Origin of the sequence: Streptomyces sp. OR43 (assembly GCF_008042275.1) — a bacterium.
GTDB lineage: Bacteria > Actinomycetota > Actinomycetes > Streptomycetales > Streptomycetaceae > Streptomyces.
In genome coordinates, this window is the sequence record NZ_RDBK01000043.1 from 2883029 (window position 1) to 2933917 (window position 50889).

Annotated in this window: 41 protein-coding genes and 1 pseudogene; 25 read left to right on the forward strand and 17 right to left on the reverse strand. The window is 72.0% G+C overall.

Annotation, left to right across the window (positions count from 1 at the left end):
* The 3 genes from EAO72_RS32025 to EAO72_RS32035 form a co-directional block, all read left to right on the forward strand.
* The coding region (locus EAO72_RS32025) for a S1C family serine protease (RefSeq protein WP_261991695.1) at window positions 1-1283 on the forward strand (1283 nt) is incomplete at its 5' end.
* Window positions 1284-1383: 100 nt separating this feature from the next.
* Window positions 1384-1860, forward strand: a complete 477-nt coding sequence (locus tag EAO72_RS32030; protein WP_148020571.1) for a sec-independent translocase — start codon at window positions 1384-1386, stop codon at window positions 1858-1860.
* 118 nt (window positions 1861-1978) lie between these two features.
* Window positions 1979-2641 carry a hypothetical protein gene (locus EAO72_RS32035; protein ID WP_148020572.1) on the forward strand — a complete coding sequence of 221 codons (663 nt, stop codon included), beginning with the start codon at window positions 1979-1981 and terminating at the stop codon, window positions 2639-2641.
* Window positions 2642-2725: 84 nt separating this feature from the next.
* On the opposite strand, the gene EAO72_RS32040 is transcribed toward EAO72_RS32035, so the two are convergent.
* From EAO72_RS32040 to EAO72_RS32050, 3 genes are read right to left on the reverse strand one after another with little or no spacing between them, the layout of a single operon-like run.
* Complete coding sequence (locus EAO72_RS32040) at window positions 2726-3859, reverse strand: Mrp/NBP35 family ATP-binding protein (RefSeq protein WP_148020573.1); 1134 nt, start codon at window positions 3857-3859, stop codon at window positions 2726-2728.
* Window positions 3860-3903: 44 nt separating this feature from the next.
* On the reverse strand, window positions 3904-4458 hold the full coding sequence (locus EAO72_RS32045; protein WP_148020574.1) for a DUF1003 domain-containing protein: 555 nt from the start codon (window positions 4456-4458) through the stop codon (window positions 3904-3906).
* On the reverse strand, window positions 4448-5722 hold the full coding sequence (locus EAO72_RS32050; protein WP_148020575.1) for a magnesium transporter MgtE N-terminal domain-containing protein: 1275 nt from the start codon (window positions 5720-5722) through the stop codon (window positions 4448-4450). The genes EAO72_RS32045 and EAO72_RS32050 overlap by 11 nt, the downstream gene beginning before the upstream one ends.
* 204 nt (window positions 5723-5926) lie before the next feature.
* Between EAO72_RS32050 and EAO72_RS32055 the strand changes: the two genes are divergently transcribed.
* A complete protein-coding gene (locus EAO72_RS32055) occupies window positions 5927-6715 on the forward strand; it encodes a hypothetical protein (RefSeq protein ID WP_148020576.1) in 789 nt (262 codons plus the stop codon).
* On the opposite strand, the gene EAO72_RS32060 is transcribed toward EAO72_RS32055, so the two are convergent.
* Window positions 6716-7234, reverse strand: coding sequence for a hypothetical protein (locus EAO72_RS32060; protein WP_148020577.1), 519 nt, complete (start codon window positions 7232-7234; stop codon window positions 6716-6718). It abuts the gene before it with no gap.
* A gap of 42 nt (window positions 7235-7276) precedes the next feature.
* Window positions 7277-8398 (reverse strand): magnesium and cobalt transport protein CorA, encoded by a 1122-nt coding sequence (locus tag EAO72_RS32065; RefSeq protein WP_148020578.1) that lies wholly within the window; start codon window positions 8396-8398, stop codon window positions 7277-7279.
* 411 nt (window positions 8399-8809) lie between these two features.
* Between EAO72_RS32065 and EAO72_RS32075 the strand changes: the two genes are divergently transcribed.
* Window positions 8810-9394 carry a suppressor of fused domain protein gene (locus tag EAO72_RS32075; protein ID WP_148020579.1) on the forward strand — a complete coding sequence of 195 codons (585 nt, stop codon included), beginning with the start codon at window positions 8810-8812 and terminating at the stop codon, window positions 9392-9394.
* 72 nt (window positions 9395-9466) lie between these two features.
* Here the strand turns inward: EAO72_RS32075 and EAO72_RS32080 are convergent, their stop codons facing one another.
* A complete protein-coding gene (locus EAO72_RS32080) occupies window positions 9467-10699 on the reverse strand; it encodes an MFS transporter (RefSeq protein ID WP_148020580.1) in 1233 nt (410 codons plus the stop codon).
* 157 nt (window positions 10700-10856) lie between these two features.
* Here EAO72_RS32080 and EAO72_RS32085 point away from each other — a divergent pair, with 157 nt between their 5' ends.
* The 3 genes from EAO72_RS32085 (at window position 10857) to EAO72_RS32095 (ending at window position 13200) form a co-directional block, all read left to right on the forward strand.
* Window positions 10857-11501 carry a DUF6758 family protein gene (locus tag EAO72_RS32085; protein ID WP_148020581.1) on the forward strand — a complete coding sequence of 215 codons (645 nt, stop codon included), beginning with the start codon at window positions 10857-10859 and terminating at the stop codon, window positions 11499-11501.
* A gap of 75 nt (window positions 11502-11576) precedes the next feature.
* Window positions 11577-12443: a PHP domain-containing protein gene (locus tag EAO72_RS32090; RefSeq protein WP_148020582.1), complete on the forward strand. Its 867-nt coding sequence runs from the start codon at window positions 11577-11579 to the stop codon at window positions 12441-12443.
* Window positions 12444-12594: 151 nt separating this feature from the next.
* A complete protein-coding gene (locus EAO72_RS32095; RefSeq protein ID WP_148020583.1) occupies window positions 12595-13200 on the forward strand; it encodes a MarC family protein in 606 nt (201 codons plus the stop codon).
* A 94-nt stretch (window positions 13201-13294) separates the two neighbouring features.
* On the opposite strand, the gene EAO72_RS42265 is transcribed toward EAO72_RS32095, so the two are convergent.
* Window positions 13295-13447, reverse strand: coding sequence for a hypothetical protein (locus EAO72_RS42265; protein ID WP_167359504.1), 153 nt, complete (start codon window positions 13445-13447; stop codon window positions 13295-13297).
* A gap of 224 nt (window positions 13448-13671) precedes the next feature.
* Between EAO72_RS42265 and EAO72_RS32100 the strand changes: the two genes are divergently transcribed.
* Entirely contained in the window at window positions 13672-14559 is an 888-nt protein-coding gene (locus EAO72_RS32100) for an NYN domain-containing protein (protein WP_148020584.1), read from the forward strand.
* A gap of 41 nt (window positions 14560-14600) precedes the next feature.
* Here the strand turns inward: EAO72_RS32100 and EAO72_RS32105 are convergent, their stop codons facing one another.
* Window positions 14601-15446 carry an alpha/beta fold hydrolase gene (locus tag EAO72_RS32105; RefSeq protein ID WP_148020585.1) on the reverse strand — a complete coding sequence of 282 codons (846 nt, stop codon included), beginning with the start codon at window positions 15444-15446 and terminating at the stop codon, window positions 14601-14603.
* A 102-nt stretch (window positions 15447-15548) separates the two neighbouring features.
* Entirely contained in the window at window positions 15549-17477 is a 1929-nt protein-coding gene (locus EAO72_RS32110; RefSeq protein WP_148020586.1) for a DEAD/DEAH box helicase, read from the reverse strand.
* Between the two features lie 475 nt (window positions 17478-17952).
* Between EAO72_RS32110 and EAO72_RS32115 the strand changes: the two genes are divergently transcribed.
* Window positions 17953-18687 carry a ferritin-like fold-containing protein gene (locus tag EAO72_RS32115; RefSeq protein ID WP_148020587.1) on the forward strand — a complete coding sequence of 245 codons (735 nt, stop codon included), beginning with the start codon at window positions 17953-17955 and terminating at the stop codon, window positions 18685-18687.
* 15 nt (window positions 18688-18702) lie between these two features.
* On the opposite strand, the gene EAO72_RS32120 is transcribed toward EAO72_RS32115, so the two are convergent.
* The 4 genes from EAO72_RS32120 to EAO72_RS32140 all read right to left on the reverse strand — a co-directional run bounded on the left by EAO72_RS32120 (window position 18703) and on the right by EAO72_RS32140 (window position 20628).
* The gene (locus tag EAO72_RS32120) at window positions 18703-18972 is read right to left on the reverse strand and encodes a hypothetical protein (RefSeq protein ID WP_148020588.1); all 270 of its coding nucleotides are present in this window, start codon (window positions 18970-18972) and stop codon (window positions 18703-18705) included.
* Window positions 18973-19242: 270 nt separating this feature from the next.
* Window positions 19243-19470, reverse strand: a complete 228-nt coding sequence (locus EAO72_RS32125; RefSeq protein WP_024490505.1) for a DUF3107 domain-containing protein — start codon at window positions 19468-19470, stop codon at window positions 19243-19245.
* A gap of 132 nt (window positions 19471-19602) precedes the next feature.
* Entirely contained in the window at window positions 19603-20244 is a 642-nt protein-coding gene (locus EAO72_RS32130; RefSeq protein ID WP_136329491.1) for a TetR/AcrR family transcriptional regulator, read from the reverse strand.
* A 168-nt stretch (window positions 20245-20412) separates the two neighbouring features.
* Entirely contained in the window at window positions 20413-20628 is a 216-nt protein-coding gene (locus EAO72_RS32140) for a hypothetical protein (RefSeq protein WP_148020590.1), read from the reverse strand.
* 109 nt (window positions 20629-20737) lie between these two features.
* Here EAO72_RS32140 and EAO72_RS32145 point away from each other — a divergent pair, with 109 nt between their 5' ends.
* The 12 genes from EAO72_RS32145 (at window position 20738) to moeZ (ending at window position 36003) form a co-directional block, all read left to right on the forward strand.
* The gene (locus EAO72_RS32145) at window positions 20738-21703 is read left to right on the forward strand and encodes an alpha/beta fold hydrolase (protein ID WP_148020591.1); all 966 of its coding nucleotides are present in this window, start codon (window positions 20738-20740) and stop codon (window positions 21701-21703) included.
* Entirely contained in the window at window positions 21688-23124 is a 1437-nt protein-coding gene (locus EAO72_RS32150; RefSeq protein WP_148020592.1) for a DUF3152 domain-containing protein, read from the forward strand. The genes EAO72_RS32145 and EAO72_RS32150 overlap by 16 nt, the downstream gene beginning before the upstream one ends.
* Before the next feature lie 147 nt (window positions 23125-23271).
* Window positions 23272-23367, forward strand: coding sequence for an Ms4533A family Cys-rich leader peptide (locus EAO72_RS43860; RefSeq protein ID WP_315986320.1), 96 nt, complete (start codon window positions 23272-23274; stop codon window positions 23365-23367).
* Window positions 23368-23592: 225 nt separating this feature from the next.
* Window positions 23593-25320, forward strand: coding sequence for an ABC transporter substrate-binding protein (locus tag EAO72_RS32155; RefSeq protein ID WP_148020593.1), 1728 nt, complete (start codon window positions 23593-23595; stop codon window positions 25318-25320).
* A 2-nt stretch (window positions 25321-25322) separates the two neighbouring features.
* Entirely contained in the window at window positions 25323-26306 is a 984-nt protein-coding gene (locus EAO72_RS32160) for an ABC transporter permease (protein ID WP_148020594.1), read from the forward strand.
* Window positions 26303-27292 (forward strand): ABC transporter permease, encoded by a 990-nt coding sequence (locus EAO72_RS32165; RefSeq protein ID WP_148020595.1) that lies wholly within the window; start codon window positions 26303-26305, stop codon window positions 27290-27292. Before EAO72_RS32160 ends, EAO72_RS32165 begins: the two co-directional genes overlap by 4 nt.
* Window positions 27289-28995: a dipeptide ABC transporter ATP-binding protein gene (locus tag EAO72_RS32170; RefSeq protein ID WP_148020596.1), complete on the forward strand. Its 1707-nt coding sequence runs from the start codon at window positions 27289-27291 to the stop codon at window positions 28993-28995. The genes EAO72_RS32165 and EAO72_RS32170 overlap by 4 nt, the downstream gene beginning before the upstream one ends.
* A 190-nt stretch (window positions 28996-29185) precedes the next feature.
* Window positions 29186-30985, forward strand: a complete 1800-nt coding sequence (locus tag EAO72_RS32175; RefSeq protein WP_148022159.1) for a DUF3492 domain-containing protein — start codon at window positions 29186-29188, stop codon at window positions 30983-30985.
* 787 nt (window positions 30986-31772) lie between these two features.
* A complete protein-coding gene (locus EAO72_RS32185; protein WP_148020597.1) occupies window positions 31773-32807 on the forward strand; it encodes a hypothetical protein in 1035 nt (344 codons plus the stop codon).
* 136 nt (window positions 32808-32943) lie between these two features.
* The gene (locus EAO72_RS32190) at window positions 32944-33909 is read left to right on the forward strand and encodes an NAD-dependent epimerase/dehydratase family protein (RefSeq protein ID WP_148020598.1); all 966 of its coding nucleotides are present in this window, start codon (window positions 32944-32946) and stop codon (window positions 33907-33909) included.
* Complete coding sequence (locus EAO72_RS32195; RefSeq protein ID WP_148020599.1) at window positions 33897-34739, forward strand: spherulation-specific family 4 protein; 843 nt, start codon at window positions 33897-33899, stop codon at window positions 34737-34739. Before EAO72_RS32190 ends, EAO72_RS32195 begins: the two co-directional genes overlap by 13 nt.
* Before the next feature lie 85 nt (window positions 34740-34824).
* Window positions 34825-36003: an adenylyltransferase/sulfurtransferase MoeZ gene (gene moeZ, locus EAO72_RS32200; RefSeq protein WP_148020600.1), complete on the forward strand. Its 1179-nt coding sequence runs from the start codon at window positions 34825-34827 to the stop codon at window positions 36001-36003.
* Window positions 36004-36072: 69 nt separating this feature from the next.
* On the opposite strand, the gene EAO72_RS32205 is transcribed toward moeZ, so the two are convergent.
* The 3 genes from EAO72_RS32205 to EAO72_RS32215 form a co-directional block, all read right to left on the reverse strand.
* Window positions 36073-37647, reverse strand: coding sequence for an alpha/beta hydrolase (locus tag EAO72_RS32205; RefSeq protein ID WP_148020601.1), 1575 nt, complete (start codon window positions 37645-37647; stop codon window positions 36073-36075).
* A gap of 67 nt (window positions 37648-37714) precedes the next feature.
* The gene (locus EAO72_RS32210; RefSeq protein WP_148020602.1) at window positions 37715-39301 is read right to left on the reverse strand and encodes an alpha/beta hydrolase; all 1587 of its coding nucleotides are present in this window, start codon (window positions 39299-39301) and stop codon (window positions 37715-37717) included.
* Window positions 39302-39496: 195 nt separating this feature from the next.
* Entirely contained in the window at window positions 39497-42259 is a 2763-nt protein-coding gene (locus EAO72_RS32215) for a lysylphosphatidylglycerol synthase domain-containing protein (protein ID WP_148020603.1), read from the reverse strand.
* Between the two features lie 221 nt (window positions 42260-42480).
* Between EAO72_RS32215 and EAO72_RS32220 the strand changes: the two genes are divergently transcribed.
* Both EAO72_RS32220 and EAO72_RS44185 read left to right on the forward strand, forming a co-directional pair.
* The gene (locus tag EAO72_RS32220; RefSeq protein WP_148020604.1) at window positions 42481-42861 is read left to right on the forward strand and encodes an MGMT family protein; all 381 of its coding nucleotides are present in this window, start codon (window positions 42481-42483) and stop codon (window positions 42859-42861) included.
* 496 nt (window positions 42862-43357) lie between these two features.
* Window positions 43358-46820, forward strand: a pseudogene (locus EAO72_RS44185) (ATP-dependent helicase).
* A 22-nt stretch (window positions 46821-46842) separates the two neighbouring features.
* Here EAO72_RS44185 and EAO72_RS32240 read toward each other — a convergent pair.
* Window positions 46843-47748: an SAM-dependent methyltransferase gene (locus EAO72_RS32240; protein ID WP_148020605.1), complete on the reverse strand. Its 906-nt coding sequence runs from the start codon at window positions 47746-47748 to the stop codon at window positions 46843-46845.
* 152 nt (window positions 47749-47900) lie between these two features.
* Between EAO72_RS32240 and EAO72_RS32245 the strand changes: the two genes are divergently transcribed.
* Window positions 47901-50889 (forward strand): ATP-dependent helicase (locus EAO72_RS32245; protein WP_261991696.1); only part of this gene is annotated, 2989 nt, incomplete at its 3' end.

Consider the following 50889-nt stretch of genomic DNA (forward strand, 5'->3'; position numbering starts at 1 on the left):
GTGTTGGACAGGTCGAAGGGCGCGCCGATGGCCACCACCGGGTCCCCGACCCGCACGCCCAGCACCAAGCCCAGCCCCCGTCGCCGCAGTGGCTCCAGTACGACCCCTGGGGCGCACCCCGGCAGCCCCTCATCACCCAGCCCGGGCCGCCGCTCGGCCCCGACGGCCGGCGGAAGAGCCGGCGCGGGCCGGTCCTCGTCGGCGCGCTGCTCCTCGCCCTGGTGGCGGGCGGCATCGGCGGCGGGATCGGCGCCTACATCGAGCGCAACGGCGGCCTCACCTCGGTCGAGCTTCCCCAGGACGAGAGGAACGGCGGCGGMCGCGCCCCCGACAGCGTCGCCGGCATAGCGGCGAGCGCCCTGCCCAGCGTGGTCACCCTGCACGTCAGCGGCACCACCGAATCGGGTACCGGCACCGGCTTCGTCCTGGACGACCGGGGCCACATCCTGACCAACAACCACGTGGTCGCCCCGGCCGGGTCCTCCGGCGACATCACCGTGACGTTCAGCGGCGGCGAGACGGCGAGCGCCGAAGTCGTCGGCACGGACAGCGGCTACGACCTGGCCGTGGTCAAGGTCAGCGGGGTCTCGGGCCTGAAGCCCCTGCCCCTGGGGAACTCCGACAACGTGCGGGTCGGGGACCCGGTGGTGGCCATCGGCGCGCCCTTCGACCTGTCCAACACCGTCACGTCCGGCATCATCAGCGCCAAGGACCGGCCGATCACCGCGGGCGGTGAGAAGGGTGACGGGAGCGACATCAGCTACGTCGACGCGCTCCAGACCGACGCTCCGATCAACCCGGGCAACTCCGGCGGCCCGCTGGTGGACACCGACGCGCATGTGATCGGGATCAACAGCGCCATCCGCGCCGCCGACAGCGGTTCGACGACGGAGGGCGGTCAGGCGGGTTCCATCGGGCTCGGCTTCGCCATCCCGATCAACCAGGGCAAGCGCGTCGCCGAGGAGCTCATCAACACCGGAAAGGCCACCCACCCGGTGATCGGTGTGAGCCTCGACATGAAGTACACGGGCGACGGTGCCAAGGTCGGGGCCGACGGTGCCGACGGCAAGTCCTCCGTCACGGAGGGAGGCCCCGGGGCGAAGGCGGGCATCCGGCCGGGTGACATCATCACCGAAGTGGACGGCAGGCGGGTGCACAGCGGCGAGGAGCTCATAGTGAAGATCCGCTCGCACCGGCCGGGCGACCGGCTGAAGCTCACGCTGACCCGCGGTGGTAAAGACCTGTCCATGACTTTGACGCTCGGCTCGGCAACGGGCACGTGACGGCCACGAGAAGCTACCGCCCGGACAGTTTCGCCGGGTACCGTGGGCCGAGTCCGGACCCCCATCCGACCTGGTCGCGGAGAACACGAGGAGCCGCAAGGTGTTCAATGACATAGGCCCACTGGAGCTGGTGGCGCTCGCCATCATCGGCGTGCTCGTCTTCGGCCCGGACAAGCTCCCCAAGGTCATCCAGGACGCCTCGCGTTTCATCCGCAAGATCCGGGAGTTCTCGGAGAGCGCCAAGGAAGACATCCGTACGGAGCTCGGCCCGGAGTTCAAGGACTTCGAGTTCGAGGACCTGAACCCGAAGACGTTCGTCCGCAAGCAGCTCATGGACGGAAACGACGACCTCGGGCTGAAGGAGATCCGGGAGAGCTTCGACCTGCGCAAGGAGGTCGCCGAGATCACCGACGTGGTGAACGGGCGCGACACCCCCGCCGTGGAGGCGAAGACCGGCGTGTCGGGCGCTGCCGCGGTCACCGCGGCCAACGGCTCGGCGGGCGCTCCCGACCTGCTCAAGAAGCGCGAGCAGCCCACGAAGACCGACCACCCGCCCTTCGACGCAGACGCCACCTGACCCACGTCAATCCCGACTCGTCCGGACGGTATGGCTATTCTCCATCTGTCCGGTTGTGAGTACGCCCGCGGGGGGCGGGCCGCTCCGGACCTTGACGATCGAGGAGGCGGCCGGGCAGATGGAGACAACGAGTCGGGTGGGCGCGGATGGTGCGCCGGACACAGCCACGGCGGAGGGGGTGCCGGCGGCCCGGCTCACGGTCGACGGCTATCTGCAGGCGCCGTTCCCCTGGTACGGACTGGACGAGGCCTTCACCGGGCGCCGCTGGCTGATGCAGGTGGGCACCGCGGCGGACGGCACGGTCCAGCACGGCTCGACCGGTCACGGTGACGAGCCGTCGGTACGGGGCGGCGACTCCGGTGCGGACAAGCAGCGCTTCGCGGTGGTCGTCACCGTCGCCAGCAGCCCGGTACGGCGCACGGGCGACGGCACGGGGGTCCTGGACGCGACGACCGTCTCCTCGGCGGCCTGGCTGGCGGGCTCAGGACTGCTCGCCTACACCTGGCCCCCGCAGATGGACCACACCCTGCGTGACGACTGGCTGGACCAGCAGACGGAGACGGCGTTCGAGCTCGCCGACGATCTGGACGGTCCGGCGTGGTCGGTGCTGTCACTGCCCGTCGACGGTGTGCCGGTGTCCTTCCACTACCGCGAGTCCGAGTTCGGCTGGGTGCTGGCGGGGTCGGCACAGGGCGTGCACATCGGGGCGTACGGGCGGGGGATGAGCGCGTACGGGCTGGGGTTCTCGGTCGTCGAGGACATCGCTTCGTACGACGCGTAGGTCCCGGGCTCGCCGGCATCCGAGGCGCGAGGGTCCGGGGCGSCGCCCCGGACCCTCGCCTCGRACGCCGGCGAGGCCGATTCCTCAGAACTTGTTGCGCGGCGTGATGCCCAGCGACATGCCGGACAGGCCGCGCTGACGGCCGCCCAGCTTGTCCGCGATCGAGCGCAGGGCCTTGCCGGCCGGGGAGTCGGGGTCGGAGAGCACGACGGGCTTGCCCTCGTCGCCGCCCTCGCGCAGCCGTACGTCGATCGGGATGGAGCCGAGCACCGGCACCTCCGCGCCGACCGTCTTCGTCAGGCCTTCGGCCACCCGTGCGCCACCGCCCGAGCCGAACACGTCGACCATCTCGTCGCAGTGCGGGCACGGCATGCCCGACATGTTCTCGACGACGCCGACGATCTTCTGGTGGGTCTGCACGGCGATCGAGCCGGCCCGCTCGGCCACCTCGGCGGCGGCCTGCTGCGGGGTCGTGACGACCAGGATCTCCGCGTTCGGCACCAGCTGGGCCACGGAGATCGCGATGTCACCCGTGCCCGGCGGCAGGTCGAGCAGCAGGACGTCCAGGTCGCCCCAGTACACGTCGGCGAGGAACTGCTGGAGTGCGCGGTGCAGCATCGGTCCGCGCCACACCACCGGGGCGTTGCCCGGGGTGAACATGCCGATGGAGATGACCTTCACACCGTGCGCCGACGGCGGCATGATCATGTTCTCGACCTGGGTCGGCTTGCCGTCCGCACCGAGCATCCGGGGCACGCTGTGCCCGTAGATGTCCGCGTCCACGACACCGACCTTGAGCCCGTCGGCCGCCATCGCCGCCGCGAGGTTCACCGTCACCGAGGACTTGCCGACGCCACCCTTGCCGGAGGCGACCGCGTACACCCGCGTCAGCGAACCGGGCTGGGCGAACGGCACCTCGCGCTCCGCCGTGCCGCCGCGCAGCGACGACGCCAGGTCCTTGCGCTGTTCGTCGCTCATCACGTCGAGGGTGACCTCGACCCGGGACACTCCCTCGACGCGGGCCACCGCGTCCGTCACGTTCTTGGTGATCGTCTCGCGCATCGGACAGCCGGAGACGGTGAGATACACCGTGACAGCGACCACACCGTCAGGATCGATCTCGACCGATTTCACCATGCCGAGTTCGGTGATCGGACGGTGGATCTCCGGGTCGTTCACTGTCGCCAGTGCCTCAAGCACCGCGTCTTCCGTAGCCATACGGACGATGGTACGGCGCGTGTAGCTACACGCGGGTAGCCCCGTCAGCGGTCTTCGTCACTCTCGGCCGGGTACAGGGCGCGGCGCTCGTCCAGGTCCTTCGCCAGGTCCTCCAATTCGGACCGGATCCAGTCGCGCGTGGCGACCTCGCCCAGACCCATCCGCAGCGCGGCGATCTCCCTGGTCAGGTACTCGGTGTCGGCGATGGACCGCTCGTTCTGCTTGCGGTCCTGCTCGTGGGTGACCCGGTCGCGGTCGTCCTGCCGGTTCTGCGCGAGCAGGATCAGCGGGGCCGCGTAGGAGGCCTGGAGCGACAGCATCAGGGTCAGGAAGATGAACGGGTACTCGTCGAACCGCAGGTTCCCGGGCGCGAAGATGTTCCACACCACCCACAGGATGATGATCAGCGTCATCCAGACGATGAACCGTCCGGTGCCCAGGAAGCGCGCGATGCGCTCCGAGAAGCGGCCGAAGGCCTCGGGGTCGTACTCCGGCAGCAGCCGCCGGCGCGGGGCCCTGGGCTGGTCCAGCCGGGCCCTGGGGGTGCGGGTCAGCGCCGTCGAGCCGTTCGACGCCCTGGAGCGGTCCTCACCGGTCACCGGGCACCCCCTCGCGGCCGTGGAAGTCGGTCTCCCGCCAGTCGTCGGGCAGCAGGTGGTCCAGGACGTCGTCGACCGTCACCGCGCCCAGCAGCGAGCCGCTCTCGTCCACCACGGGCACCGAGACCATGTTGTACGCCGCCAGGTAGCTCGTCACCACCGACAGCGGGGTGTGCGGGGGCAGCGCCACCAGGTCGCTGTCGACGAGCGAGCTGACCAGGGTGAACGGCGGGTCGCGCAGCAGCCGCTGGAAGTGCACCGTGCCCAGGTACTTGCCCGTGGGCGTCTCGTCGGGCGACCGGCATACGTACACCTGGGCGGCCAGAGCCGGGGAGAGGTCGGACTGGCGGACCCGGGCGAGCGCGTCGGCCACCGTCGCGTCCGGGCGCAGGATGATCGGCTCGGTGGTCATCAGACCGCCGGCTGTCCGCTCCTCGTACGACATCAGGCGCCGCACGTCGGCCGCGTCGTCCGGACGCATCAGGGTCAGCAGCCGCTCCTTGTCCGCCTCGGGCAGCTCGGAGAGCAGGTCGGCCGCGTCGTCGGGGTCCATGGCCTCCAGGACGTCCGCGGCGCGCTCCTCCTTCAGCTTGCCGATGATCTCCACCTGGTCGTCCTCGGGGAGCTCCTCCAGGACGTCGGCGAGCCGGTCGTCGTCCAGCGCGGCGGCGACCTCCGCCCGGCGCTTCGGGGTCAGGTGGTGCAGGGCGTTGGCCACATCGGTGGGCCGCAGCTTCTCGAACGTGGCGACGAGCGACTCCGCGCCCTGACCGTGCTCCTCCAGCGAGAAGCCGCTGACCGCCGACCACTCGACGGTCAGGGTCTCGCCCTTGCGGCGCAGCGCCCCGCCCCGGCCCTTGCGGACGAAGTACTTGTCGATCTCCCAGTCGCGGCGGGCGGGCAACTGCTGGATGGCCACGTCCAGGATCGTGACCTCCTCGCCGGTCTCCACCAGACTGACCCGCCGGTCGAGGAACTCGCCGAGCACCAGACGTTCGGTGGGCCGCTGTTCGAATCGCCGCATGTTGACCACGCCGGTGGTGATGACCTGTCCCGACTCGATGCCCGTCACCCGGGTCATCGGCAGGAAGATCCGGCGCCGGCTCACCACCTCGACGACGATGCCGAGCAGCCGGGGCGGCCGGCCGCCGACCCGGAGCATCGCGACCAGGTCGCGGACCCGGCCCACCTGGTCGCCGTTGGGGTCGAAGACGGGGACGCCGGACAGATGCGAGACGAAGACGCGGGGCGTGCCTGGAGCCATGCGTGCGCCTCCTTCTCCGCCGACGCGTTGACGCATCCGGTCTGTTCAGACAGCTCTTGCACCCTTATGACGTGATCAGGCTAGCCCGTACCACTCCGTGACGCCGCGGTGAACCGTCCGTACGGCTCTCTGCCGGAAGACGTAGGCCGCACGGGTACGCTGCCGTCTGCCACCCCCGCCATGCAGATGAGAGGCAGTGCGCCTGTGACCTCTTCCGTCCCGACCGTCCGGGCCCGCCGCCGGACCGCCACCCTTGCCCTCGTGCTCTGCGCCGGGCTGACCGCGGCGCTGACCGCGTGCGCGGGTGAGGATCCGGACAAGGGGACCAACGGCATCGGCAAACTGACCGGGCCGGAGATCGAGAAGAAGGCCCGGACAGCGGCGGACTCCGCGGACGCGGTCCGGCTGGCCGGCACGCTGGTGAGCAAGGGCGGCACGTACAAGATCGACATGAAGCTGAAGGACAAGGGCGGCGTGGGCTCCGTCACCTCGAAGAACAGCACCTTCGAGCTGCTGCGGATCGGCGACGAGCTCTACCTCAAGGCCGACGCCGGTTTCTGGAACCACGACGACGACAAGAAGACGGGCGCCGGGCAGACGAGCGATGCGGACAGGACGGCCGCCGACAAGCTGGACGACAAGTACGTGAAGGTCCCCGAGGACGACCCCACGTACAAGCAGCTGCGCGGCTTCACGGACAAGAAGGTGCTGCTCGACGGGCTGCTCACGCTGCACGGCAAGGTCGGCAAGGGCGACCGCGACAAGGCCCGCGGGGTGCGCACCATCCGGATCCTGGGTGGTGCGGGCGAGGGCGGCGCCCTGGACGTCTCCCTGGAGGGCACCCCGTACCCGCTGAGCTTCGCCCGCGGCGGCGGTGGCGGCGTCGTCACGCTCGCCGACTGGGGCAAGGACTTCGCGCTGGTGGCCCCGGCCGAGGACGAGACGGTCGACTATGGGCAGGAGCTGCCGAAGTCCTCGTCCGCCTCCTCGTAGCTACGGCCTGCGCAGGGACTTCCTCAGCAGCCGCGGCAGTCCGGCCGGCACCGGCAGCCGGGTGGTCGCGGTGGTGGGCAGCGGGGCGGCCGCCCCCGAGGTGTCGGGCAGTTCCGTACGGGAGTCGAGCGGCGTCAGTACGATGATCCGGCACTCGCGCGCCCAGCGCTCGGGCATCTGCTCGGCGTCCGGCGCGTTGAGCCGCTTGCCCTTGAGCTCGGCGACCGCGGCCTCCCACTCCTCGGAATGAGGGGTGAGCTGCGCCACCGAGGCCGACCAGGCGACGAGCCGGCCGCCCTTGTCCTTGCTGCGCACGGTCACTTCCGCGGTGGCACCGTCGGTGAGCCCGGCCGGGAGCGGCTGCTCGCCGGGGCCGTCACCGACGAGCTGCGCCGCGCCCTCGTGCCACACATGCCACAAGGCCCGCGCGGGGCCGGTGCCGCGCACCCAGATGAGGCCCGACTTCTTGGTGGCCTCCTCGACGAGGGCGGGTCCGAGCAGCGCGTCAGCAGCAGTCATGGGGCAGAGCTTAGACCGGCCGGACGACAGGGCCCCGGGCGGTCAGAGCCAGCCGTTGCGCTTGAGCATGCGGTGGATGGAGAAGCAGACCACGCCGATGAAGCCGAGCACCATCGGGTAGCCGTACGTCCAGCGGAGTTCCGGCATGTGCTCGAAGTTCATGCCGTAGACGCCGCAGATCATCGTCGGTACGGCGATGATGGCCGCCCAGGAGGTGATCTTGCGCATGTCCTCGTTCTGCGCGACGGTCGCCTGCGCCAGGTTCGCCTGGAGGATCGAGTTCAGCAGTTCGTCGAAGCCGATGACCTCCTCCTGCACCCGGACCAGGTGGTCGGCCACGTCGCGGAAGTACTTCTGGATGTCCGGGTCGATCAGCCGCATCGGCCGCTCGCTGAGCAGCTGCATCGGGCGCAGCAGCGGGGAGACGGCCCGCTTGAACTCCAGCACCTCGCGCTTGAGCTGGTAGATGCGGCCGGCGTCCGAACCGCGCGGACTGCCCTTGTCCGGCGTCGAGAAGACCTCGATCTCGACCTCGTCGATGTCGTCCTGCACCGCGGCGGCCACCGCGATGTACCCGTCGACGACATGGTCGGCGATGGAGTGCAGGACCGCGGACGGGCCCTTGGCGAGCAGTTCGGGGTCGTCCTGCAGCCGGTGGCGCAGCGCGCGCAGCGAGCCGTGGCCGCCGTGCCGCACGGTGATGACGAAGTCCCGGCCGGTGAAGCACATCACCTCGCCGGTCTCGACGACCTCGCTGGTCGCGGTCAGTTCGGCGTGCTCGACGTAGTGGATCGTCTTGAAGACGGTGAACAGGGTGTCGTCGTACCGCTCCAGCTTCGGCCGCTGGTGGGCGTGGACGGCGTCCTCCACGGCGAGCGGGTGCAGCCCGAACTCCCGGGCGATTCCCGCGAACTCCTCCTCGGTCGGCTCATGGAGGCCGATCCAGGCGAAGCCGCCCTTCTCCCGGACGCGCAGCATCGCCTCGTGCGGCGTACGGCAGGTGCCGTCCTCCTCGGCGATGCGGCGGCCGTCGCGGTAGACCGCGCAGTCGACGACGGCGCTGGAGGCGGACGGGTCGCGCGTGGTGTCGTAACCACTGTGCAGCGTGTTGGTCTTGCGCAGGGACGGGCGCACCACAGCGCGCAGGTCACGGATCATCGACATGACTGGCTCCTTCACGGAGGGGCCGTCTGCGCAGGCGTGGAACAGCCCGGAATGGGGACGTGGGCTCACGTCCGCAAAGCGGGCGGCACCGCGGAGGCACGACGACGGCGTTCGCTACAGACAGGCAAAAAAGGAGTGCTCTTCCGTCGTGCGAAATGCCGGAGGCCTTGACCGAGAAGGCGTCAGATCACAGAAGAAAGGTGTCGAGCGGAAGAGCGGTTGGTACTGCACGGTCGACTTGGATCCACCGCAGCCCCACCTCCTCCGGTCGGTCCCCCGTGGGGGATGACGTTTCGTCGGGACTTGAGAGCGACGCTTCTGCGTGCTGTCCCGACCGGCACCCCAGGCTAGCAGCCGGTACAGGGTCAATCCCTTACTTTGCCCGTTCCATACGCGTCCTATGCTCGCGGCATGGCAGAAATTCTTGCTCTGGTCGAGGCACGTCTGCGGACGGCCCTGGGTGAACCGGACGCGCGCGCGGCAGTGACGTTTCTCGGGACGGACCGGATCGAGGTGCTCAGGTTCATCGACGGCGACGTGGTGAGGTACGCCACCCTCGGCATGTCCGCCCAGCCGATGGCCGATCCGACGGCCACGCTCGCCGACCCGGTCAAGGGCCCGCGCGCCGAACTGGTCCTCTCGGTGCGGGTCGGTCTCGCCGACACCGACCAGGTGCTGCGCAAGCTCGCGGTGCTGGCGGCCTCGCCGCAGGTGGAGGGGGTCATCGTGGCGCCGGGTGCCTCACTGGACGTGGGTGAACCCCTGTGGCCCGGCGCGCCGTTCAGCTCCGTGCTGGTCGCCGAGTCCGGTGGGCTCGTCGAGGATCTGGAACTGGACGAGCCGATGGAGCCCGTACGCTTCCTGCCGTTGCTGCCGATGACGCACAACGAGGCGGCCTGGAAGCGGGTCCGCGGGGCGCAGGAACTCCAGGAGCGGTGGCTGTCGCAGGGGACGGATCTGCGTGATCCGCTGCGAGGCTCGGTGGCCCTGGACTGACGCGGACGGAACAAGGACCGCCCCGCCGCGCGGCCGGAGCCGCGGGCGGGGTGGTGAGGGCGGTCCGAGCGGTCAGCCGGCGAAGACCGTGACGCCGTCCTCGGTGGCGTGCTTCGGCTCCAGCTCCTCCGCCTCGTGCGTCAGCGCGGAGCGCCGGACCCACACGACGACCGCACCGATGACCGCGGCGACGGCGGCGACCACGAACGGGATGTGGATGTTGCTCCACTCCTCGATCTTCGGGGCCAGGTAGGGCGCGGCGGCCGCCGCGAACCAGCGGACGAAGTTGTAGCCCGCGCTGGCCACCGGGCGCGGTGCGTCCGAGACCCCGAGCGCCAGCTCCGTGTAGACGGTGTTGTTCATGCCGATGAAGGCACCGGAGACGATGGTGCAGACGATCGCCGTCGTGTGGTTGCCGTAGCCGAGGATCACCAGGTCGGCGGCGAGCAGCACCAGCGAGGCGCCGACCACCTTGAGCGAGCCGAATCGCTTCTGCAGCCGCGGCGCGACGAGTACCGAGAAGACGGCCAGCAGCAGTCCCCAGGCGAAGAAGACGGCGCCGGACTTGTACGGCGTCATGTTCAGCACGAACGGCGTGAACGCCAGGATCGTGAAGAACGCGTAGTTGTAGAAGAACGCCGAGGTCGCGACAGAGGCGAGCCCGCGGTGGCCGAGCGCCTTGATCGGGTCGAGCAGCGAGGTCTTGCGGGCCGGCTTCGGCTGTTCCTTCAGGAACGCCGTGATGCAGACGAAGCCGATCGCCATCAGCGCGGCCGTGCCGAAGAACGGGTAGCGCCAGCTGGCGTCACCGAGCAGGGCCCCGAGCAGGGGTCCGCAGGCCATGCCGAGGCCGAGCGCCGATTCGTACAGCAGGATCGCCGCCGAGCTGCCGCCCGCGGCGGCGCCCACGATCACGGCGAGTGCGGTCGAGACGAAGAGCGCGTTGCCCAGGCCCCAGCCGGCCCGGAAGCCGACGAGCTCGGCGACGGAGGACGAGGTGCCGGAGAGCGCGGCGAAGACCACGACGAGCGCGAGACCGGCCAGCAGGGTCTTGCGCCCCCCGATGCGGCTGGAGACGAAGCCGGTGACGAGCATCGCCACGGCCGTGATCAGGAAGTACGAGGTGAACAGCAGGGACACCTGGCTGGGCGTCGCCTCCAGGCCCTTGGCGATGGACGGGAGAATCGGGTCCACCAGGCCGATTCCCATGAACGCGACGACGGAAGCGCCCGCTGTGGCCCAGACGGCCTTCGGCTGGCGCAGGATGCTCGCCGTTCCTTGTTCGAACGGATCCTCTCCCTGCATGGGACTACTCGCTCTCCACTGGATCGGTGTGTTGTACACAGAATAAGTTAGAGCGTCTAATAAATGCAAACTACATCTAAATCTGCTGGTCGGAGCCACGCTGCGGAAGGGTGATCGTCCTTGACGGGGGGACGGCCGGGGAGGACCGTTGGGCGCTATGAGGGGCGAACCCAGTTGCCCGAAGTGCGGAGGCCGGGTCAAGGCGCCCGGTTTCTTCGACGACACCTGGCAGTGCGACGTGCACGGCAGCGTGCACCCGATGCAGCCGGTCATCCCGCCCAGCGTCGAAGCACTCGGGGTGGTGGTTCACCGCGCGCAGGTGCCGGTGTGGATGCCCTGGCCGCTGCCGGTCGGCTGGCTGTTCACCGGTGTCGCGGCCGCGGGCGACGACCGCAGCGGCGGCCGGGCCACCGCTGTCGCCTGCTCCGGGCCGGGGCCGCTCGGCGGGGTCGGCGAGCTGCTGCTCGTCGCCGAGGAGCTCGGTGTCGGACTCGGGGCGCGGTACGCGGGGATCGACGGGCCGGACCCGGGCCCGCTGCTGAGGGTCGACGGACCGCCGGACGTCAAGGTGCTCGCCGCCGGCCGCCCCACCCCGCTCTGGCACGTGAAGGACGCCCCCGCCGACCGGGCGGTCTTCGCCGGAGAGGCGCGAGGGCTCTGGCTGTGGGCCATCGTCTGGCCCGAGCAGTCGGGACTCCTGATGTACGACGAACTGGTGCTGACCGATCTGCGCGACGCCGGGGGAGAGGTCGACCTGGTGCCCTGCGGCGCCCTCACACCCCGGCTGCTGACGGGGCCCTGAGCGGCCGGGAGGGGCCGGTTCGCCGGTTATCCTTGAGCGTCCCCCACCCGGCCGCGAGCATCTGGAGTACGTGTCGTGCGCATCGACCTGCACACCCACTCCACCGCGTCGGACGGTACGGACACCCCCGCCGAGCTGGTGCGCAACGCCGCCGCCGCGGGGCTCGATGTCGTCGCCCTCACCGACCACGACACCGTCCGCGGTCACGCCGCGGCGAAGTCCGCACTCCCCGAGGGCCTCACCCTGGTCACCGGCGCCGAGCTCTCCTGCCGCCTCGACGGTGTGGGGCTGCACATGCTGGCGTACCTCTTCGATCCCGACGAGCCCGAGCTGGCGCGCGAGCGCGAGCTGGTGCGCGACGACCGGGTGCCGCGCGCGCGGACCATGGTGCGCAAGCTCCGGGAGCTGGGCGTCCCGGTCGAGTGGGAACAGGTCGCACGGATCGCGGGCGACGGTTCGGTCGGGCGGCCGCACATCGCCACCGCGCTGGTCGAGCTCAGCGTCGTCGACACCGTCTCCGACGCCTTCACGCCCGAGTGGCTCGCCGACGGCGGACGCGCCTACGCCGAGAAGCACGAACTCGACCCCTTCGACGCGATCCGGCTGGTCAAGGCCGCCGGCGGCGTCACCGTCTTCGCTCACCCGGCCGCCGTCAAACGCGGCCAGGTGGTCCCCGAGTCGTCGATAGCGGCGCTTGCCGCCGCGGGGCTCGACGGCATCGAGGTCGACCACATGGACCACGACGAGCCCACCCGGGCCCGGCTGCGCGGACTGGCCCGCGAGCTCGGCCTGCTCACGACCGGGTCCAGCGACTACCACGGCAGCCGCAAGACCGTGGCGCTCGGCGAGTACACCACCGACCCGGAGATCTACGGCGAGATCACCCGGCGCGCCACGGGTGCCTTCCCGGTTCCGGGCGCCGGCGGACCCGCCGCCCCGTAACGGCCCACACGCCACCCCTTCCGTACACGCCCGCGCCGCAGCGCGCCCGCGTGACGCCCGCTCGTCCCCGCCCCATGTCACGGCAGCCGGTCCGGCAGGCCGCGGGGCGCCCCTCCCCACGCATGTCCGCTCTCTCCTCGCAAGGCTCACTGTGTTCGACGTCGCTGTCTTCGGATCCCTTTTTCTCACCCTTTTTGTGATTATGGATCCACCCGGGATCACCCCGATCTTCCTCGCCCTCACCGCGGGCCGCCCCGCCCGGATGCAGCGCAAGATGGCGCTGCAGGCGGTCGCCGTCGCCTTCGGTGTCATCGCCGTCTTCGGGCTGCTCGGCCAGCAGATCCTGGACTACCTGCACGTCTCCGTTCCCGCGCTGATGATCGCGGGCGGACTGCTCCTGCTGCTGATCGCGCTCGACCTGCTGACCGGCAAGACCGACGAGCCGACGCAGACCAAGGACGTCAACGTGGCGCTCGTGCCCCTCGGCATGCCGCTGCTCGCCGGTCCCGGAGCGATCGTCTCGGTGATCCTCGCGGTGCAGCACGCCGACACCGTCGGCAGCCAGATCTCGGTCTGGACGGCGATCATCGCCATGCACGTCGTGCTCTGGCTGACCATGCGCTACTCGCTGCTGATCATCAGGGTCATCAAGGACGGTGGCGTCGTGCTGGTCACCCGGCTCGCCGGGATGATGCTGTCCGCCATCGCCGTCCAGCAGATCATCAACGGCGTCACCCAGGTCATCCAGAACGCCTGACCGGACCCCGGACACCACAGCGCCCCCGCACGGTTCTTCCGTGCGGGGGCGCTTCGTCTTTGTACGTCGGCGTCTTCTTTACGTCGGCAATGCGTTACGAAGCCGAGGTGTCGGCCGGGCGGATATAGATGCGCTGGCCGATTGCTGCGGCCTGCTGCACGATCCGGTTGACGGAGGCGGCGTCCACGACGGTGCTGTCCACGGCGGTACCGTCGACATCGTCGAGTCGCATGATCTCGAAGCGCATATGGCTTCCCTTCGTCTGATCCTCCTGCTGGAGAACTACTGGGAGGACGGGTGGCCCGTCCGCAAGGATGTGGAGCGCACAGGCATCCCCTGTCCCGCGCCCCACGGTGTGTACAACGGCTTGCCTCCTGCAATCATTCCCTACGCTAAGGAAATTTTTTGGATGTCTAAGTACCAGCAGGTAACCGAGCATGCGCGGACGACGGATTCCGCGACGAGGTCCGCATGAACGAGGCAGAGACCGCCGATCGTCTGGACCGCACCAACGAACTGCTCCTGCGGGTGCTCGCCGAGGTGTCGAAGACCCCGTCGACCCACGCGATCTTCGTGGACGCGGGCTACGTGTACGCCGCGGCCGGGCTGCTCGTCACCGGAACCGAGGACCGGCGCTCCTTCGACCTCGACGCCGAAGGGCTGATCGAGGCGTTCATCGACAAGGCCCGCACCATCTTCGCGGACAGCCGACTGCTGCGCGTGTACTGGTACGACGGGGCCAGGCGCCGGATCCACACCGTCGAGCAGCAGTCCATCGCCGAACTCCCCGACGTCAAGGTCAGGCTGGGCAACCTCAACGCCAACAACCAGCAGAAGGGCGTCGACTCACTCATCCGCACCGACCTCGAATCGCTCGCCCGGCACCGCGCCATCAGCGATGCCGCTCTGGTCGGCGGCGACGAGGACCTGGTGTCGGCCGTCGAGGCGGCACAGGGATACGGGGCCCGGGTCCATCTCTGGGGCATCGAGGCCGGAGAAGGGCGCAACCAGGCCGAACCGCTGCTCTGGGAGGTCGACAGCCAGCGCACCTTCGACCTCGACTTCTGCCGCCCGTACGTGACCAGACGCCCCGTCACCACCTACGAGGAGGACGGCCCGGCGCCCTCGCGCGAGGATGTCCGCTTCGTCGGCGCGCAGATCGCCGCCACCTGGCTCTCCGCCCGCGGCCGCGAGTCCCTGGCCGATCTGCTGCCCGGGCACCCCTATCTGCCGGGCTCCGTCGACCAGGACCTGCTGGTCGAGGCCGAGCGGCTGCTCCAGCACTCACTGCGCGGCCACGCCCATCTGCGCCGCGCGCTGCGTGACGGCTTCTGGCAGCACCTCCAGGCGCAGTACTGACGCCTGCCGGCCCCCGCGTGCCCCGGTGCCCTCGCCGTCGCTCAGAGGCTGTCCCAGAAGGAGACGAGCGCGGCCGCCGTCGGCTCCGGCCGGTCCGTGTTGGGGGAGTGCTCGGCGCCCTCGATCCGGGTCCGGCGCGCCCCGAGGCGTACCGCCATCGCGTCGAGCAGCGGCACCGGCCAGACGTCGTCGCGCTCACCGGAGATCACATGGACCGGCAGTCCCGTGGCGGCGAGCTCGGCCACCCGGTCCGGCTCGGTGGCCAGCTGCCGTCCGGTGGCGATCAGCTGCGCGGGGCGGTGGCGCAGCCAGCGCTGCCGCATGGCCTCGCCGTCCGTCTCCGCCTCCACCGGCGGGTCGAGGGCGCGCATGGCGGCCCACACGTCGTCCATGCTCATCGTGGCGAGCGCGTCACCGAGGATCTTCAGCTTGACCTGCTGGGCCTCGATGACCTCGGCGGGCCCGGAGGACATCAGGGTGAGCGAGCGAAACGGCGCGGGATCCAGCAGCACGGCGGCGCGCGCGATCTGCCCGCCGAGTGAGTGGCCGAGCAGGTCGACCGCTTCGTCGCCGAGGCCGAGCGCGGCCGTCTGCGCGAGTACGTCCTGCGCCAACTCGCCCTGGACGTAAGTCTCCTGACGGTCTGTCCCGTCCGTCTCGTACTGGCCGCGCCCGTCGACCGTGACGGCGCGGTAGCCGGCGTCGGCGAGCGGTTGCAGCAGCGCGATGAAGTCCTCCTTGCTGCCGGTGAACCCGGGCAGGAGGAGGACGGTTCCCCGCGGTCGCGTACGCGGTCCGGCGTCCAGGACGGCGAAGTCCCCGCGCCCGGTGTGCAGGGTGCGGGGGCGGGCGCAGGAAGGCGGGATGAAGGTGGGTGGCCTGCTCATGGCACGAGGTTACGGCCGCGGGCGGGGTCCGTCATGCCGTGGAACGCCGGACGGGCCCGAGGGAAACCCTCGGGCCCGTCCGGGCGGTCGTTCGACGCGTGCTCAGCCCTCGGACTTGGCGGCAGCCGTCCGGGGGGCCCGGCGGCGGCGCGGCTTGGCCTCGCCCTCGGCGGCCGGGGCCTGAACCGCGGCCTCCGCCTTCGGCTTCGCGGCCGCACGGGGGCGACGGCGCGACCTGGCGTCCGGCTCCGGCTCGGCGATCGGCGCGATCTGGAAGTCGACCTCGTCCTCGGCGGGCTTGATCACCCGGGCGCGGCGACGCGGCTTGGTCACCGTCRCGGCGACGGGCGCGAGCTCGGCCACCGGGGCGGTCTGGAACTCGGCCTCCTCCGCGGGCTTGGCGACCCGGGCGCGGCGGCGACGCGGCTTGGCCTCGGCCACCACCTCGGCCTCCGGCTCGGCGTCGACCACGACCTCGGCCTTGGCGGCCCTGGTCCTCGTCCGCTTCTTCGGCTCGGGAGCGGCCTCGGGCTCGGTGTCGACGATCACGGCCGGAGCCTCCGCCACGGCGACCGCTGCCTCGGCGGCGACGTCAGCGGCGGCGATGTCCGCGGCACCGACCCGGCTGCGCCGGCGACGGCGCGGGGTGCGCGGCTCGGACGGGCCGTCCGTGGCCTCGGGGGCCTCGACGATCTCCGTGGCGGGCGCGGGCACCGTCACGGCGCCCTCCTCCGCACTCGAACCGCCCCGGGTGCGACGACGCTGACGCGGCGTACGCGCGGGACGCTCCTCGCGGACGGCGGGAGCCGACGCGGTGGCGGACTTGCGGCCACGGCCGCCCGTCTCGCCGAGGTCCTCGATCTCCTCGGCCCGCAGACCCGCACGGGTCCGCTCGGTACGCGGCAGGACACCCTTGGTGCCGGCCGGGATGTCGAGCTCCTCGTACAGGTGCGGCGACGTGGAGTACGTCTCCGGCGGGTCCGGGAACTTCAGGTCCAGGGCCTTGTTGATCAGCTGCCAGCGGGGGATGTCGTCCCAGTCGACCAGCGTGATCGCGATGCCCTTGGCGCCCGCGCGGCCGGTCCGGCCGATCCGGTGCAGATAGGTCTTCTCGTCCTCGGGCGACTGGTAGTTGATGACGTGGGTGACACCCTCGACATCGATGCCGCGCGCCGCGACGTCGGTACAGACGAGCACGTCGACCTTGCCGTTGCGGAAGGCGCGCAGCGCCTGCTCGCGGGCGCCCTGGCCGAGGTCGCCGTGGACGGCGCCGGAGGCGAAACCGCGCTTCTCCAGCTGCTCGGCGATGTCGGCCGCGGTGCGCTTGGTGCGGCAGAAGATCATCGCGAGCCCGCGGCCGTTGGCCTGCAGGATGCGCGAGACCATCTCGGGCTTGTCCATGTTGTGCGCGCGGTAGACGTACTGCGCGGTGTTCTTGACCGTCGTGCCCTCGTCGTCGGGCGACGTGGCGTTGATGTGGGTCGGCTGCGACATGTAGCGGCGCGCGAGGCTGATGACCGCGCCCGGCATGGTGGCCGAGAACAGCATCGTCTGGCGCTTCGCGGGCAGCATCGTGATGATGCGCTCGACGTCGGGCAGGAAGCCCAGGTCGAGCATCTCGTCGGCCTCGTCGAGGACCAGGGCGCGGACCTTCGACAGGTCCAGCTTGCGCTGGCCGGCCAGGTCGAGCAGGCGGCCCGGGGTGCCGACGATCACGTCGACGCCCTTCTTGAGGGCCTCGACCTGGGGCTCGTACGCCCGGCCGCCGTAGATGGCGAGCACGCGGACGTTACGCACCTTGCCGGCGGTCTGCAGGTCGTTGGTGACCTGCTGGCAGAGCTCGCGGGTGGGGACGACGATCAGCGCCTGGGGGGCGTCGGTCAGCTTCTCGGGCTGGGCCCGGCCCGCCTCGACGTCCGCGAGGACGGTGACGCGCTCCAGCAGCGGCAGGCCGAAGCCGAGCGTCTTGCCGGTGCCGGTCTTGGCCTGCCCGATGACATCGGAGCCGGAGAGCGCTACGGGGAGCGTCATCTCCTGGATGGGGAAGGGGGACGTGATGCCGACGGCCTCAAGGGCTTCGGCCGTCTCGGAAAGGATCCCGAGGTCTCGGAACGTAGTCAGGGTGCTGCCTCTTCTGTGAAACGCGGTCCGAGGCGAACGAAGGGGGTCGTACCGTGCCGGGGTTGGTCATCCGGCCGTGGATGGGCCGGGTGGCGCGGGACCACTGCCGTCGCTCGAGCGCTCGTGCCGCTGAGGGGGCCCCTCATCTGCGGTCGTACGTGTCGTACGCACCGCGTGGAGGGCTGTCGGGTCGGAGCCGATCGGGCCACCGACCGGGCATCCTCATTCAATTTCGCGCAACGAGCAGTTGCAAAATGCTCAGTAAGCGCAATACCACTGTACCCCGGATTCGCGCATCTGTGTTGGGCGAATTCATCGGAACGGTGTGACGTCAGTCGGCGGCCGGACCCTTCCACCCCCCGGCGGGCGGGCTATTCTGCGGTTCATGGAGACGCCTGACAACGCCACTGAAGCCCCCGCATCCACCAGAATCGCCGACCAGGACTGGGCCACCGCGTCCGCCGAGCCGCAGTACCGGGCTGCCGTCGTCGACCTGCTGGGCGCACTCGCCTACGGGGAACTGGCGGCCTTCGAGCGGCTCGCCGAGGACGCGAAACTCGCTCCGACCCTGGCCGACAAGGCGGAGCTGGCGAAGATGGCGTCCGCGGAATTCCACCACTTCGAGCGGCTCACGGACCGGCTGACCGCGATCGACGTGGAGCCGACCGGCGCGATGGAGCCGTTCGCCAAGGCCCTCGACGACTTCCACCGCCAGACCGCGCCGTCGGACTGGCTGGAGGGCCTGGTCAAGGCCTATGTCGGCGACTCGATCGCCAGTGACTTCTACCGCGAGGTCGCGGCCCGGCTCGACTCGGACACCCGCTCCCTCGTCCTCGCCGTGCTCGACGACACGGGGCACGGCAACTTCGCGGTCGAGAAGGTGCGCGCCGCGATCGAGGCGGACCCGAGGCTCGGCGGCCGGCTCGCGCTGTGGGCGCGCCGGCTGATGGGCGAGGCGCTCTCGCAGGCCCAGCGGGTGGTGGCCGACCGCGACGCGCTGTCGACCATGCTGGTGGGCGGGGTGGCCGACGGCTTCGACCTGGCCGAGGTCGGCCGGATGTTCTCCCGGATCACCGAGGCGCACACCAAGCGGATGGCCGCCCTGGGGCTGGCCGCCTGAAGCCTTTCGCCGAGGTCAGGCCGCCGCCGACCGGCTGAGCCGGCGGCTGCGCGGCCTCAGGAGCAGGGACAGGGTCACCGCGGAGATCAGCACCGAGCCCACCAGCGTGGCCGCCGCATGGCCCGGGCCCAGCACCGAGTGGGTGAGACCGGCGCCGAACAGCGCTCCCAGAGCGCCGGTGCCGAGCACGGCGCGGCGGGCCGGGAGCCGGGGCGACAAAGTGCGCAGGGCCGCCCAGGCGAGGGCGAGTCCCAGCACGACGGAGCCCAGGGTTTCCAAGATCACAGACGATCACCTCGCAGGTGGGAGGGCGGGCAAATCGGTCGTAGGCCGTACTACCCCCGGGCGCAGCGAGGCAACCCTCCCGGGAACAGGCTTCGCTCAGCCGACGCACAGGAACGACGGCACGGCGAGCGCCGACGCACAGGAACGACGGCACGGCGGCACGACGAGCCGGGGCCCGGTGCGACGGACCGCCCCGTGCGCAACGAAAAGCGGCCCGGCGGGGAGAATCCCACCGGGCCGCTTCCGCGGTCTGTACGTCCGGGCGCGCTGTTACAGCGCGCCGAACCCCACCCGTCGTGTGCTGGGCTCGCCGATCTCCACGTAGGCGATCCGGTCGGCCGGCACCAGGACCTTACGGCCCTTCTCGTCCGTGAGGCTGAGCAGCTGCGCCTTGCCGGCGAGAGCCTCGGAAACCGCGCTCTCGACCTCTTCGGCGGAAAGCCCGCTCTCCAGAACGATCTCCCGGGGCGTGTGCTGCACCCCGATCTTGACCTCCACGGCTATGTCCCTCCGACGGTCAGTCCCTGCGCGGTGAACCGCGCCGTACGCAGCACACATTAGCCCGCTGCGGGGACCGGGCAGGGCGCCGCGGGAAACGCCCGCAGCGAACACCGGAGCCGGCCGCCCCGCTCAGTGCTGATCGAGGCCGTGCAGGGGGAAGCCCGCGATACCCCGCCAGGCCAGCGAGGTGAGGAGCTGCACCGCCGTGTCGCGCGGGATGGCGGAGCGGCTGGAGAGCCAGTAGCGGGCGACCACCTGGGACACCCCGCCCAGCCCGACCGCGAGCAGCATGGACTCGTCCTTGGACAGCCCCGTGTCACCCGCGATCACGTCCGAGATCGCCTCGGCGCACTGGAGCGAGACCCGGTCGACCCGCTCGCGCACGGCGGGCTCGTTGGTCAGGTCCGATTCGAAGACCAGCCGGAACGCGCCGCCCTCGTCCTCGACGTACGCGAAGTAGGCGTCCATCGTCGCGGCCACGCGCAGCTTGTTGTCGGTGGTCGACGCCAGCGCCGTGCGCACCGCGAGGAGCAGCGACTCGCAGTGCTGGTCGAGCAGGGCCAGATAGAGCTCCAGCTTGCCCGGGAAGTGCTGGTAGAGCACCGGCTTGCTGACCCCGGCCCGCTCCGCGATGTCGTCCATCGCGGCGGAGTGGTACCCCTGCGCGACGAAGACCTCCTGCGCAGCACCCAGGAGCTGATTGCGTCGGGCGCGGCGGGGCAAACGAGTGCCCCGCGGGCGCGCCGCCTCGGTCTGCTCGATGGCTGTCACGCCGCCTCCCAAAATTGTGATCGGACCCAGCAGTTCCGTGCACGCTGCGCCATACCGACATCGTACTTTTGGGTAACCCTGGTATGCGCGGCGCGGACGCAGAATTTCACGGACCGGACGACTGCGGTAGCCACAGTTTCCGCACCCCAGGCCGCATAGCGGGGCGTATCAGCGGTAATCGTCCTCATCCTGGGGGACGACGCGGGCCTGCTCCGCCGCATCCGCCTCGTTCGCGCGGTCGCGGTCGACGTCGGTCAGCGGTTCGTCGTCCTCCGGACGCAGGTCCGCGTGCTGCTCGGCCGCGTCCGCGGTGGGTGCCTCATGGCCGGGACCGTCCGGCTGGACGTCCTCGAAGCTCTCCGGGTCACTGGGGTCGACCGTCATGGTGACTCCCTTCCTTGCTCCGAGCCTAGGAGGTACCCCCGGAAGCCGCCATGCGATCTGTGACGCCGAACACATGAACCACGGTGTGATCGTCTCGTAACATTGCCGCATGTCTTCGACCGAGCTGCCGGGAGTCCGCGCCGCCGCCGCAGCGGTGGCCCCCACGGTGAGCGCCGTCAGGGTCGCGGAGGGGGAGAGGCTTCGCTCCGTCACGCTGCCCGGGCTGACGCTGACCGTCCGTTCGCGGCCGCCGGAGCGGACCGGGCTGCCGCCCGCGCTCTTCGTGCACGGACTCGGCGGCTCCTCGCAGAACTGGTCGGCGCTGATGCCGCTGCTCCAGGACGTGCTGGACAGCGAGGCGGTCGACCTGCCGGGCTTCGGCGACTCCCCGCCGCCGGACGACGGCAACTACTCGGTCACCGGCCACGCCCGCGCGGTGATCCGCTTCCTCGACGCCGGGGAGCGCGGCCCCGTGCACCTGTTCGGCAACTCGCTGGGCGGTGCGGTGGCGACCCGGGTCGCGGCCGTCCGTCCCGACCTGGTGCGCACCCTCACCCTGATCTCGCCCGCGCTTCCCGAACTCCGGGTGCAGCTGTCGGCCGCCCCGACGGGACTGCTCGCCGTTCCGGGAGTCGTGTCCTTGTTCGCCCGGATGACCCGGGACTGGAGCGCGGAACAACGCACCCGCGGAGTCATGGCACTCTGTTACGGCGATCCGGCACGTGTCTCCGCCGACGCCTTCCGTCACGCGGTGGCCGAAATGGAGCGGCGGCTGGCGCTGCCGTACTTCTGGGACGCGATGGCGCGCTCGGCACGTGGCATCGTCGACGCGTACACACTGGGCGGGCAGCACGGGCTGTGGCGCCAGGCCGAGCGGGTGCTCGCACCCGTCCAGCTCGTGTACGGCGGACGGGACCGGCTCGTCTCGTACCGGATGGCACGCAGGGCGTCCGCGGCCTTCCGCGATGCGCGCCTGCTGACACTGCCCGACGCCGGGCACGTGGCGATGATGGAGTACCCGGAGGCGGTCGCCCAGGCGTTCCGGGAACTGCTCGACGAATGCGGCGGGAGCTGATCCGGGGCGTGGGACGACACAGCCGAAAGGGCCCTGCGCCCAGGGCGCCCGAGAGCGGGCCCTTCGAGGCGAACGCGGAAGCGGGGGGCGAGGGCGCCCGGCCCGCGGCCGGCAACGGCCGGCGCAGACGGCCGGGCGAAGCGGCTCCCGGTACCGACGGCCACACCCCGTTCCAGGGCACACCCCAGGTGCGCGGCGGCCATCCCGAACAGCGTGAACCCGGCGGCGGCTGGGGCGCCGGACCCCTCGGGCGAGACGGCGACCGCCCGGCCCCGCCGCACGGCACGGGACCGGGCCGCATCGGCGGCCAGGCCCGGACCCAGTCGCCCGGACGGCCGCGGAACCCGCAAGGACCGCAGAACCCGCAAGGACCGCGGGGTCCGCAGGCGTCGCGGAATGCGCAGGAGACCGCTGCCAGGCCGCTGATACCGGGACCGCGGCGCGAGTTCGTCGAGGCCTTCGACAGCCCGCCCGCTCCGCCCGCGCCCCGCCGTTCGGCCGCGACTCCTTCCGGTCCGGCCGATCCGTACCGCTCCGTCACCGACTGGGACGAGCGCCCGCCGGACGCGGGCGACCGTGCGGCCGTACCCGGCGACGAGGCCAAGAGCGCCAAGGGCGGCAAGGGCCGTACCTTCACCGGTATCGCCGCGGCCGCCGTGACGACCGTGCTCGCGGTGGTCGTGGCGGGCCAGGTGGCCCATGACAACGGCAGCCGGTCCGCCGCCGCGCAGCCCGCGGGCGTGGACCGGGACGGCGAGAGCGACGCCTCGCGCTCCGACGTCCGGACGACGCCCAGCCCCGAGGTCGCGGCCAAGCCCCTTTCGTACGAGCAGAAGATGGCCAAGGCGTATCCGCTGGCTGCCAAGCTCACCGCGTCCGGGAAGTTCCGGGCGGTCGCCGGGACGGCGAAGGCTCCGGGCAAGGGGCAGAAGTACCGCTACCGGATCGATGTCGAGGACGGGCTCGGGCTGGATTCCGCCCTCTTCGCCCAGGCGGTCCAGAAAACTCTGAATGATGACCGGAGCTGGGCCCACGACGGCGATATGACCTTCGAACGGATTTCCACCGGGAAGCCGGATTTCGTGATCACGCTGGCGAGTCCGGGGACCACGGCGGCATGGTGCGCGAAGTCGCTGCTGGACACGACGGAGGACAACGTCTCCTGTGACTCCGCCGCCACCGAGCGCGTGATGATCAATGCCTACCGCTGGGCCCAGGGTTCGTCCACCTTCGGGCCGGACAAGCTCTTCGCCTACCGCCAGATGCTGATCAACCACGAGGTCGGCCACCGGCTGGGGCACAACCATGTGAGCTGCGGCACCAAGGGCGCCCTCGCTCCGGTGATGCAACAGCAGACCAAGTCGCTGGACATCAACGGCATCACCTGCCTCCCCAACCCCTGGGTGTACCCCAAGGGTTGAGTCCCGTGAGGGGTGCTGTGGCGGTCGGCCCGGCACCCCCGCCGGGGCCGGCCAGGGCGGCGCCTCCCGAGATACCCCGTCCGGATAGTGAGACGGCTGTCTCATATCGCGTTGACATCGAGCAGGCGGTCGCCCATATTTCTCGGCATGTCACGCACCCCCGTCACCACCGATCGCGCAGCCATCGAGCTCGCGCTCATCGGCGTGACCGGGCACAGCGTCGCCGACATCGACTGTTGCTGACGCCTGCCCGCGCGCACGTCGGTTCCCCGTCCGAGCCCTGATGGCCCGGACCGCCCTTCCCCGACTGCCGCGCCCGGGCGTACTCCGTCCGCAGGCGCGGCAGTTCCGTGTTCCGGTCACCCCCACCAGTCCTGACCGGTCGTGTGCACACCTCTCCCGTCGCCGCCTGCGCGGAATCACTTTCAGTTTCCTCATCCAGGCAGTACTCCGAGAGGTCATCTTCCGATGCGTCATCCGTCCGTCATATCGCGCCGCGTAGCAGCGGCCGCCGCAGTTCTCGCCGTGGCCGCGGGCGCCGCGGCCTGCGGCCCCGAGGGCAGCAGCAAGGGCAGCGACGACACCTCCGGCGCGGCGGGCGCCCCCAAGAAGGGCGGCACGCTCACCGTCCTCAACAGCAGCCCGCAGGACGACTTCGACCCCGCCCGGCTCTACACCTCCGGCGGCGGCAACGTCCCCTCCCTCGTCTTCCGTACGCTCACCACCCGCAACCGGGAGGACGGCGCGGCGGGCTCGAAGGTCGTGCCCGACCTGGCGACCGACCTGGGCACGCCCAGCAAGAACGCCACGGTCTGGACGTACACGCTCAAGGACGGTCTCACGTACGAGGACGGCACCGCGATCACGAGTGCCGACATCAAGTACGGCATCGAGCGTTCCTTCGCGGCCGAACTCTCCGGCGGCGCGCCCTATCTGCGTGACTGGCTGATCGGCGGAGCCGACTACCAGGGCCCGTACAAGGACAAGAAGGGCCTCGCGTCGATCGAGACGCCCGACGCGAAGACCATCGTCTTCCACCTCAACAAGCCCGAGGGCGAGTTCCCCTACCTGGCCACCCAGACGCAGACCACCCCGGTACCGAAGGCCAAGGACACCGGCACCAAGTACGAGGAGCACCCGCTCTCCTCGGGCCCGTACAAGGTCGTGAAGAACGAGGGCGACGGCGAACGGCTCATCCTGGAGCGCAACACGCACTGGTCGGCCGCCACCGACGAGGAGCGCAAGGCCTACCCCGACCGGATCGACGTCCGCTCCGGGCTCGACTCCGCCGTCATCAACCAGCGGCTCTCCGCCTCCCAGGGCGCCGACGCCGCGGCCGTCACCACCGACACCAACCTCGGCCCGGCCGAACTCGCCAAGGTCACCGGCGACAAGAAGCTCGCCGCCCGCGTCGGCACCGGCCACTTCGGCTACACCAACTACATCGCCTTCAACCCGAAGGTGAAGCCGTTCGACAACCCGAAGGTCCGCCAGGCCATCTCGTAYGCCGTCGACCGCACCTCCGTGGTCAACGCCGCCGGCGGCTCCTCGCTCGCCGAGCCCGCCACCACCTTCCTGCCCGACCAGGCCTCCTTCGGCTACACGCCGTACGACGCCTTCCCGGCCGGGAAGAACGGCAACGCGGCCAAGGCGAAGGAACTGCTGAAGGAGGCCGGCTACCCCGACGGGCTGACCGTCACCCTCACGCACAACAACGACAAGAACTTCGCCACCAGTCCGGAGATCGCCACCGCCCTCCAGGAGGCACTGAAGAAGGCCGGCATCACGGTCAAGCTCCAGGGCCTGGAGGACAACGCGTACTCGGACACGGTCTACAACGTGAAGACCGAGCCCGGATTCTTCCTCGGCGGCTGGGGCGCCGACTGGCCCTCCGGCGGTCCGTTCTTCGCCCCGATCTTCGACGGACGCCAGATCGTCAAGGGCGGGTACAACTTCAACTCCGCCCAGCTGAACGACCCCGCGGTCAACAAGGAGATCGACGAGATCAACAAGCTGACCGACCTGAGCGCCGCCGCCGCCCGCTGGGGCGCGCTCGACAAGAAGGTCGGTGAGCAGGCGCTGACCGTGCCGCTGTTCCACCCCGTCTACAAGCGCCTGTACGGCGAGTCCGTCAAGAACGTCGTGATCAGCGACTGGACCGGCGTACTCGACATCTCGCAGGTCGCGGTCAAGTAACCATGGCCGAAGCACTGCTGGTCAAGGAGGCGGGGGCCGTCCGGGCCCCCGCCTCCGGGGCCCATCCGTTCTGGCGCCGGCTGCGCGCGCGCCGCTCCGCCCTCGTGGCGGCGGCCGTCGTCGCCCTGCTCGTCCTCCTCGCGCTCGCCGCGCCGCTGCTCACGGGCTTCGAGGGCCAGAACCCCACCGCGTACCACCCCGACCTCGTCGACTCCGCCACCGGCGGCGTCCCGCTCGGCTCCTTCGGCGGCATCAGCGCCGAGCACTGGCTCGGCGTCGAACCGCTGACCGGACGCGACCTGTTCGCCCGCGTCGCGTACGGCGCCCGGGTCTCGCTCGGTGTCGCGCTCGGGGCGACGCTGCTCCAGGTGGCGATCGGTGTCGCCATCGGCCTCTCGGCCGGTCTCGGCAACCGCTTCGTCGACCAGGCACTCAGCCGGGTCACCGATGTCGTGGTCGCCCTGCCGGTCATGGTGACCGCGCTCGGCGCGCTCGCCGTCGTGCCGGCCGGCTTCCCCCGCCCGGTGCTCATCGCCGTGATCGTCGGCCTGGTCGGCTGGTCCGGCATCTCGAAGATCGTGCGCGCCCAGACGCTGTCCCTCAAGTCGCGCGACCATGTCGCGGCCGCCCGGCTCAGCGGCTGGGGCTCCTGGCAGATCGCCCGCCGCGAACTGCTGCCGTCGCTCGCCGCGCCCGTCATCACGTACGCCGTCCTGCTCTTCCCCGGCAACATCGTCGTCGAGGCGGCCCTGTCCTTCCTCGGCGTCGGCATCAAGCCGCCCACGCCGTCCTGGGGACAGATGCTCAGCGACGCCGACACCTGGTACCAGGCCGCGCCCACCTATCTGCTCATCCCGGCCCTGCTGCTCTTCGTCACCGTGCTGGCGCTCACCGTCCTCGGTGAGGGCGTGCGCACCGCGCTCGACCCCCGCGCCGCCTCCCGGCTGCGGATCGGGACCGGGCGCAAGAAGGAGGCCGGAGCATGAGCGGGTTCCTGCTGCGCCGCCTCGGCGGGGCGCTCTTCGTCCTCCTCGCCCTCAGCGTCGTCGTCTACGCCGCGTTCTACGTCGCCCCGGGCAACGTCGCGCAGATCGCCTGCGGCCCGCGCTGCTCGCCCGCGCAGGTCGCCCAGGTCAGTGAGCAACTGCGCCTCGGCGACCCGGTGTACGTGCAGTACGCGCACTTCCTCCAGGCCCTGGTCGCCGGCCACGACTACTCCACCGGAACCGGTGTGGTGCACTGCCAGGCCCCGTGCCTGGGACTCTCGTACCAGAGCGGTCAGCAGGTCACCCAGCTGATCGTCGCCAAGCTGCCCGCCACCGCCTCGCTCGCCGTCGGCGCCTTCGTGCTGTGGATGGTGCTCGGGATCGGTACCGGGGTGCTCTCGGTGTGGCGGCGCGGCCGCGTCACCGAGCGCGTCCTCACCGGGATCACCCTGGCGGGCATGGCGACGCCCGTGTTCGTGATCGGGCTGCTGCTGATCATCATCTGCGTCACGGCGCTGCAGATCCTGCCGTTCCCCGACTACGTCCCCTTCACCGAGAACCCGGAGCAGTGGGCCTGGAACCTGCTGCTGCCCTGGATCTCGCTCGCGCTCATCTCCGCTGCCCCGTACGCCCGGATGACCCGGGCCTCGATGCTGGAGACGCTCGCCGAGGACCATGTGCGCACCTTCAGGGCGTACGGGGTCGGTGAGCGGACGATCGTCGGACGGCACGCCCTGCGCGGCGCGCTGGCCCCGGTGATCGCACTCGGCGCGCTCGACGTCGGCTCGATGTTCGGCGGCGCGGTGCTCACCGAGTCCCTCTTCGGGATCCCCGGCGTCGGCCGCGAACTCGTCGAGGCCGTCAAGCAGGTGGACCTCCCGGTCGTCGTCGGTCTGGTGCTCGTCACCGGATTCTTCGTCGTCCTCGCCAATGCCGTCGCGGACATCCTCCAGGCGATGGCCGACCGACGGGTGGTGCTGTCATGAGTCTGGTCGAGGTCACCGATCTCTCGATCTCGTTCGGCGACGTGCACGCGGTGCGCGGACTGTCCTTCTCGCTGGAGGCGGGTGGCGCGCTCGGCGTCGTCGGCGAGTCCGGATCGGGCAAGAGTGCCTCCGCGTACGCACTGCTGGGGCTGCACCGGGGGACCGGGGCGAAGGTCGGAGGCTCGGTCCGGGTCGCCGGCGTGGACGTCCGGGCCGCCGGTGACGCCGAACTGCGCGGGCTGCGCGGGGCGAAGGCCGCGATGGTCTTCCAGGACCCGCTCTCCTCGCTGGACCCCTACTACGCGGTCGGCGACCAGATCGCCCAGGTGTACCGGGTCCACCACCGCGTCACCCGGCGGGCGGCGCGGGCCCGGGCCGTGGAGGTGCTGGACCGGGTCGGGATCCCCGACGCGGTCCGCCGCTCCCGGTCCCGGCCGCACGAGTTCTCCGGCGGGATGCGCCAGCGGGCGCTGATCGCGATGGCGCTCGCCTGCGAACCGGAACTGCTGATCGCCGACGAGCCGACGACCGCGCTCGACGTCACCGTCCAGGCCCAGATCCTCGACCTGCTGCACGATCTGCGCCGCGAGACGGGCATGGGACTGCTCCTGGTCACCCATGACGTGGGCGTGGCGGCCGAATCGGTCGACGACGTGCTCGTCATGCGGGAGGGCCTCGCCGTGGAACGCGGACCCGTGGCCGAGGTGCTCGGCACGCCCCGTGAGCCGTACACGAAGGCGCTGCTCGCGGCGGTGCCGAGGATCGCTCCGGCGGCGCGGACGGCGGCGCCGGGAGGGGCCGCCGGGGAGGCCGAGGTGCCGAGGCTCGTGCCCGCAGGGCGGACGGCGGCGCCCGAAGGGGCCGTCGGCGAGGCCGAGGTGCTGACCGAGACCGCGGCGCGGACGGCGGCGTCGGAAAGGGCTGGAGGCGAGCCCGAGGTGCTGGTCGAGGCCGCGGACGTACGCCAGGTCTTCGGCCGGGGGAAGTCCGCCCTGGCCGCGGTCGACGGGGTCTCGCTCACGGTCCGCCGCGGCGAGACGCTCGGCATCGTCGGCGAGAGCGGCAGCGGCAAGACCACCCTCGGGCGGATGCTCGTCGGTCTGCTGGAACCCACCTCCGGCCGGATCGACCGGGCGGCCCGGGTACAGATGGTCTTCCAGGACCCGGTCTCCTCGCTCAACCCGCGCCGCTCCGTCGGCGAGTCGGTCGCCGATCCGCTGCGGGCGCGCGGGGAGCGCGACGAGAGCGCGATCAGGGCGCGCGTACGGGATCTGCTGCTCCGCGTCGGGCTCGACCCGGAGCAGTACGACCGCTATCCGCACGAGTTCAGCGGCGGACAGCGCCAACGGGTCGGGATCGCGCGGGCCCTGGCCGCCGATCCGGAGCTCATCGTCTGCGACGAGGCGGTCTCCGCGCTCGACGTGACGACCCAGGCCCAGGTGACCGCCCTGCTGGCGGAGCTCCAGCGGGAACTGGGACTCGCCCTCGTCTTCATCGCCCACGACCTCGCCGTGGTACGGCAGGTCAGCGACCGGGTCGCCGTCATGCGGCAGGGCCGGATCGTCGAGGAGGGACCGGTGGAGCGGGTGTACGGCGACCCCGTGGATCCGTACACGAAGCAGTTGCTGGCGGCCGTCCCCGCCCTCGATCCGGCGCTCGCGGCGGTACGCCGCGCGGCCCGCAAGGAGCTGGCCGCAGCCTGACCCTGTGTGACCGACCGCCTCTATAGCGCGACAGAACGCTACCGGGGCGGGAAAGTTACGACGGTTCACCCCTTTCGGTGGTGCGACGGACAACCGTCCGTCGCGCCACCGGCGTATCCGCTTACGGTCGTCCCGCTGCGAGTCGCCGATCCAACGGCGGCCGCTCACAAGGGAGATCGGGGGTGTGCTCGTGCGGATCGGACTGCTCACCGACGGTGGTTATCCGTATGCGTCCGGTGAGTCCAGACTCTGGTGCGACCGTCTGGTGCGCGGGCTCGCGCAGCACGAGTTCGATCTCTTCGCGCTCAGCCGCAGCGCCGAGCAGGAGGCGCAGGGCTGGGTCCAGCTCCCGCCCCAGGTCAGCCGGGTGCGGACCGCGCCGCTGTGGACCGCCGACGAGGACACCCTCGGCCTCCATGCCCCCCGGGGCCTGATCCCGCGCCTGCTGACCGGCGGGGGCGCGCGGACGTACGGGCGGCGCGAACGGCGCCGCTTCATCACCCACTTCACGGCGCTCGCCCACGCGGTGTGCGTGGGGGGCGCCTTCGGTGGCGCGCGGGAGGACGGGGACGCGGGCACGCGGTACGCCGAGCCGCGGCCCGGGGACGCGCGGTTCACCGAAGGCCTCTACGGACTCGCCGAACTCGCCTGCGAACACGGTGGGCTCCCCGCCGCCCTGCGCTCCGAGACCGCGGTACGGATCCTGGAGGCCGCCTGCCGCGCACCCGGTACCGGACGCACCGTCCAGACCGCCACCGTTCCCGATCTCCTCGCCTTCGCCGCGGAGCTCGACCGGGCGCTGCGCCCGCTCTCCCTGGACTGGTACGACGAGGAGAGCCTCGGCGCCGTCGACCTCTGCCACGCCGCGTCCGGCGGCGCCGCCGCGCTGCCGGGACTGCTGGCCAAGCGCTTCTTCGGGGTGCCGCTGCTCGTCACCGAGCACGCCGTGCAGCTGCGCGCGCACTACCTCGCGGACTCCCGTACGCCGGTGAGTGCGCCGGTACGCGCGCTGCTCGCGAACTTCCACGGGCAGCTCGCCACCGAGGTGTACCGGCAGGCCGCGCTCATCACCCCCGGCAACACCCATGCCCGCCGCTGGCAGGAGCGCTGCGGCGCCGAACCCGCCAAGGTGCGCACGGTCTACCCCGGCATGGAGTCCGGCCGCTTCGCGGTGCTCGGCGAGAGCGAGGACGACGGCGGCCCCGACACGCTGGTCTGGGTCGGCCGGATCGAGCCGGCCAAGGACCTGATCGGCCTGCTGCACGCCTTCGCCGAGGTGCGCAGGGCCGAGCCCGACGCCCGGCTGCGGATCATCGGTGCGCCGGCCCAGGGGCCGGAGGGTGCCTCCTATCTCGCCCACTGCCGGGCGCTCGCCGACCAGCTCTTCCCCGACGAGGCCGTGGACGCGCACGCCGTCGGCGACAGCCCCGTCTCCTTCGAGGACATCGGCGGGGCCGAGGTCCCGGATCTCGCCCAGGCGTACGCGGCGGGCGGCGTCGTGGTGCTCTCCAGCGTGGTCGAGGGCTTCCCGATCAGCCTGGTCGAGGCGATGTTCTGCGGCCGGGCGACGGTGTCCACGGACGTCGGCGCGGTCGTCGAGGTCATCGGTGGAACGGGGCTCGTGGTGCCGCCGCGCAACCCCCGGGCGCTCGCCGACGCCTGCCTGGCGCTGTTGCGCGACCCCGAGCGCCGTGCGCGCCTGGGAGCCGCAGCGCGTGCCCGCGCACTCGAACTCTTCACCGTCGAACAGAACCTCACGGCATTTCGCGGCATTTACCTGGAGCTGATCTCACAGGCGCCGGTACACAGGGCGCCGGCACCGGCCGCCGGTGGTCCCCGGCCCTTCGACACTCCGCCGGAGGCCCACGTGCTCGGCCTGTGGCCGGAGCCCGGCGACGACCCGGCTCCGGGGCCGGCCGGGCGGACGCCCAGCTGGGCCGCGCAGGGAGTCGGCGCGGGAGCGTGTGGCACGGGGGACGGCGATGTGTGACCAGGAGGCGGCCGCGCCGGGCCGTACCGACCGGCCGGGACCGGCCGGCACGTCCGCCGCACCCGGCGACAAGCACGGAGGAACGACGATGGGCCGCCCGACCGAAGCGCCCGATCCACTCGGCACACCGATGACCAGCAGCAACAGGGACCAGCGCTCAGGGGCGGCGGCCTCCGGGACCCTGCTCGCGGACGCCTCCCAACCGGCCTGGGGGCCGTCCACCGCACCACCGGCCGGGGCGGTGGACGGACCGGTGGACAGGGCGCTGGACGGACCGGTGGACAAGGCGGTGGACGGACCGGTGGACAGGGCCGGGCCCGCCTCGCGCCCGGAGCCCGGCCCGGCGCCCGACCACGCCCTCGCACCCGACTACGGCCACGCGCCCGGCCACGCCCCCGCGCCTCACACCGCTTCGGCCCCCGTGCCACACGCTCCCGCGCCGACTCCCTGCGCGGCCCAGCTGGGCCGCGCAGGGAGTCGGCGCGGCCCAGCTGGGCGTCCGCCCGGCCGTCCCCGGCGACTCCCGGTACCCGGGCGAACAGTTCCTCGGCGAGCGAGAACACGTCGCGGTGCCGGTAGCGCGCGGCAGTGCGGTCGGTGACGCCGTGGGCCTCCAGACCGGCGGCGATCTCCAGCGGGTCGACGGCGCGCTCGCAGAGTTCGCGGTGCCGGTGCATCAGGGACTTCACGGGATCGGCGGGCCCGCGCCGCCCGGTGGAGAGTCTGCGCGCGGAAGCGGTGTGCGCGAGCTCGGGGGCGCGGGCCCGCCGATCCCGTGAAGTCCCTGATGCACCGGCACCGCGAACTCTGCGAGCGCGCCGTCGACCCGCTGGAGATCGCCGCCGGTCTGGAGGCCCACGGCGTCACCGACCGCACTGCCGCGCGCTACCGGCACCGCGACGTGTTCTCGCTCGCCGAGGAACTGTTCGCCCGGGTACCGGGAGTCGCCGGGGAGCCCGTCGGCGTGTCCTTCGCACCGGCGCGCGACATCGAGACGCGCGCCGCGTGGTCGCTGCGGGCCCTGCTGCCGGGCGCCGCCTGCCTCGCGACCTTCGTCGCGCTGCGGCTCACCGAAGAGGTGCTCGACGGCGGGGCGCGGCTCGCCATCGGTTCCGGCGGCGGTCTCCTGGCGCTCGTCGGGCTCGCACTCGCGCTGCGTACCGGGCCCCTCGGCGCCGACGGACGGTCGTCGGGCGCCGCCGGCCTGTTCGGCTGCTGGCTGCTCGGCTACGTCCTGTACGGCGACGCGCTGCTCCACCAGCTCCTCAGCGGCGGGCCCGAAGGCCCCTGGGACATCACTCCGGCTCCGTTGCTCGGCCTCGCCGTGGCGGTCGCTCCCGCGGCCTGGTGCGCCCACCTCTTCTCCGTACACGCGCACCGCAAACTCAACGGAAGCCGCGCACTGGAGGAGTTCGCCGCAGGCGTGCGCCCCCTGCTCTTCGCCGCCGTCGCCTCCTTCCTCTGTGTCCTCGGCGGGCTGCTGTACCTGGCCGGACTGGGGATCGGCGGGGGCGGGTCCGGGGCCGGCGCCGCCGCACTGGGAGTGCTGCTCCTGCTGGCGCGGCTCCTCACCGTCCACGGCTTCCCCGAACCGGCCGCCACCGGCCTCGCCGCCGCCTGTGCCGTCGAGGTCGCCGCCCCCGCACTCGTCCTGGCCGGCCGGCTGCCCGGACTCGACGCCCTCGCCCGCCCCGTGGAAGCGCTCATCGAGGCGGCCGGCACCGGGGCCGTACCCGCCGTCGCCTGCGGCGCGGCGGCGCTCGGCCTGCTGACCACCGCCACGGTCGCTCTGTCCCGGGCATCCGCCCACACCGCCGCCTGACACAGCCCACAGACCCCGCGGAGCCGACGCCGCGGGTCCCGTTCCACACCGTACGCAACTGCCCCAAGGAGACACCGGACATGACCCACCGATCCCCCGCACCGGCAGCCCGCCGTCGGCACTCAGGGGGCGCGCGATGAGGGTGCTGCTGCTCGGAGCCAACGGATTCCTCGGCCGGTTCGTGGCCGACCGGCTGCTCGCCGACCCGGCCGTCCACCTCACGGCGCTCGGCCGCGGCGACGACGCCGACGTACGGTTCGACCTGGCCGGCGGCAGCCCGGGAGCGCTCACCCGCTTCCTGGACGCCGTCCACCCCGGAGTCGTCGTCAACTGCGCGGGCGCCACCCGGGGCGGGGCCCGCGATCTGACCCGCCACAACACCGTGGCCGTCGCGACCGTCTGCGAGGCGATGCGGCGCAGCGGCTGCACCGCCCGCCTGGTCCAGGTCGGCTGCTCGTCGGAGTACGGGCCCTCGCAGCCCGGCTCGTCCACGGCGGAGGACGCCATCCCGCGCCCCGGCGGCCCGTACGGTGTCAGCAAGCTCGCCGCCACCGAACTCGTCCTCGGCTCCGGCCTCGACGCGGTCGTGCTGCGGGTCTTCTCGCCGGTCGGCCCCGGCACCCCGGCCGGCTCCCCGCTCGGCCGGCTCGCCGAGGCGATGCGCCGTGCCATGCAGTCCGGCGACGGTGAGCTGAAGCTCAGCGGCCTCGGCGTGCAGCGCGACTTCGTCGACGTGCGCGACGTCGCGCGCGCCGTGCACGCCGCCTCGCTCTCCGCCGCCCAGGGCGTCGTCAACATCGGTACCGGCCGGGCCGTGCGGCTGCGCGACGCCGCGGCCGTCCTCGCCAAGGTCGCCGGGTACGGGGGCGCGCTCCACGAGCTGGACACGCCCCCCGCGCGCCTGCCCATCGGAGCCCCCCGCACCTCCGCCGAATCGGTCATGGAGCACCTCTCGGTCACGCCCTCCCCGTACCCGGACGGCTGCGGTGCCTGGCAGCAGGCGGACGTCCGCACCGCCAGGGACCGGCTCGGCTGGCGCCCCCGGATCAATCTGGAGGAGTCCCTCGCCGACATCTGGATGGAGGCGGCGTGCCGTATCTGACCAGTACCGGCACCACCCGGCGCACCAGTGGTGCCGAACAGCTCGGCTTCGGCGTGCCCGGCTGTGCGCATCCGCTGCTCGCCCCGGCCGAATGGGCCGAACTGGCCCGCCCCGGCACCCCGCTGCACTGGGCCGTCCTCGACATCGACGACGGTCCCGGCATCCGCCCCGACCCGCACTGCCTGGAAGCCGCGGGGCGGCTTCGCAACGCCCGTGAGCGGGCCGTACGCGGCGAGGAGCCGCTCGACTCCGTGCGAGCCTCGGCCGGACGGCTGCTGGGCCGGCTCGACCTGGTGCACGGCAGCCGGCCCTTCGGCGACCTGGTCGCAGACGCGCGGTCCTACCTGGACTGGTACCGCGTCGACGGGTTCTACCTGGACCGCTGCCCGGCCGGGCGCCCGGCCCTGCCCACCGTTCGCCGTCTCACCGCCACCCTCTCCACCCTCCTGGCGGACAGCGAAAGCGCACAGCGCGGCGGACACCTCGTGCTCGGCCACGACACCCACCCGCACCCGGGCTACGCGGAGGCCGCCGACCAGCTCGTCACCTTCCGCGGCTCGTGGACCGACTACCGCTGGTCGCAGGTGGCGGAGTGGACCGCCTCCTACCCGCCCGGCCGGTTCGCCCACTTCGTCCACGGTGTCCCGCGCACCCATCTGGAGGAGGCGATGCGCATCGCCCGCTGGCAGGGCGCCGGGACGATCTTCTTCACGGACCGCATCAAGGATGCCGCTCCCGGAAGCGCACGGGGGCAAAGCGATCCATTTGCGACACTGCCCAGGTACTGGGACGAAATTGTCTCGCGGATCGGACCTGCTATCTCGGAATGAGAGGGGGCGTGGCAGTGTTACGGCAAGAACAACCGTACGTAGCCGAAGTACGTAGAAACCGACCACCTGCATTGTTGAGGTTCCTGTGTCGCTGCCACCCCTGGTCGAGCCAGCTGCTGAGCTCACCGTCGACGAGGTCCGCAGGTACTCCCGCCACCTGATCATCCCGGATGTCGGGATGGACGGGCAGAAGCGGCTGAAGAACGCGAAGGTGCTCTGTGTGGGCGCCGGCGGTCTCGGCTCGCCGGCTCTGATGTACCTGGCCGCCGCCGGTGTCGGAACGCTCGGCATCGTGGAGTTCGACGAGGTCGACGAGTCGAACCTGCAACGCCAGATCATCCACAGCCAGGCCGACATCGGCAAGTCCAAGGCCGTGTCGGCCAAGGAAAGCGTGCAGGGGATCAATCCCCTGGTGAACGTGATCCTTCACGAGGAACGGCTCGAAGCCGAGAACGTGATGGAGATCTTCGCGCAGTACGACCTGATCGTGGACGGCACGGACAACTTCGCCACCCGCTATCTCGTCAACGACGCCGCGGTCCTGCTGAACAAGCCGTACGTCTGGGGCTCGATCTACCGGTTCGACGGACAGGCGTCCGTCTTCTGGTCCGAGCACGGTCCCTGCTACCGCTGCCTCTACCCGGAGCCGCCGCCCCCCGGCATGGTTCCCTCCTGCGCCGAGGGCGGTGTCCTGGGCGTGCTGTGCGCGTCCATCGGCTCCATCCAGGTCAACGAGGCCATCAAGCTGCTCGCCGGCATCGGCGACCCGCTCGTCGGCCGGCTGATGATCTACGACGCGCTGGAGATGCAGTACCGCCAGGTCAAGGTCCGCAAGGACCCCGACTGCGCGGTCTGCGGCGAGAATCCGACCGTCACCGAGCTCATCGACTACGAGGCCTTCTGCGGCGTCGTGTCCGAGGAGGCCCAGGAGGCGGCGCTCGGCTCCACGATCACTCCCAAGCAGCTCAAGGAGTGGATCGACGCGGACGAGAAGATCGAGATCATCGACGTCCGTGAGCCGAACGAGTACGAGATCGTCTCGATCCCCGGCGCGAAGCTGATCCCGAAGAACGAGTTCCTGATGGGCAACGCCCTCCAGGACCTCCCGCAGGACAAGCGCATCGTGCTGCACTGCAAGACCGGTGTCCGCAGTGCCGAGGTCCTCGCGGTCCTCAAGTCGGCGGGCTTCGCCGACTCGGTGCACGTGGGCGGCGGCGTGATCGGCTGGGTCAACCAGATCGAGCCCGAGAAGCCGGTGTACTAAAAGGCCGTACGTGAAGAAGGGGCCGGTCCGCATCGCGCGGACCGGCCCCTTCTTCGTGCGCACGGGGCGCTACGAACAGGTCTTGCCGTCGGCCGGCACCTTCCCGTCCAGGAAGTACGCGTCCACCGTCGAGGTCACACAGCGGTTCCCGCCGTAGGCGCCGTGTCCCTCGCCCTTGTTGGTGAGCAGGACGCCGACGCCCTCGCCCAGCTCGTCGGCCATCTTCCGCGCGCCCTCGTACGGCGTCGCCGGGTCACCCGTCGTGCCCACGACCAGGATCGGGCCGGCGCCCGGGGCGCTCGCCTCCGGGGTGTCGTGCTCGCCCGCCACGGGCCAGTCGGCGCACCAGCCCGCGGTGTCCCAGGCCAGGAACGGGCCGAAGACCGGCGACAGCTTCCCGAACTCGGGCAGCAGCGCCTTCGCCTCGGCCGCCGTCGGCCTGGCCTTGCTGTCCGCGCAGGAGATGGCCCGCTGCGAGTGGTTCTGGGTGTCGTAGTGGCCGTTCCCGTCGCGCCCGTTGTACGAGTCGGCGAGCTGCAGCAGCATGGAACCGGTGCCGCTCTCCGCCTCGTCCAGTGCCTGGGTGAGCACCGGCCAGTTGTCCTTGGAATAGAGCGGCAGCACGATGCCGGTGATCGCCAGCGACTCGTTGAGCTCGCGCCCCGTACCGGTCGGCAGCGGCTTGGCGTCGATCCGCTTCAGCAGGGCGGCGATGCGCCGGGTACCCGCCTCCGGGTCCTGGCCGCGGTCCCTGAGGTAGTTCTCCAGCGCCCGCTGGAAGCCGGTCGTCTGGTTACGGGCGTGGCCCGTGGTGTCCGCGGTCGGGTCGACGACGGCGTCGAAGACGGTCCGCCCGACGTGCTCCGGGAAGAGGTGGGCGTACGTGCCGCCCAGCTCGGTGCCGTACGAGAAGCCGAAGTACGTCAGCTTCCTGTCGCCGAGGACCTCGCGGATCAGGTCCATGTCCCGGGCCGCGTTCGTCGTGCCGACGAACGGCAGGACCTTGCCGGAGCGGCTCTCGCAGCCGGCGCCGAAACCGGCGCCGTCCTTCATGAACGCCGCCTCCTCCGCCGCCGTGTCCGGTGTCATGTCGACCTTGCGGTAGGAGCTCTCCTGATCCTGGTCCGTGCGGCACCGCACCCCGGCGCTCTCGGCCACCCCGCGCGGATCGAAGCCCACCAGGTCGTAGCGGGTGTTGAGCGACCCGTACGAACCGGCGGCGCGCGGCAGGGTGGAGACGCCCGAGCCGCCCGGCCCGCCGAAGTTGAACAGCATCGAGCCGAGCCGCCGGTCCTTGTCCCGGGCCTCCTTGCGGATCAGCGCGATCCCGATCGTGTCGCCGTCCGGCTTCGCGTAGTCCAGCGGCACCGTGACCTTCGTACACCGCCAGGACGGGCCCGGAGCGCTGCCGCCCTCGGGCGCCTCGCAGCCCTTCCAGTCCAGGCGCTGCGAGGTGAGGGCGGCGGGCAGGGGCTGTGCGCTCGCGCCGGACGAGGCGGCGGCGGACGGTGAGGCGGCCGAAGCCGTGGTGCCGTCGGCCGGAGTGCCCGGCTTGCCGTCCGCGGCGTCCTCACATCCTGCGAGCGTCCCCGTCAGCAGCAGTGCGGCGGCGGCCAGCGCCCCGGCCCGTACGTATGCGACCACGTGTACGTCCTCCCCGTCGTGCCTGCCGGTCCGGCAGTCCGCCCATGTTAGGCGTGCGGCCCCACGCCTAATCGCACACCGTTCCGTCGTCCGGCACCTTGCCGTCCAGCAGATAACCGCCCACCGCCTTCTGCACACAGGCGCTGCCGCTGTTGTACGCGCCATGGCCCTCGCCCTTGTACGTCATCTCCACGCCGACKCCCTCGCCGAGCTCCTCGGCCATCGCCTTCGCGCCCGCGTACGGGGTCGCCGGGTCGCCCGTGTTGCCGATGACCAGGACGGGCGCCGCACCTTCGGCGCTGACGTCCGGGGTGTCCCAGGCGCCCGCCACCGGCCAGCCGGTGCACGCCATCAGACCCCAGCCGAGGTAGTCGCCGAAGACCGGTGAGGCGTCGCGGAACGCGGGCAGCTTCTCCCTGGTCTCGTCGAGGGTGAACCGCTCCTTGGAGTCCGCGCAGTTGATGGCGGTGTTGGCCGCGGCCGAGTTGTCGTACCGGCCGTCCTCGGAGCGCCCGTTGAGGGAGTCGGCGAGGGCCAGGAGCAGTGCGCCGTTGCCGCCGTCGGCCTCGTCCACACCCTGTTCCAGCAGCGGCCAGGTCTCCTTGGAGTAGAGCGCCGCCGCGATGCCGGTGGTGGCCTGCGTCTGCGTCAGCTTCCGCGAACCGATGCCCGGTACGGGCTTCTTCTCCAGCCGGTCCAGCAGGCCCGACACGCCCTGCTCGATCTCCTCGGCGGTGGAACCCGGCAGCTTGCAGGCGTCGCCCCGGTCCGCGCAGTCCGCGGCGAAGTTGTCCAGCGCGAGCTGGAAGCCCTTCGCCTGGCCCAGGGAGGACTGCTCCGCGTCCTCGGTCGGGTCGACCACCGCGTCCAGGACCGACCGGCCCACGTGCTCGGGGAACAAGTGCGCGTAGACGCCGCCCAGTTCGGTGCCGTACGAGATGCCGAAGTAGTACAGCCTCTCGTCGCCGAGTACCTGGCGCATCAGATCCATGTCGCGGGCCGCGTTCGTCGTCCCCACGAAGGGGAGTTCCTTGCCGGAGTTCTTCTCGCAGGCGGCCACGTACGTCTTCGTGTCCTCGGTGAACGCCTTCTCCTCCGCCGCGTCGTCCGGCGTGCCGTCGGCCTCGTACCGCGCGTCCAGCTGTGCGTCGTCCTCGCACTCCACGCCCGCGCTGCGGCCCACTCCGCGCGGGTCGAAGCTCACCAGGTCGTACCGGGTACGGAGCTTGTCGTAATCCGTGCCGAACGCGGGCAGGGTGGCCACACCGGAGGCGCCGGGGCCGCCGAAATTGAAGATGAGCGAGCCGATCCGCTTCTTCGCGTCGATCGCCTTCGCGCGGATGAGCGCGAGCTCGATGGTGTCGCCCTCCGGCTCCGCGTAGTCGAGCGGGGCCTTCATGAACGAGCACTCCCAGACGGCCCCGCCGGGCAGCGGGGAGGGTGAGGAACCGCCGCCCTGGGCCTGGGAAGGGGCCGGACACGGCGTCCACTTCAGCTGCTGGGAGGCGAGGTCGGCGGGCGTGGTCGTCGCGGCGGCCGCGGCGGAGTGGGGCGAGCTCTCCTCGTCACCCCCGTCCGAACAGCCGGTGAGCGGAAGCAGCACGGTCACGGTGGCGGCGAGGGCCGCGGCGCGCAGGGCAGGGGAGGTCCTCATCGCTCCATCCTGCGGCGGCTCCCCGGGGGGTGCACGGGGCGCCGGTCCAAGCGGGTGGACGCCCGCGGGCCGCCGCTCCTGGCGCCTCTCGTCCGGATCATGCCGGGCTCGCTGGTCAGGCATGACTCCGGACACTCGCCGGTCCGGTCCGATTCCTGACACGCGCGGGTCCGGTCTGATTCCGGACCTGAGACCCTAGAGCTCGCCCTTGCGCGTCAGATGGTTGAAGGCGAGCCAGCCGGGAAGCACCGGCAGCCACAGCGTCAGCAGCCGGTAGAGCAGCACCGCCGGCGCCGCGACCTCCTTCGGCAGCCCGACCGCGATCAGGCCGAGGGTCAGCGCACCCTCGACCGCGCCCATGCCGCCCGGGGTCGGCGCCGCCGAGCCCAGCGCGTTGCCGGCGAGGAAGACCACCGCGATGCTCGCATAGCTCAGGTGCGGCGTTTCCGGACCGCTGAACGCCCGGACCGACGCGTCCAGACACATCACGAACACGCCGGTCAGCAGCAGCATCCCGCCGATGCCGGTGAGCAGCTTCTGCGGCCGCTGTACGACGTCGAGCATGCGCGGTACGACCCCGGCGAACAGCGACCGCACCCGCGTCACGACGAACTTGCGCAGGAACGGGATGGCCGTCACCACCAGCACCAGCACGGCGACCGTCAGCAGACCCGCGATCACGGTCCTGGACGGGGTGAGCGAGGACGGCGTCTTCTCCGTACCGGTCAGATAGCCGAACGCGGCCAGCAGCAGGATGTGGCATCCCAGCCCGAACAGCTGAGAGGCGCCGACACTCGCGACCGCCAGCCCCGGGCGCACGCCCGCCCGCTGGAGGAACCGGGTGTTCAGCGCGACCCCGCCCACCGCGGCCGGGGCCACGATCTTCACGAACGAGCCGGCGACCTGCGCCAGCACCGTCTTGCCGAACGGCACGCGTTCGGGCACGAAGCCCAGGAGGCTCATCGCCGCCGCGATGTAACTGAGCGCCGAGAAGCCGAGCGCGGCCGCCACCCAGCCCCACTCCGCCTGTTCGACCACCGCGCCGAAGTCGGCCTCGGTGACCTGCGAGATCAGGAAGTACGCGGCGATGGCACCGGCGATGAAGCTGAACAGCGTGCGCGGCTTGATGCGCTCCAGGCGGACCGGCTCGACCGGCGCCTGCGGCCGGATCAGCAGCACCTCCTGGCGGATCCGGGAGAGCAGATCCTCCTCGCGGGCCACGTCCATGGCGTCGTCCCTGGCCCGCTTCTCGGCCTGCTTCTCGGTGCGCTGCGACTTGCGGTCGCTCCTGCGCCCGGCGTCCTCGGCAGGCTCCGCGTCCTGCGACCGGGCCCGCTTCGCCGCGTCCGACGCCTCCAGGACGGCCTCGCGCTCACGCTGCGAACGCTCCCGGGCCAGCCGGCGCAGATGGGCGCGGGTGGAGCGGCTGAGCGCGATCGGCTGGAGCAGCGGCAGACAGTCCGCGACGGCGTCCGGCCCCAGCACCTCCAGCGCGGCCGCGACCGCCCGCTCGGGACCCACCCGCAGACCCGTGGTGGTGAGCAGCTGGGCGACGTCCATCCGCAGCACCAGATCACCGGCCGCGATCTCGCCGCCGCGCAGGTCCGTGACGAACACCTTGCCGGAACGGTCCACCAGGATGGCGTCACCGGTGAGCCTGCGGTGCGCGATCCGCCGCGACTGGAGTGCCCGCACCTGACGCCAGGCGCCGCGCACCAGCTCGTCGGTGATCTCGGAGTCCTCCAGCGCGTCCAGGGAGCGCCCGCCGATGTGCTCGTACACCAGCATCACGGCGTCCGGACCGAGCTCGGAGGTGGCGATCAGCTTCGGGGCGTTGGCACCGGCGGCGATCGCCGCGTACGCGAGCAGCGCCTCCTGCTCCAGGGCCTGGCGCAGCGACTGGATGGAACGCCGCTGGGTGATGCCGCGCAGGGTGAGCCTGCGCCACACCCGGTAGAAGAAGCCCTGCGCCTGCTGTTCCCGGTCCACGACCGTCACGTCCAGCGGCGGCCCGTCCTCCAGGGAGACCACGTAGCGGCGCCCGCGGTCGCTCTGGTCACCACTCGAGTCGGGCGCGTCGTCGGCGCGCATCGCGGTGACCGGCCGGAAGCCGACATGGCGCAGACCGGCCATCAGGTGCTGGCCGGTCGGCCGGACGTTCGGCGAGCCGACCGCGTACAGCGTGCCGTACGCGACCGTCCAGCCGATCAGTACCGTGAGGATGATCGAGAGCGGGGTCGTGTACCCGCCCACCAGCATGGTGAAGGCGTCCAGCAGCAGCACCACCCACAGCACGACCCGCCACCGCGGCCGTCTCGCCATGCCGACCGCCGTCATATAGGCGATCACCGGCGCGAGGTAGCCGTGTACGGGGTCGGTGAGCGCCTGACCTGGCTGCGGCTGGGTCAGCGCGTCCTGGATGGTGCCGGGCGCGGAGTTGGACACCCACAGATCCGTGGCGAGCGTCACCCCGTGCGCGAGCACGGCCGCCAGCACGCCGTCCGCGATCCGCAGCCCGTCGCGTTTGATCAGCCGCTCGATGGCGAAGGCCACCGGGACGAGCAGCACGGCGATGCTGGAGACGAGCCCGGCGACCTTGATGAGCAGATCGGGCGCCTGGCCCGTGCCCTTGTTGATGTCCTCCTCGAGGCCGGCCGTCGTGCCGTGGGCGAACGCGGCGACGGCGAACAGCACGACGATCGCGAGGACCCCGATGAGGAGCCGCAGCAGATCGGAGGGGCGGTGCACCCGGGCGGGGAGCAGGGGCTCGTCACCCGAGACACGGTCGGACAGGTCCGCCTCGGAGGTCGAGAGCGTCGAGCCGGCCGGGTGTTCCGCGGACGCCCCCGGGCGTGCGCCGGGCTCCTGTCCGCTCTCCTCGGGGCTCGGCTTCTCGGGGCTCGGCTTCTCGGGACGCGGCTCGGCATCAGAGGCGTCGGCCGCCTTCGGTGGCTGCACGCCCTGCTCCTTCGTCGCCTCTGATTGGTCTTGGTCTTCTCGTATCACCGGTCACCGCCCGCATGATGGTGGCACGGCCTTCGGCCGGCGGGGGGCATCAGGGTGCGATGCGGGGCCGCGCGGTGCGCAACATACGCTCCGTCCGCCTTCCCCGCACACCTCGTGCGGGACCGGACACGGAACGGGCCGGACTGTCGGTGGCGTACGGCAGGATGGGCCGGATGAGCGAACACCCGACGAGCGACGCGTTGCCGGAGTACGCGGAGCGCGTGCTCGACGTCGCCGAACTGATCCCGCCCGGCCGCGTCATGACCTACGGCGACATCGCGGAGTGGCTGGGGGACGGCGGACCGCGCCAGGTCGGCCGGGTCATGGCGCTGTACGGATCCGCGGTGCCGTGGTGGCGTGTGGTGCGCGCCGACGGTGCGCTGCTGCCGGGCCACGAACTGCGTGCGCTGGATCACTACCGCGAGGAGAACACCCCGCTGCGCGAGGCCGTGCGGTCCGCGGAGGGGCATGTCCCGCGTCTGGACATGCGGCGCGCACGATGGGACGGCGGTGCGGGCGCGGGGGGCGACGACGGCGGGGGAGCTCACACCTGACAGCTTCGGCCATCCGGTGGCACATCGGGCGGAGCCGGGCCCGTACGACGTACAGGAAGCGGGCAGCGGGGGCCGTGGCCGGTCCTTCCGCCCGGCGGACTGTGACGGTGCGCGGTCTCTCGGCCGGGGGCAACGAGCGGGCAGCGGCAGTCGTGCCCGCTCCTTACGCCCGGCGGACTGTGACGGTGCGCGGTCTTTCGGCCCGGCGGAACGTGACGGTGCCCCGTCCTCCCGTCCGGCGGAACGTGACGATCCACGCAGCCGTCCCGCCCCAATCCGTGCTCCCGCCGGAGTAGCGTCGTCAGTTCGCGGCCCGCGCCGCGCCCTCACCCCCAGCACACCCACCAGGACCGGCGATCCCAACGTGAGCTCCTCCTCCACCACCCGGAACAGTCCGCACCGTCAGGCACGGCGGCGGGCCACGGGCGCGTACCGGCTGGTGCGTACCCTGCCGGGCTCCGTGGACCCCCCTCTCCTGGACGCGGCGCAGCGGGCGGTGGTTGACCACGCCGGCGGCCCGCTGCTCGTCCTCGCGGGGCCGGGTACCGGCAAGACCACCACGCTCGTCGAAGCGGTCGCCGCCCGTGTCGCCCGGGGCGCGGACCCGGCCCGGATGCTGATCCTCACCTTCAGCCGCAAGGCCGCCGTCGAACTGCGCGACCGGATGGCCGCCCGGCTCGGCGCCGCCCGCGGACCGCAGGCCACCACCTTCCACTCCTTCTGTTACGCCCTGGTGCGCGCCCATCAGGACGCCGACCTGTTCGCCGACCCGCTGCGGCTGCTCTCCGGACCGGAGCAGGACGTGACCGTCCGCGAACTGCTGGCGGGCCAGCTCGACCTGGAGAAGGAGGGCCACGACCACATCCGCTGGCCCGACGAACTGCGGGCCTGTCTGACGACGCGCGGTTTCGCCGACGAGGTGCGTGCCGTGCTTGCCCGCAGCCGTGAACTGGGTCTCGGCCCGGATGCCCTGGCCGACTTCGCCCGGCGCACCGGCCGGCCCGACTGGAGTGCGGCCGCGGCGTTCCTCGCCGAGTACCTGGACGTGCTGGACGCCCAGGGGGTGCTGGACTACGCGGAGCTCGTCCACCGTGCCGTGCTGCTCGCGGASCGCCCCGAGGTGTCGGCGCTGCTGGCCGGCAGCTACGACACCGTGTTCGTCGACGAGTACCAGGACACGGACCCGGCACAGGTGCGGCTGCTGCACGCGCTGGCCGGGAACCGGGGGAGCGCCCCGGGCGGCGGCGGGGGCCGGAACCTGATCGCGTTCGGCGACCCGGACCAGTCGATCTACGCCTTCCGCGGCGCCGACGTGAACGGCATCCTCGACTTCCCGGACGTGTTCCGGCGCGCGGACGGCGACCCGGCCCCGGTCGGCGTCCTCACCACCTCGCGCCGCTCCGGCGAACGGCTGCTCGCCGCGACCCGTCTGCTCACCCGCCGGATGCCGCTCACCCGGCTGCCGTCGGCGAAGGTGCGCGCCCACCGGGAGCTCGGGGCGGTCCGCGAGGGCGGCAGCGTCGAGACGTACACCTACCCGACCGCGTCCACGGAGCTCGACAACATCGCGGACCTGCTGCGCCGGGCGCATCTGGAGGACGGGGTGCCGTGGCACGAGATGGCGGTCCTGGTCAGGGCGGGCGGGCGCACCATTCCCGCCGTGCGCCGGGCCCTGACCTCGGCGGGCGTGCCACTGGAGGTCGACGGTGACGACCTGCCCCTGCGCCACGAACCGGCGGTGGCCCCGCTGCTGACGGCCCTGCGCACGGTGGCCCTGGCGGCGCTGCGCCGGGGCGCGGACACCGATGCCTCGGCCGAGGACGCGGCGGAACCGGGGACTCCGGCCCCGGCAGGCATGGGCCTCTCGGCCGAGGACGCGGCGGTACCGGGAACCGCCACGCAGGCCTCCGCCCAGGCCCAGCCCTCCGCCCAGGCGAGGCGGTAGACGGCGAGCTGGAGGGGGTCGGCGGTGTTGGTGCGGCTGGTCTTCCAGTCGACGATCTCGTACGTGTTCCCCGTGCGGTACACCGGCGGGAATGGTGCGCCCGCCCGCCCTGACCAGGACCGCCATCTCGTGCCACGGCACCCCGTCCTCCAGATGCGCCCGGCGCAGCAGGTCCGCGATGTTGTCGAGCTCCYTGGACGCGGCCGACCTGCGCCGGCTCGGCCGGGCGCTGCGCGACGAGGAACGCGCCGCAGGCAACCGCGTGCCCGCGCCCTCCGGCGAACTCCTCGCCCGCGCACTCGCCGAACCCGAACGGCTCGTCACGCACGACCCGGCGTACGCCCGGGGCGCCCAGCGACTCGGCGCGCTGCTGCGCACGGCGCGCGAGCTCCTCGAAACCGGCGGCACCGCCGAGGAGGCCCTGTGGGCGCTGTGGTCCGGCACCCCGTGGCCGGCCAGGCTGGAGCGCGCCGCGCTGCGCGGCGGCGCGGGCGGGCGTAACGCCGACCGTGACCTGGACGCCGTCTGCGCCCTCTTCGACACCGCGGCCCGCGCGGAGGAGCGCACCGGGGGCCGGGGCGCGCTCAACTTCCTGGAGGAGGTCGACGCCCAGGACATCGCCGCCGACACCCTCTCCCGGCGTTCCGTGCGGCCCGACGCCGTCCGGCTGATGACCGCGCACCGGTCCAAGGGCCTGGAGTGGCGCCTGGTCGTCGTCGCCGGAGTGCAGGAGGGCCTCTGGCCCGACCTGCGCCGCCGCGGCTCGCTGCTCGAAGCGGACCGGATCGGCCGCGACGGCCTCGCCGAACCCCTCACTCCGGGCGCCCTCCTGGCCGAGGAACGCAGGCTCTTCTACGTGGCGGCGACCCGCGCCCGCGAACGTCTGATCGTGACCGCGGTCAAGGCGCCCGCCGACGACGGCGACCAGCCGTCCCGCTTCCTCGCGGAGCTCGGCGTCGAACCCCGCGATGTCACCGGCCGCCCGCGCCGGCCCCTCGCCGTCGCCGCTCTCGTCGCCGAGCTGCGCGCCACCACCGTCGACCCCACCGCCTCCGACGCGCTGCGCGAGGAGGCCGCCCACCGCCTCGCCCGCCTCGCGGCGCTGAGCGACGACGAGGGCCAGCCGCTCGTACCGTCGGCCCACCCGTTCCGCTGGTGGGGCCTGTACGAGCCGACCCGCTCCGCCGTCCCGCTGCGCGACCGGGACCAGCCCGTCGCCCTGTCCGGCAGCGCCCTCGACCAGCTCGCCAACACCTGCGCGCTCCAGTGGTTCCTGGGCCGCGAGGTGAAGGCCGACGCCCCGGCGACCGCGGCACAGGGCTTCGGCAACGTCGTCCACGTCCTGGCCGACGAGGTGGCCTCCGGGCGGACGCCCGCCGATCTGGCCGTCCTCATGGAGCGGCTCGACTCGGTCTGGGACGGACTCGTCTTCGACGCGCCCTGGAAGTCGCAGCAGGAGAAGCAGCAGGCCCGCGTCGCCCTCGAACGCTTCCTGCGCTGGCACGTCATGGACCGCACCGGCCGCACCCCGGCCGCCAGCGAGCACGACTTCGACGTGACGCTGGAGGCGGGGGAGTACGAGGTGCGCATCCGGGGCTCCATGGACCGCGTCGAACGCGACGCCGACGGCCGGGCCTACGTCGTCGACTTCAAGACCGGCAAGCAGTCCCCGACGAAGGACGAGGTGGCCCGCCACCCGCAGCTCGCCGTGTACCAGCTGGCGGTCCGGGCGGGCGCGGTCGACGAGGTCTTCGACGGCACGCGCCCCGAATCCGGCGGCGCCGAACTCGTACAGCTTCGCCAGCCCGCCCCCAAGAAGGAGGGCGGCGACGCCGTACCCAAGGTGCAGGCCCAGGAGCCGCCCGACACCGAGTGGGTCTCCGATCTCCTCGCGACCGCCGCCGGCCGGGTCCTGGACGAGCGGTTCACCCCGTCGACCGGGCAGCACTGCTCCCACTGCACCTTCAAGGCCTCGTGCAGTGCGCGGCCGGAGGGCCGGCACGTCCTGGAGTGAGCCGGACCCGCCGTCGCGGCCGTCAGTGCTTGCGGGCCATCACCCCGTACACACTGACGTCGGCGTCGGTGACGTCGTTGATGCCCTGGTAGCGCGTCCGGTCCAGCGCGTCCAGGCCCGCCACGAACTCCGGGTCCGGGTCCCGGGACTCGGGCAGGTCGACGACCTCCTCGGGCCGCCAGCGGTGCACCGGGACGACACCGGGTTCGAGCATCTCCAGTCCGTTGTCCGTCACGAACCGCTCGACCTGCGCACGCGTGCGGCGGACCATCGCGAACCCGCGCTCCTTGAACGACTTCGTGATCTGCCCGACCTGCTCGGGGTTGAGGTCCGAACTGACATTGCTCAGTACGAGGTAGCTGCCGGGCGCCAGGGCGTCGAGGAGGTGCTTGACGATCGGATAGGCCTCGTCGTCCTCGATGAAGTGGAGGACGGCGGCCAGGACGAGGGCGACGGGCCGGTCGAGGTCGAGGGTGCGGCGGGCCGCTTCGAGGATCTTGGCGGGATCGCGCAGGTCCGCCTCGATGTAGTCGGTGCGGCCCTCGGGTCCGCTGGTGAGCAGGGCCTGCGCGTGGACGAGGACGACGGGGTCGTTGTCGGCGTACACCACGCGCGCGTCGGGGGCGATCGCCTGGGCGATCTGGTGCACGTTCTGCTGGGTCGGCAGCCCGGTCCCGACGTCCAGGAACTGGCGGACGCCGTCCTGTGCGGCGAGTGCGACGGCCCGCCGCATGAAGTCCCGGTTGTGCCGCACGGTGAGGTACCCGCGGGGATTGGCGGCCAGGGCCATGGCCGCGGCCTCACGGTCGGCCGGGTAGTTGTCCTTGCCGCCGAGGAAGACGTCGTAGACCCGCGCCGGGTGCGCCTTCGTCGTGTCGATGCGTGCCCTGAGCTCTGCGGCGTCAGGGGCGGATGCGTCGGCGCTCATATGACCGTCCTCGTAAGGCTGTTGATGCGACAGGCAGATAATTTAGACGGTCTTTTACGGCTCGGGCCCCACCGGGACACGGATACGCGGCCCCGCCGACCGCCCCTTCACGGCTTCGTGGGTTGTCGGTCCGGCCGGTTAGCCTCTGTGGAGTGTCCCCACGTATCACCGATCCCGAGCAGCTCAAGGAGCTTCTGGGGATCCCCTTCACCCCGGAGCAGACGGCGTGCATCATCGCGCCGCCCGCCCCGCAGGTGATCGTCGCCGGAGCCGGGTCGGGAAAGACCACGGTGATGGCGGCCCGCGTGGTGTGGCTGGTCGGCACCGGTCAGGTCGCCCCCGAGCAGGTCCTCGGGCTCACCTTCACCAACAAGGCGGCCGGCGAGCTCGCCGAGCGCGTCCGCAAGGCCCTGATCGCCGCCGGGGTCACCGATCCGGATGTGATCGACCCGGACAACCCCCCGGGCGAACCCGGCATCTCCACGTACCACGCCTTCGCGGGCCGGCTCCTCACCGAACACGGGCTGCGGATAGGACTCGAACCCACCACCCGCCTCCTCGCCGACGCCACCCGCTACCAGCTCGCCGCCCGTGTGCTGCGCGAGGCACCCGGCCCCTACCCGGCCCTGACCAGGTCGTTCCCCACCCTGGTCAGCGACCTGCTGGCGCTGGACGCCGAGCTCGCCGAACATCTCGTACGTCCCGAACAGCTCGCGGCGTACGACACCGAGCTGCTCCGCACCCTGGAGAGCGCCAAGCTCAGCAACGCGGAACTGCGCAAGCTCCCCGAGACCGCCGAGGCCCGCCGCGAGCTGCTCTCGCTGACCCGGCGCTACCGGGAGGCCAAGCGCGGCCGCGACCTCCTCGACTTCGGTGACCAGATCGCCCTCTCCGCCCAGCTCGCCCTCACCCGCCCCGAGGTCGGCGCGATCCTGCGCGAGGAGTACCGGGTCGTCCTGCTCGACGAGTACCAGGACACCTCCGTCGCCCAGCGCCTCCTGCTCTCCGCCCTCTTCGGCAGCGGCCCCGACGGCGTCGCCTCGGGACACGCCGTCACCGCGGTCGGCGACCCCTGCCAGGCCATCTACGGCTGGCGCGGCGCCTCCGTCGCCAACCTCGACGACTTCCCGAGCCACTTCCCGCACGCCGACGGCACCCCCGCCGCCCGCTACTCCCTCAGCGAGAACCGCCGCAGCGGCGGCCGCCTCCTGCATCTCGCCAACGGGCTCGCCGCCCCCCTGCGCGCCATGCACGAGGGCGTCGAGGCGCTGCGCCCCGCACCGGGCGCCGAGCGCGACGGCCTGGTCCGCTGCGCGCTGCTGCGCACCCACGCCGAGGAGCTCGACTGGCTCGCCGACTCCATCGCCCACCTCGTACGCACCGGCAAGGCCCCCGGCGAGATCGCCGTCCTGTGCCGCACCGCGGGCGACTTCCCCGAGATCCAGGCCGCGCTTGTCGCCCGGGACATCCCGGTCGAGGTCGTCGGCCTCTCCGGGCTGCTCCACCTCCCCGAGGTCGCCGACCTCGTGGCCGTCTGCGAGGTCCTCCAGGACCCGGGGGCCAACGCCTCACTGGTCCGGCTCCTCACCGGCCCCCGCTGGCGCATCGGCCCCCGCGACCTGGCCCTGCTCGGCCGCCGCGCCCGCCTCCTCGTCCACCGCGCCTCCCACGGCGACGACGAGGACTTCGACCCCGACCGCCGGCTCGCCGAAGCCGTCGAGGGCATCGACCCGGCCGAGGTGATCTCGCTGGCCGACGCCCTGGACACCTTCCTCGACTCCGGCGGCGGACAGGACGACCGGCTGCCGTTCTCCGCCGAGGCCCGGATCCGCTTCGCCCGCCTCGCCACCGAGCTGCGCGACCTGCGCCGCTCGCTGTCCGACCCGCTGATGGACGTCCTGCACCGGGTCCTCGCCACGACGGGCCTGGAGGTCGAGCTCTCCGCCTCGCCGCAGGCCCTGGCGGCCCGCCGCCGCGAGACCCTCGCCAACTTCCTCGACGTCGCCGCCCGGTTCGCCGCCGTCGACGGGGAGGCCACGCTCCTCGCCTTCCTCGGCTTCCTGCGCACCGCCGCGCAGTACGAGAAGGGCCTCGACAACGCGCTGCCCGGCGGCGAGAACACCGTCAAGGTCCTCACCGCCCACAAGTCCAAGGGCCTGGAGTGGGACGTCGTCGCCGTACCGGGCCTGGTCACCGGCCAGTTCCCCAGCGGCCAGTCCCGGGACGCCTGGACCTCCCAGTCCCAGGTCCTCCCGCACGCCCTGCGCGGCGACACGGCCACACTGCCCGTCCTCCACTCCTTCGACGCCAAGGGGCTCAAGGACTTCAAGGCGGAGATGAAGGAGCACCAGCACACCGAGGAGCTCCGCCTCGGCTACGTCACGTTCACCCGGCCCCGCACCCTGCTGCTCGGCTCCGGCCACTGGTGGGGCCCGAGCCAGAAGAAGCCGCGCGGCCCCTCGGCCTTCCTGGACGCGTTGTACGAGCACTGCGCGGCCGGCTACGGCGAGATCGAGGCGTGGGCGGACGAGCCGGCCGAGGACGAGGAGAACCCGGCCCTCGGCGAGGCCACGGCCGACCATGCCTGGCCGCTGCCGCTGGACCCCGCCGCGCTGACCCGCCGCCGGGCCGCCGCGGACACGGTGATGGCCCACCTGGAGGCGCTTGCCACGGCGGGCCCGGTGCCCGACGTGTACGCGGCGACGGAGCCGTCCCCGCCGGACGGGCCCGCCTTCGACGAGGTCTTCCCGGACGACGAGCTGTTCCCGGACGACGACCCTTTCCTGGACGACGCCCCGTTCCCCGWCGACGACGTGCCCCGGGCCCCCGGCGGCGACGATGTGCCCCGCGCCCTCGACTACGACGTGCCCCGCGCCCCCGACGACGACGTGCCCCGGGGCCCCATCGCCCCGCACGTCCCGGCGGCCCGCGAACCCGAGCACCTGCCCGCACGCCTCACCCCCGAGGAGTCCCGCACCCTGGCCTCCTGGGACCGCGACCTCGACGCCCTCGCCGGAGAGCTGCGCCGCGCCCGCGCCACCGTGCGCGACGTCCTCGTGCCCGCCTCGCTCTCGGCCACCCAGCTGCTGCGCCTCGCCGACGACCCCGACGGCTTCGCCCAGGAACTGGCCCGCCCCATGC

Bases quoted from the DNA above. Each gene is read 5' to 3' on its own strand.
- EAO72_RS32035 (WP_148020572.1), top strand. From the start codon at position 1,979: ATGGAGACAACGAGTCGGGTGGGCGCGGATGGTGCGCCGGACACAGCC.
- EAO72_RS32040 (WP_148020573.1), bottom strand. From the start codon at position 3,859: ATGGCTACGGAAGACGCGGTGCTTGAGGCACTGGCGACAGTGAACGAC.
- EAO72_RS32050 (WP_148020575.1), bottom strand. From the start codon at position 5,722: ATGGCTCCAGGCACGCCCCGCGTCTTCGTCTCGCATCTGTCCGGCGTC.
- EAO72_RS32060 (WP_148020577.1), bottom strand. From the start codon at position 7,234: ATGACTGCTGCTGACGCGCTGCTCGGACCCGCCCTCGTCGAGGAGGCC.
- EAO72_RS32065 (WP_148020578.1), bottom strand. From the start codon at position 8,398: ATGTCGATGATCCGTGACCTGCGCGCTGTGGTGCGCCCGTCCCTGCGC.
- EAO72_RS32075 (WP_148020579.1), top strand. From the start codon at position 8,810: ATGGCAGAAATTCTTGCTCTGGTCGAGGCACGTCTGCGGACGGCCCTG.
- EAO72_RS32080 (WP_148020580.1), bottom strand. From the start codon at position 10,699: ATGCAGGGAGAGGATCCGTTCGAACAAGGAACGGCGAGCATCCTGCGC.
- EAO72_RS32085 (WP_148020581.1), top strand. From the start codon at position 10,857: ATGAGGGGCGAACCCAGTTGCCCGAAGTGCGGAGGCCGGGTCAAGGCG.
- EAO72_RS42265 (WP_167359504.1), bottom strand. From the start codon at position 13,447: ATGCGCTTCGAGATCATGCGACTCGACGATGTCGACGGTACCGCCGTG.
- EAO72_RS32100 (WP_148020584.1), top strand. From the start codon at position 13,672: ATGAACGAGGCAGAGACCGCCGATCGTCTGGACCGCACCAACGAACTG.
- EAO72_RS32105 (WP_148020585.1), bottom strand. From the start codon at position 15,446: ATGAGCAGGCCACCCACCTTCATCCCGCCTTCCTGCGCCCGCCCCCGC.
- EAO72_RS32115 (WP_148020587.1), top strand. From the start codon at position 17,953: ATGGAGACGCCTGACAACGCCACTGAAGCCCCCGCATCCACCAGAATC.
- EAO72_RS32140 (WP_148020590.1), bottom strand. From the start codon at position 20,628: ATGACGGTCGACCCCAGTGACCCGGAGAGCTTCGAGGACGTCCAGCCG.
- EAO72_RS32145 (WP_148020591.1), top strand. From the start codon at position 20,738: ATGTCTTCGACCGAGCTGCCGGGAGTCCGCGCCGCCGCCGCAGCGGTG.
- EAO72_RS32150 (WP_148020592.1), top strand. From the start codon at position 21,688: ATGCGGCGGGAGCTGATCCGGGGCGTGGGACGACACAGCCGAAAGGGC.
- EAO72_RS43860 (WP_315986320.1), top strand. From the start codon at position 23,272: ATGTCACGCACCCCCGTCACCACCGATCGCGCAGCCATCGAGCTCGCG.
- EAO72_RS32160 (WP_148020594.1), top strand. From the start codon at position 25,323: ATGGCCGAAGCACTGCTGGTCAAGGAGGCGGGGGCCGTCCGGGCCCCC.
- EAO72_RS32165 (WP_148020595.1), top strand. From the start codon at position 26,303: ATGAGCGGGTTCCTGCTGCGCCGCCTCGGCGGGGCGCTCTTCGTCCTC.
- EAO72_RS32170 (WP_148020596.1), top strand. From the start codon at position 27,289: ATGAGTCTGGTCGAGGTCACCGATCTCTCGATCTCGTTCGGCGACGTG.
- EAO72_RS32185 (WP_148020597.1), top strand. From the start codon at position 31,773: ATGCACCGGCACCGCGAACTCTGCGAGCGCGCCGTCGACCCGCTGGAG.
- EAO72_RS32190 (WP_148020598.1), top strand. From the start codon at position 32,944: ATGAGGGTGCTGCTGCTCGGAGCCAACGGATTCCTCGGCCGGTTCGTG.
- EAO72_RS32220 (WP_148020604.1), top strand. From the start codon at position 42,481: ATGAGCGAACACCCGACGAGCGACGCGTTGCCGGAGTACGCGGAGCGC.
- EAO72_RS32240 (WP_148020605.1), bottom strand. From the start codon at position 47,748: ATGAGCGCCGACGCATCCGCCCCTGACGCCGCAGAGCTCAGGGCACGC.